General features: G+C 70.2%; 46 protein-coding genes. 27 read left to right on the forward strand and 19 right to left on the reverse strand.

All coding sequences use genetic code 11. From position 1 onward, the window contains the following. Together ACIO52_RS31515 and ACIO52_RS31520 are read right to left on the reverse strand one after the other, a co-directional pair. On the reverse strand, positions 1–194 hold a 194-nt coding region (locus ACIO52_RS31515; protein ID WP_402648954.1), incomplete at its 3' end, for a diiron oxygenase. A 100-nt stretch (positions 195–294) separates the two neighbouring features. Beyond that, entirely contained in the window at positions 295–1,152 is an 858-nt protein-coding gene (locus ACIO52_RS31520) for an oxygenase MpaB family protein (protein ID WP_402648957.1), read from the reverse strand. A gap of 176 nt (positions 1,153–1,328) precedes the next feature. Between ACIO52_RS31520 and ACIO52_RS31525 the strand changes: the two genes are divergently transcribed. Further along, entirely contained in the window at positions 1,329–2,072 is a 744-nt protein-coding gene (locus ACIO52_RS31525; RefSeq protein WP_218717847.1) for an oxygenase MpaB family protein, read from the forward strand. Between the two features lie 47 nt (positions 2,073–2,119). Here the strand turns inward: ACIO52_RS31525 and ACIO52_RS31530 are convergent, their stop codons facing one another. Together ACIO52_RS31530 and ACIO52_RS31535 are read right to left on the reverse strand one after the other, a co-directional pair. Further along, positions 2,120–3,130, reverse strand: coding sequence for an oxygenase MpaB family protein (locus tag ACIO52_RS31530; protein ID WP_402648960.1), 1,011 nt, complete (start codon positions 3,128–3,130; stop codon positions 2,120–2,122). Further along, the gene (locus tag ACIO52_RS31535) at positions 3,127–4,293 is read right to left on the reverse strand and encodes a thiolase family protein (RefSeq protein ID WP_342802217.1); all 1,167 of its coding nucleotides are present in this window, start codon (positions 4,291–4,293) and stop codon (positions 3,127–3,129) included. The genes ACIO52_RS31530 and ACIO52_RS31535 overlap by 4 nt, the downstream gene beginning before the upstream one ends. Before the next feature lie 432 nt (positions 4,294–4,725). Between ACIO52_RS31535 and ACIO52_RS31540 the strand changes: the two genes are divergently transcribed. The 16 genes from ACIO52_RS31540 to ACIO52_RS31615 all read left to right on the forward strand — a co-directional run bounded on the left by ACIO52_RS31540 (position 4,726) and on the right by ACIO52_RS31615 (position 21,277). Continuing rightward, positions 4,726–4,950 (forward strand): hypothetical protein, encoded by a 225-nt coding sequence (locus ACIO52_RS31540; protein ID WP_218717844.1) that lies wholly within the window; start codon positions 4,726–4,728, stop codon positions 4,948–4,950. Further along, positions 4,950–5,135 carry a hypothetical protein gene (locus ACIO52_RS31545; RefSeq protein ID WP_402648964.1) on the forward strand — a complete coding sequence of 62 codons (186 nt, stop codon included), beginning with the start codon at positions 4,950–4,952 and terminating at the stop codon, positions 5,133–5,135. The genes ACIO52_RS31540 and ACIO52_RS31545 overlap by 1 nt, the downstream gene beginning before the upstream one ends. A gap of 42 nt (positions 5,136–5,177) precedes the next feature. Further along, positions 5,178–6,050 carry an MlaE family ABC transporter permease gene (locus ACIO52_RS31550; RefSeq protein WP_374104847.1) on the forward strand — a complete coding sequence of 291 codons (873 nt, stop codon included), beginning with the start codon at positions 5,178–5,180 and terminating at the stop codon, positions 6,048–6,050. 1 nt (position 6,051) lies between these two features. After that, positions 6,052–6,915, forward strand: a complete 864-nt coding sequence (locus ACIO52_RS31555; protein ID WP_218717842.1) for an ABC transporter permease — start codon at positions 6,052–6,054, stop codon at positions 6,913–6,915. Positions 6,916–6,924: 9 nt separating this feature from the next. Next, positions 6,925–8,349 carry an MCE family protein gene (locus ACIO52_RS31560; RefSeq protein ID WP_316574591.1) on the forward strand — a complete coding sequence of 475 codons (1,425 nt, stop codon included), beginning with the start codon at positions 6,925–6,927 and terminating at the stop codon, positions 8,347–8,349. Further along, positions 8,346–9,368: an MlaD family protein gene (locus tag ACIO52_RS31565; RefSeq protein WP_402648967.1), complete on the forward strand. Its 1,023-nt coding sequence runs from the start codon at positions 8,346–8,348 to the stop codon at positions 9,366–9,368. Before ACIO52_RS31560 ends, ACIO52_RS31565 begins: the two co-directional genes overlap by 4 nt. After that, the gene (locus ACIO52_RS31570) at positions 9,365–10,378 is read left to right on the forward strand and encodes an MCE family protein (protein WP_316574589.1); all 1,014 of its coding nucleotides are present in this window, start codon (positions 9,365–9,367) and stop codon (positions 10,376–10,378) included. Before ACIO52_RS31565 ends, ACIO52_RS31570 begins: the two co-directional genes overlap by 4 nt. Further along, positions 10,378–11,478: an MCE family protein gene (locus ACIO52_RS31575; protein ID WP_316574588.1), complete on the forward strand. Its 1,101-nt coding sequence runs from the start codon at positions 10,378–10,380 to the stop codon at positions 11,476–11,478. Before ACIO52_RS31570 ends, ACIO52_RS31575 begins: the two co-directional genes overlap by 1 nt. Next, complete coding sequence (locus ACIO52_RS31580; protein WP_402648972.1) at positions 11,475–12,593, forward strand: MCE family protein; 1,119 nt, start codon at positions 11,475–11,477, stop codon at positions 12,591–12,593. Before ACIO52_RS31575 ends, ACIO52_RS31580 begins: the two co-directional genes overlap by 4 nt. After that, positions 12,590–13,774 (forward strand): MCE family protein, encoded by a 1,185-nt coding sequence (locus ACIO52_RS31585; RefSeq protein WP_402648975.1) that lies wholly within the window; start codon positions 12,590–12,592, stop codon positions 13,772–13,774. Before ACIO52_RS31580 ends, ACIO52_RS31585 begins: the two co-directional genes overlap by 4 nt. A gap of 12 nt (positions 13,775–13,786) precedes the next feature. After that, positions 13,787–14,449 carry a hypothetical protein gene (locus tag ACIO52_RS31590; protein WP_342800924.1) on the forward strand — a complete coding sequence of 221 codons (663 nt, stop codon included), beginning with the start codon at positions 13,787–13,789 and terminating at the stop codon, positions 14,447–14,449. Then, the gene (locus ACIO52_RS31595) at positions 14,446–15,717 is read left to right on the forward strand and encodes a TetR family transcriptional regulator (RefSeq protein WP_316574586.1); all 1,272 of its coding nucleotides are present in this window, start codon (positions 14,446–14,448) and stop codon (positions 15,715–15,717) included. The genes ACIO52_RS31590 and ACIO52_RS31595 overlap by 4 nt, the downstream gene beginning before the upstream one ends. 476 nt (positions 15,718–16,193) lie before the next feature. Next, positions 16,194–17,861, forward strand: a complete 1,668-nt coding sequence (locus ACIO52_RS31600) for an FAD-dependent oxidoreductase (protein WP_402648978.1) — start codon at positions 16,194–16,196, stop codon at positions 17,859–17,861. Positions 17,862–17,953: 92 nt separating this feature from the next. Then, positions 17,954–19,042: a lytic murein transglycosylase gene (locus ACIO52_RS31605; RefSeq protein ID WP_402648980.1), complete on the forward strand. Its 1,089-nt coding sequence runs from the start codon at positions 17,954–17,956 to the stop codon at positions 19,040–19,042. A 121-nt stretch (positions 19,043–19,163) separates the two neighbouring features. Beyond that, complete coding sequence (locus ACIO52_RS31610) at positions 19,164–20,624, forward strand: alpha-L-fucosidase (RefSeq protein WP_402648983.1); 1,461 nt, start codon at positions 19,164–19,166, stop codon at positions 20,622–20,624. Continuing rightward, positions 20,624–21,277 carry a TetR/AcrR family transcriptional regulator gene (locus tag ACIO52_RS31615; protein ID WP_342800919.1) on the forward strand — a complete coding sequence of 218 codons (654 nt, stop codon included), beginning with the start codon at positions 20,624–20,626 and terminating at the stop codon, positions 21,275–21,277. Before ACIO52_RS31610 ends, ACIO52_RS31615 begins: the two co-directional genes overlap by 1 nt. Here the strand turns inward: ACIO52_RS31615 and ACIO52_RS31620 are convergent. Next, positions 21,225–21,917 carry a TetR/AcrR family transcriptional regulator gene (locus ACIO52_RS31620; protein ID WP_218717830.1) on the reverse strand — a complete coding sequence of 231 codons (693 nt, stop codon included), beginning with the start codon at positions 21,915–21,917 and terminating at the stop codon, positions 21,225–21,227. The two genes, ACIO52_RS31615 and ACIO52_RS31620, sit on opposite strands and share 53 nt — an antisense overlap. A 155-nt stretch (positions 21,918–22,072) precedes the next feature. On the opposite strand from ACIO52_RS31620, the gene ACIO52_RS31625 reads away from it, so the two are divergent. Beyond that, complete coding sequence (locus ACIO52_RS31625; RefSeq protein ID WP_402648986.1) at positions 22,073–22,507, forward strand: hypothetical protein; 435 nt, start codon at positions 22,073–22,075, stop codon at positions 22,505–22,507. Positions 22,508–22,561: 54 nt separating this feature from the next. Beyond that, positions 22,562–24,004 (forward strand): amidase, encoded by a 1,443-nt coding sequence (locus ACIO52_RS31630; protein WP_402648989.1) that lies wholly within the window; start codon positions 22,562–22,564, stop codon positions 24,002–24,004. A gap of 6 nt (positions 24,005–24,010) precedes the next feature. On the opposite strand, the gene ACIO52_RS31635 is transcribed toward ACIO52_RS31630, so the two are convergent. The 7 genes from ACIO52_RS31635 to ACIO52_RS31665 form a co-directional block, all read right to left on the reverse strand. After that, on the reverse strand, positions 24,011–26,227 hold the full coding sequence (locus ACIO52_RS31635; protein WP_402648991.1) for an acyl-CoA dehydrogenase: 2,217 nt from the start codon (positions 26,225–26,227) through the stop codon (positions 24,011–24,013). A gap of 2 nt (positions 26,228–26,229) precedes the next feature. Continuing rightward, positions 26,230–27,108, reverse strand: coding sequence for an SDR family oxidoreductase (locus ACIO52_RS31640; protein WP_218717826.1), 879 nt, complete (start codon positions 27,106–27,108; stop codon positions 26,230–26,232). Next, positions 27,095–27,991: a MaoC/PaaZ C-terminal domain-containing protein gene (locus tag ACIO52_RS31645; RefSeq protein WP_342800914.1), complete on the reverse strand. Its 897-nt coding sequence runs from the start codon at positions 27,989–27,991 to the stop codon at positions 27,095–27,097. Before ACIO52_RS31645 ends, ACIO52_RS31640 begins: the two co-directional genes overlap by 14 nt. Continuing rightward, positions 27,988–28,428, reverse strand: coding sequence for an SRPBCC family protein (locus ACIO52_RS31650; protein WP_218717824.1), 441 nt, complete (start codon positions 28,426–28,428; stop codon positions 27,988–27,990). The genes ACIO52_RS31645 and ACIO52_RS31650 overlap by 4 nt, the downstream gene beginning before the upstream one ends. Positions 28,429–28,459: 31 nt before the next feature. Beyond that, positions 28,460–29,650, reverse strand: coding sequence for a lipid-transfer protein (locus ACIO52_RS31655; protein ID WP_402648995.1), 1,191 nt, complete (start codon positions 29,648–29,650; stop codon positions 28,460–28,462). Positions 29,651–29,876: 226 nt separating this feature from the next. Further along, positions 29,877–30,065 carry a hypothetical protein gene (locus ACIO52_RS31660; RefSeq protein ID WP_218717822.1) on the reverse strand — a complete coding sequence of 63 codons (189 nt, stop codon included), beginning with the start codon at positions 30,063–30,065 and terminating at the stop codon, positions 29,877–29,879. A gap of 100 nt (positions 30,066–30,165) precedes the next feature. After that, positions 30,166–30,942, reverse strand: coding sequence for an MHYT domain-containing protein (locus tag ACIO52_RS31665; RefSeq protein ID WP_394358720.1), 777 nt, complete (start codon positions 30,940–30,942; stop codon positions 30,166–30,168). A gap of 408 nt (positions 30,943–31,350) precedes the next feature. On the opposite strand from ACIO52_RS31665, the gene ACIO52_RS31670 reads away from it, so the two are divergent. Then, positions 31,351–32,241, forward strand: coding sequence for an aminoglycoside phosphotransferase family protein (locus ACIO52_RS31670; RefSeq protein ID WP_402648998.1), 891 nt, complete (start codon positions 31,351–31,353; stop codon positions 32,239–32,241). A gap of 76 nt (positions 32,242–32,317) precedes the next feature. Here ACIO52_RS31670 and ACIO52_RS31675 read toward each other — a convergent pair whose 3' ends face one another. Then, the gene (locus tag ACIO52_RS31675) at positions 32,318–32,536 is read right to left on the reverse strand and encodes a hypothetical protein (RefSeq protein WP_218717821.1); all 219 of its coding nucleotides are present in this window, start codon (positions 32,534–32,536) and stop codon (positions 32,318–32,320) included. Between the two features lie 148 nt (positions 32,537–32,684). Here ACIO52_RS31675 and ACIO52_RS31680 point away from each other — a divergent pair, with 148 nt between their 5' ends. From ACIO52_RS31680 to ACIO52_RS31690, 3 genes are all read left to right on the forward strand, one after another. After that, positions 32,685–33,359, forward strand: coding sequence for a winged helix-turn-helix domain-containing protein (locus ACIO52_RS31680; protein WP_402649002.1), 675 nt, complete (start codon positions 32,685–32,687; stop codon positions 33,357–33,359). After that, complete coding sequence (locus ACIO52_RS31685) at positions 33,347–34,630, forward strand: sensor histidine kinase (protein ID WP_402649005.1); 1,284 nt, start codon at positions 33,347–33,349, stop codon at positions 34,628–34,630. The genes ACIO52_RS31680 and ACIO52_RS31685 overlap by 13 nt, the downstream gene beginning before the upstream one ends. Before the next feature lie 81 nt (positions 34,631–34,711). Further along, positions 34,712–35,356, forward strand: coding sequence for a dihydrofolate reductase family protein (locus ACIO52_RS31690; protein ID WP_402649008.1), 645 nt, complete (start codon positions 34,712–34,714; stop codon positions 35,354–35,356). A 43-nt stretch (positions 35,357–35,399) separates the two neighbouring features. Here the strand turns inward: ACIO52_RS31690 and ACIO52_RS31695 are convergent, their stop codons facing one another. Further along, complete coding sequence (locus tag ACIO52_RS31695) at positions 35,400–35,969, reverse strand: helix-turn-helix domain-containing protein (protein WP_402649010.1); 570 nt, start codon at positions 35,967–35,969, stop codon at positions 35,400–35,402. 123 nt (positions 35,970–36,092) lie between these two features. On the opposite strand from ACIO52_RS31695, the gene ACIO52_RS31700 reads away from it, so the two are divergent. Further along, positions 36,093–38,558 (forward strand): FAD-dependent monooxygenase, encoded by a 2,466-nt coding sequence (locus ACIO52_RS31700; RefSeq protein ID WP_402649013.1) that lies wholly within the window; start codon positions 36,093–36,095, stop codon positions 38,556–38,558. A 6-nt stretch (positions 38,559–38,564) separates the two neighbouring features. On the opposite strand, the gene ACIO52_RS31705 is transcribed toward ACIO52_RS31700, so the two are convergent. Continuing rightward, positions 38,565–39,767, reverse strand: a complete 1,203-nt coding sequence (locus ACIO52_RS31705; RefSeq protein WP_218717815.1) for a glycosyltransferase — start codon at positions 39,765–39,767, stop codon at positions 38,565–38,567. A gap of 13 nt (positions 39,768–39,780) precedes the next feature. Beyond that, positions 39,781–41,070: a glycosyltransferase gene (locus ACIO52_RS31710; protein ID WP_218717814.1), complete on the reverse strand. Its 1,290-nt coding sequence runs from the start codon at positions 41,068–41,070 to the stop codon at positions 39,781–39,783. A 41-nt stretch (positions 41,071–41,111) separates the two neighbouring features. Here ACIO52_RS31710 and ACIO52_RS31715 point away from each other — a divergent pair, with 41 nt between their 5' ends. Beyond that, the gene (locus ACIO52_RS31715; RefSeq protein WP_218717813.1) at positions 41,112–42,116 is read left to right on the forward strand and encodes a Gfo/Idh/MocA family protein; all 1,005 of its coding nucleotides are present in this window, start codon (positions 41,112–41,114) and stop codon (positions 42,114–42,116) included. Here ACIO52_RS31715 and ACIO52_RS31720 read toward each other — a convergent pair. Genes ACIO52_RS31720 through ACIO52_RS31730 form a run of 3 tightly spaced genes read right to left on the reverse strand, consistent with a single transcriptional unit; the run spans position 42,099 to position 55,758 of the window. Further along, a complete protein-coding gene (locus ACIO52_RS31720; protein WP_402649018.1) occupies positions 42,099–43,163 on the reverse strand; it encodes an alpha/beta fold hydrolase in 1,065 nt (354 codons plus the stop codon). The two genes, ACIO52_RS31715 and ACIO52_RS31720, sit on opposite strands and share 18 nt — an antisense overlap. Continuing rightward, positions 43,160–45,685, reverse strand: coding sequence for a thioester reductase domain-containing protein (locus ACIO52_RS31725; protein ID WP_402649021.1), 2,526 nt, complete (start codon positions 45,683–45,685; stop codon positions 43,160–43,162). The genes ACIO52_RS31720 and ACIO52_RS31725 overlap by 4 nt, the downstream gene beginning before the upstream one ends. Beyond that, positions 45,682–55,758 (reverse strand): HAD-IIIC family phosphatase, encoded by a 10,077-nt coding sequence (locus ACIO52_RS31730; RefSeq protein ID WP_402649024.1) that lies wholly within the window; start codon positions 55,756–55,758, stop codon positions 45,682–45,684. The genes ACIO52_RS31725 and ACIO52_RS31730 overlap by 4 nt, the downstream gene beginning before the upstream one ends. Positions 55,759–55,930: 172 nt before the next feature. Between ACIO52_RS31730 and ACIO52_RS31735 the strand changes: the two genes are divergently transcribed. Further along, positions 55,931–57,259, forward strand: a complete 1,329-nt coding sequence (locus ACIO52_RS31735) for a cytochrome P450 (RefSeq protein ID WP_402649027.1) — start codon at positions 55,931–55,933, stop codon at positions 57,257–57,259. Between the two features lie 85 nt (positions 57,260–57,344). Next, complete coding sequence (locus ACIO52_RS31740) at positions 57,345–57,623, forward strand: hypothetical protein (RefSeq protein WP_402649030.1); 279 nt, start codon at positions 57,345–57,347, stop codon at positions 57,621–57,623. Positions 57,624–57,671: the final 48 nt, after the last annotated feature.

A 57,671-nucleotide genomic window follows, 5' to 3' on the forward strand; every position in this document is an offset into this window, starting at 1 on the left:
GGGTGACGGCCCAGGGGGTCCTCGTCGGGCATGATCCAGCGCGGATCGTCGGAATGGACGGCGAACTCCGGCGACTCCCAGTCGATATCGACATAGGGGTCGAAGTGCTTGGTCACCGATCCCTCGGACAGACCGCGCAGGATCTCGTGATATCCGGGCTCACCCGGACGTTTGGCGGCGGTGGACAGCGTCATCGATGTCTCCTCAGTAGGTACTGCCTCCAGTTTAGTGGTACCGGCAGTACCATACAAGGGTTGACGCTACTTCGTGTTACACCTACCTTGCCGCGCCCCGCTAGACGAGCGGTTTCCCCGCCGCCCTGCGCCGGCGCATATCGACGACCAACCGCGGGAACGGCTGATGACGCCACCCCGGCGGCAGCGCCGCGAGCACGCGCCCGATACCGCGCATGATCAGCTCGAACGCGCGCTGCCGACGCGGACTCCAGGCCAATCCGAGGCTGTCACGGAAGCGCTGCGGCAGATATCCCGTGACGAAGAAGCGATTCACCCGCCGCCCGGCGATCCGGATGATCCAGGGCTGCGGCCCCAGATCGACGACATTGTCGAGCAGGTACCCGCGCACCTCGGCATCGAGGTCGAGCTCACCGAGCATCGAGTCCCAATAGCGGTCGAACGCGGCCCGATCGGCGGGCCACATCTCCGCGGGCATCTGCAGCGTCGTTCCGAACCGCGCGGAATCCTGGTACAGCTCTTCGGCGAAGCCCTCGTCGAGCTCACCGAAGAGCAGCTCGAGACTGTCGCGGGTACCGCGATAGATGCACGCCGCCACCCACAGCTGCAGCCGTGGATCGAAGGCGTTGTACTTCACCGGCCCACCGGGGCGGTTACGCACCTGGCGATGCGAGGTACCGACCGCCTCCCGGAACACCGCCCGATCCTCCTCGGTCCCGAGCATCGCCACCGCGAGGTAGGTCAGAGTCGTCTTGGCACGCTTGCCCGGATTCGTCGCGTAGCTCCCGGATTCGACCGTGCTCTCCACCACGCCCCGGCCGACCGGAAGCAGGCTCAGCTGCATCACGACATTGGCGGGACCACCGAGGATCGCACCGGCGCCGATCAGATAGCGATGTCTGCGCTCGGCGTCGTCGACGGGATGCTGCGGCTGCGCTGCCGCGCGGGGCTGTGCCACGACCAACCTCCAAGAGAGTGAGAGAGTTTCCAATTCAGACTCTCATCCACCCGCCCCCCACGCAAGACTAGATCAGAATCAACTGTCACATAGGGAGCTGATTACTCGCCGTATGGCTATCCATTATCTAGAATTCCGAGTAACTTACCGCTCGCATCACCACGGAGGGGGCAGTCATGAGCGAGCAGGCCGGACCGTTGTTACGGCGTCATCTCGGCGACCGGCGCTTCCTGCTGACGCTGCCGCGCGCGGTCGGACTGCAAGTACTGCACCCCGTCATCGCCACCGCGCTGGTCGACCACGCGCCACATCGGCTGTGGGAACACAAGAAGCGCACCGTCTCGCAGCTGATCTATCTGGCGCACTCCGGCCGAGCGGCGGACTCGGTGATCCGCTTCGCCCACGAGCACGTGAAAGGCCTCGACGACCGCGGGCAGCGCTATCACGCGCTGCACCCCGAGGTGTTCCTGTTCCAGCACGCCACCTACGTCGAGACGCTGATGACCGCCGCCGACCTGTTCGGCCCCGCGCTCGGCGCCGCCGACCGCGACCAGCTCTACCGCGAGACCCGCGCCTGGTACCGCACCTACGGTGTCAGCGATCGGCTGCTCCCCCGGACCCGGCCGGAGTTCGCCGAGTACTTCGCCGACGCCTGCGCCACCCAGCTGCGGGTCGGCCCCGCCGCGCGCGAACTGCGCGATCAAGTCCTGCGTCCCGATGCGTGGATCGTCCGGCACCTGCCCGCCGGTGCCGCACGGGCGATGCAACATCCTCGGGCGCTCGAACTGTTCGACGTGCGAACCGGCCGGGCCGATGCCGCCGCACTGCGCGCTGTCGCGATGACGGCACGCCCCGGCTTCGCGATGGCGCCCCGGCGAATTCGCTACGTCTCACAGGCCAGAACACGCACCGGGAGATGATCGGGGCCGCCGGCTCGACGAACCGGCGGCCCCCTCCCCCTGACTGGTCAGACGATCGCCTTGTGCTGACGGATGCGGCGCCGCACATCGGCCATCATCGCGTTGGTGCCGGAGAACCGGATGAACCGTGGGATGAACCGATTGACGAATCCGACGAACAGGAACAGATTCTCGAACCGCCGCTGATCCGAGGCACTCCACTCGATACCCATCTGCTCCTGGAAGTGCGGCGGCAAAAATCCCGCCGTCAGGAACCGCAGCAGCCCGCCCAGCAGCAGGCGCAGCGACCAGTGGATCATCCGCAGGTGCAGCAGATCGTCGATGTAGGCCCGGAAATCGTCGTCGCACACCACTTCTCGGCATGCCTGGACCCAGTACGCGTCGAAGTCGGCGTGGGTCTCGGGCCACATGTCCGGATGGACCTGCAGAGTGGTGCCGAAGGTGTCGGCGCCCTGGTAGAACTGCTCGAGCTCGGCCTCGGTCATCTTGCCGCACAGCAGCTGGTGGGTGTCCTCGTAGCCGATGTAGATCGCCGCCGCCACGTACAGCTGCAGGTGACGGTCGAAGGCGTTGTACTTGACCTTCGAGTTCGGTCCCGACCGCACCTGCCGGTGTGCGACGTTCACCGCCTCGCGCATCGCTCGCTTCTCCTCGTCGGAGCCGAGCACCGCGACCGCCAGGTAGGACGCGGTGGTGCGCAACCGCTTCCACGGGTGCACCATCAGCGCCCCCGACTCGACCTTGCTCTCCATCACCCCCGCCGCGACCCCGCGGTGGGCGAACTGCATCGCAACATTGGCCGCCGCACCCGCGAACGCCCAGAAGTCGAGCGCGTCGGCCAGTTGCGCGGGCCGTTTGCGCGGCGAGCGGTGGGTATCGGGCAGGGGGATCCGCACCTGCGCGAGCGTCAACGGCGCGTGCGTCGCCGGCGCCGGTTCCGACAGTGCGCCGGCGCCGGGCCCGGGGATGTGGCCCGGCCCCTCGGCCACATACCTGTCGCTGGTGGGGTCGTCGTAGTCGGGTTCACTGGACTTCGCCGCGGTGTTCATCGCCGTCACAGCCGTTCGATGATCGTCGCGTTGGCCATGCCGCCCGCCTCGCACATCGTCTGCAATCCGTAGCGACCGCCGGTCTGCTCGAGATGGTTGACCATGGTGGCCAGCAGCCGGGTGCCCGATCCGCCGAGCGGATGCCCCAGCGCGATCGCACCGCCGCGGGGATTCACCCGATCCGGATCGGCGCCGAGTTCGTGCTGCCACACCAGCGGCACCGGCGCGAACGCCTCGTTGACCTCGAAGGTGTCGATGTCGTCGACTGTGAGCGAGACCCGCTCGAGCGCCTTGCGGGTCGCCGGGACGACCGCGGTCAGCATGAGCGTCGGATCGTCGCCCGCCACCGCGAACGAATGGAACCGCGCGCGGGGGGTCAGTCCCAGCTTCGCCGCGACCCGCTCGCTCATGATGAGCGCGGCCGAGGCGCCGTCGGTCAACGGCGAGGAGTTGCCCGGCGTCACCGACCAGGAGATCTCCGGAAACCGTTCCAGCGCTGCGGGATCGGTGAACGCGGGCCGCAGGTTGGCCAGACTCTCGACGGTGGTGCCGGGCCGAATCGTCTCGTCCGTGTCCAGGACGCCGGCGGAGCTCAGCTCGGCGTCGAAGCCGCCCGCCGCCGCGGTGGCCGCCGCCAGCCGGTGCGAGCGAGCCGCGAACTCGTCGAGGGTGGTGCGATCCAGTTTCCAGCGGGCGGCGAGGATCTCGGCGGCAATGCCCTGGCCGATCAGTCCGGCCGGGTAGCGCACCGCGAGCGGGCCGCGCAGCGCGTCCTTGCCCTGCGCGTTGGAGAACATCGGCGCGCGGCTCATCGACTCCACGCCGCAGGCGATCGCCACGTCGTAGGCGCCGGCGAGCACGCCCTGGGCCGCGAAGTGTACGGCCTGCTGACTCGAGCCGCACTGCCGATCGACCGTGGTGGCGGGCACGGACTCCGGGAAGTCCGCCGCGAGCACGGCGGTGCGGGTGATGTTGCTCGACTGCTCACCGCTCTGCGTGACGCACCCGCCGATCACATCGTCGACCAGCGCGGGATCGATCCCGGTCCGGTCGATCAATTCGGCCAGCACTCCGGCCAGCAGGGTCGCCGGGTGCACCGACGACAAGCCGCCGCCGGGTTTTCCCCGACCGGACGGCGTTCGGACAACATCGACGATGACCGCGGACATCATGATCCTCCTGCGCAACCGCCGACCGTCGGCGGCCTCAACGCCCTAAGTTAATCATGATTCCGCCAGATTTCATCGATATTTCAACTGCTTCATGCGCCGTAGACGCCATTCAGCTGGTCATGTTACCGTCAATTCCGCATCGTGCGACTGGGGTCGGGGGCGCGATGCAGAGGTCGCGTCGGCGCCGGGCAACGCGGCTTCGGCACCGGCGCGGCCATCGACCCGAGCGGCGCCCGAACCCCGGAAATCTTACCGGCGATTTTGCTCACATTCGCCAGAATCCGTAGTAACTTATCGGAGGCCGATCCTCGCTAGATCAGCCACAGACGTACCCGCCGACGACAGAATGCTCGGCAACATCATCGGACCGTCAGCGACGTCGGCCACCAGCCGTCGACGCCACCGGTCCTGGGAAAGGAACACCGGTACACCATGTTGCGACGGCTCGACAGGCTTCTGAGTTACGAGATGAAGGTCTCCGAATTCCTCGGCACCCTGATCATCATCGGCATCCCGTACGGACTCGTCGGCATCGTCTGGACGCTCACCCACACCTCGCACCTGCGCGATCTCTCCGGCGTCGACCTGGTCATCTCGTTCCTCGGATCGATCGTCTGCTGGCCGGTGCTCACCTTCGCGAATGTGACGATGACCTGATGATGGCACTGGTCTGGGTCATCGACATCGTGGTGACCGTCGTCAAGATCCTCGGTGGCCGCACACAGGTCAATCCCGTTCTGCGCGTAGGTATATGGATCGCGCTGTTGTGCGTCGTCGCGGTCGGGCTCGCCGCGGGCGCCGGCTTTCTCGTCCTGCTCGAACGCTGGCTGAGCACGCTCTGACACCGCCGCGCTCCGGCGCGGCAAGAAAGGATTCGGTGCGGCGTGACCTCCACCGAGCACTCCCCGGCAGGCATCGCGCCGCCGGAACCCTCCGAGGTCGGCCGGATCGCCGACAGTGTGACCGGCCTGTGGCGACGCCACCCGCAACAATCGGTCGAAACGCTGGGCAGGCAGGTCCTGCTGGGCCGGGCCGCGATCGCCCAGCTGCTGCTGTCCCTGGTGCAGCGGCGGTTCCCGTTCCAGGAGTTCATCCGGCAGTGCGCCTTCATGGCCAACGTCTCGGCCGTGCCGACGGTCTTCGTCGCGATCCCGGTCGCGGTGGTCGTGTCCATCCAGGTCGGCGCGCTGGTCAACCAGGTCGGCGCGACCACCTTCATCGGCGCGGTGGCCGGCCTGGGCATCATCCGCCAGGGCGCGCCGCTGGTCACCTCGCTGATGATCGCGGGCGCGGTCGGCTCCGCCATCTGCGCCGATCTGGGCTCGCGCACCATCCGCGAGGAGATCGACGCCATGAAGGTGATGGGCGTGGACCCGGTGCGCCGGCTGGTCGCCCCGCGCCTGGCGGCGGCCGTCCTGGTCAGCATGCTGCTGTGCGGGTTCATCGTGTTCGTCGGCTTCGCCACGGCCTATCTGTTCAACGTCTACGCCCAGCACGGCACCCCCGGCTCGTTCATCAGCTCGTTCGCGTCCTTCGCGGTCGCCAACGATCTGCTCGTCGCGCTGGTGAAGGCGGCGATCTTCGGCGCGCTCACCTCGATCATCGCCTGCGATATCGGACTGCACACCAAGGGTGGGCCCGGCGGCGTGGCCAACTCGGTCAACTCGGCGGTGGTCTCCTCGGCGCTGATGCTGTTCGCCACCAACATCATCGTCACCCAGCTCTACAACACCCTGTTCCCCGCGAAGGTGGTGTGAGATGGCCGCCGAGTACATCCCGCCCGTTCTGCGCCCGGTGCGCGCCGTCGGCGCGGCGGCCAAGATTCCCGTCCAGGCCAATCAGCGGCTCGGGCACCAGGCCATCGTCTTCTTCCAGGCCCTCCTCGCCGTTCCGTTCACGCTGCGGCACTACCGCAAGGAAGTCGCGCGACTGGTCGCCGACGTCGGCTGGGGCAACGGTTCGCTGATCGTGGGCGGTGGCACCGTCGGTGTCGTCATCGTGCTGTGCGCGTTCGGCGGCATCACCGTCGGCATGGAGTCCTACTCCGCGCTGAACCTGCTGACCATGGGGCCGCTGACCGGGGCCATCTCCGGTTTCGCCACCACCCGCGAAATCGCCCCCATCCTGGCCACTCTCGCCTTCGCCATCCAGTCGGGCTGCCGGTTCACCGCCCAGCTCGGCTCGATGCGGATCTCCGAGGAGATCGACGCGCTGGAATCCATCGCGATCCGCCCGCTCCCCTACCTGGTGACCACCCGGATGATCGCGGCCACGGTCACCATCGTCCCGCTCTACACGCTGGGCCTGGCGGTGGCCTACCTGGCGACCAAGCTGTCGGTGCTGTTCCTCGGCGGCACCACAGCCGGCACCTACGACCACTACTTCTTCCAGTTCCTGGTCGGCGGTGACGTGTTCTTCTCCCTGTTCAAGGTGGTGGTGTTCGTCCTGATCGCCGCCTTCATCCAGTGCTACTACGGCTTCGTCGCCGCCGGTGGACCCGAAGGTGTCGGGGTCGCGGCGGGCCGGGCGATCAAGATGGTCATCGTCGTGATGGTCTTCACCAATCTCTTTCTCACCCTTGCTATCTGGGGCATCGACCCCGGATTCCGGATCTCGGGATAGGTCGATCGGATGATTCTCGATCCCAGTGGACGCGGGCCGACCGGTCGTCAGTTGACCGTCGCGGGCCTGGCCATGGTGTCCGCGGTCGCGGCCGCGCTGTATCTGCTCGGACTGCGCTACAACGGCGAGTTCGAAGACAAAGTCATCGTCGGCGCCGAGCTGACGAGCACCGGCGACGGGCTACCGCAGCGGGCCGACGTGAAATACCGCGGCATGGTCGTCGGCATGGTCGGCGACGTGGCGATGGTCGCCAAGGGCGAACGCCAGCACGCCACCTTCGAGCTGAAACCCGGTATCGCCGAGACGATCCCGGACACGGTGACCGCGCGGGTGATCCCCGACAACATCTTCGGCGTCTCCTCCATCCAGCTGGTCGACAACGGCGCCGCCACCGGCACGTTGCGCAGCGGCCACACCATCCATCAGGACACCAGCGCCGAGACGATCCAGCTGCAGTCCACGCTCAACACCCTGCGCGACGTGCTCGCCAACATCCAGCCCGAGAAGCTCGGCCGGGTACTGGCGACGCTGTCCGCGGCGCTGGACCCGGGCTCCCGGGTCCCCGGCTCGACGGTGGAACGGCTCGACACTTGGCTCACCACGATCCACCAGATCCCCGAGATCGGTGACCTGCTGGGCAATTTCGGCCAGGCCGCGACCGCGCTGAGCCAATCGGCGCCCGAGCTGGTCGGCGTGCTGGCCGACTCGGTGACCTCGGCGCGCACCCTCAACGAGCACCGCACCCAGCTGGTCGAGCTGCTCACCCAGGGCAATTCCGCGGTCGAGGCCGTCAACAGCCTCTTCGCCGCGAATCCCGATTCCGGTAAGGAACTGGTCTCGGGCCTGGACGGCCTGCTCGGCGGTATCGCCAAGGATCCGGGGGCGCTGCAGTCCGCCGCCGCCAATCTCAATGTCTCGCTGGCCAAGTTGCAGCAGACCTTCACCTTCGGCCCGCGCAAGCAGATGGCGTGGCGCATGGACGTGTCGTTCACCCCGTTCCAGCAGTACACCGCCGAGGACTGCCCACGCTACGGCGAGATGACCGGGCCGCGGTGCGGTGGTCCGACCGTGCCCACCGTCGCGCCGCCCCAGGAATACCCCGCCCAGCTGCTACCCCAACGCCTCGAAGCGGCGGGCCCCGCGCCGGTGCTGCCGTCGGCGCCGATCCCGGGACTGCCGACGCTGCCCGGCATCTCGGTGCCGGCGCTGCCCGGCCTGCCGATGATTCCCGGCCTGCCCGCCATCCCGGGAATCACCGCGCCCGCCGCGGCGACCGATCAGCCCCCGGCCGCGCAGCCGCGCAGCCTCACCGGCGTGGCCGCGGTGTCGGCGCTGGTCGGCGGGCGGCCGAACTTCACCCAGCTGCTGCTGCTCGGCTCGATCATCGGCACCGTTCCCCTCGTCCCCGACACCGAAGGTGGCCTGCGCCAGTGAAATACACCAAGCCACTGGTCGGCTTCAGCTTCTTCGTGGTGCTGACCACCGTGCTCACCTACACCATCTGGTCCACCCTGCAACGCAGCGTCGCGGGCGAGACCAGCTCGTACTCCGCGGTGTTCACCGACGTCCTCGGGCTCCGGGTGGGTGACGACGTCCGCATGGCCGGCGTCCGGGTCGGCCGGGTCGACAAGATCGACTTCACCCCCGAGTACACGGCCGAGGTCGACTTCCGCATCGAAGCCCGCCAGCACCTGACCGACACGACGAAAGCCCTGGTCCGGTACCAGAACCTGATCGGGCAGCGCTATCTGGCCCTGGCCCCGGGCGAGGGCGCGGGCGCGGTCGTCCCCGTGGGTGCGCAGATTCCGCTGGACCGCACCGAGCCCTCGTTCGACGTCTCGACGCTGCTGTCCGGATTCGAGCCGCTGTTCAGCGTCCTGCAACCCGACCAGATCAACTCGCTGTCGGAGACGCTCATCCAGGCGTTGCAGGGCAACGAGGTGTCGCTGGCGGCGCTGATCACCCAGGCCGCCCAACTGGCGAGCACCTTCGGTGAGCGCGACCAGATCCTCGGCGACGTCCTGAGCAACCTCAGCTCGGTCCTGGCCGGTCTGGCCAAGCGCAGTGGCGAACTGGAAACCCTGATCACCCAGACCCGCAGCCTGATGGACGGGTTGTACGCCGAAGGACAGTCGTTGAAGAGCTCCGTGGAACGCGTCGCGGGCGCGACGAACTCCCTGGTCTCGCTGATCGGCGAGGTCAAGCCCGGCCTGGGCGCCGCGCAGCGCGACGCCACCACCGGTGTGATGATGCTGCTCTACAACGGCGCGGCGCTGGACCGCGGCGCGGTCGAGCTGCCCGACTTCCTCAACGGCGTGGCCCGCTTCACCAGCTACGGCACCTACGGCAACGCCTACATCTGCCGGCTCGACGTCTCGCTATGGGGTGTGGTGCTGCCCGAAGGCCTGTTCTCCCAGGTCGGCGGCAACTCGCAGTCGGGGGTGTGCCGATGATACGGGCACGAGTTCCGGAGTTCTGGCGGCGCAACCGCTACCTGCGTCTCGGCCTGTCCGCGGCGCTGGCGGTGGTGCTGTTGCTCGGTGGGTCCAGCCTGCTCGCCCAGGTCCGCCTGGGCGACAAGACGATCGACGCCGAATTCGCGCAGGCGGCCGGCGTACGGCCGGGCGCGACGGTCGACATCGCCGGCATCGAGGTCGGCGCCGTCCAGGCCGTGCGGCTGGTGAACGACCGGGTGGAAGTCGCGCTGCGAATCCGCGGCGACATCCGCCTCGGCCCCGACGCGCGCGCCGCGATCAAGATGTCGACGATCCTCGGCCGCCTGCACATCGAGCTGACCCCGGGCAACGGAAAAGGGCTGCCCGGCAACCGCATCGCGCTCGACCACACCTCGGTGCCGTACAACCTGAGCAAGGTCGTGCAGGATCCGAAGTACACCTCCTCGTTCGAGCGCATCGAACGGATCGACCCGACCAAGCTGCGCACGGCACTGGATGTGCTCAACACCCAGCTCGGCGACTCCCCCGCACTGGCGGTGCAGGCCCTCGACAGCATCGGCGCGCTGGCGCAGGTGATCAACAGCAGGCGCGACGAGGTCGACACACTGTTGAAGAGCATGGACCAGGTCTCCCAGCTGGTCTCGGACAATCGCAACAGCGTGCTCCTGCTGCTGACCAGGGGTGAGGCCATCGGCGCCGCCGTCCAGCAGCGCCAGACCCTGCTCACCCAATTGCTCGACAATGTCGCGGCCATGTCGAAACTGCTGCAGGACATGGGCATCGAGAACAACGGCGAGCTGGGTCCGTTGATCCAGAACCTCAACACCATGGCCGACGGGTTGACCAAGAACAAGGAGAACCTGGACCGGCTCTACGAGATCGCCCCGGTCGCGCTGCGCCAGTTCAACAACGTCGTCGGCAACGGGCCCTACGGCGAGATCTGGGCGCCGTGGATCTTCCCGGACAACTGGCTGTGCTTCGCGCAAGCCGTACAGGGGTGCAACTGATGAACACACGACACACGAGCAAGCTGGCGGCGGTGTGCCTGACCGCGCTGCTCGCCTCGAGCTGCGCACTGCTGCCCGACAGCGTGACCGGGCTGGGCGATCGGATGGTCAGCCAGCAGAAGCGGATCAGCGCCGACTTCGAGAACGTGGCCGGGCTGTACCCGGGCAACGAGGTCTCGGTGCTCGGCGTTCCGGTCGGCGTCGTCGATTCGGTGACCCCGCGGGGCGGCTACGTGGAGGTGGTGATGTCGGTCGACCGGGATGTACGGATCCCGGCCGAGGCGATGGCGGCACTGGTCTCCCCGCAGCTGATCACCAACCGGCACGTCGAACTGGCCCCCGCCTACACCGGCTCGGGTCCCGAACTCGCCGACGGCGCGCATCTGCCACTGGCGCGCACCAGGACACCGGTCGAGCTCGACCGCATCCTGGCCAATTTCGATCAGCTCGGCGAAGCGCTCAAAGGTGGGAACGAGACCGGCCCGATGGCGAGCCGGATCCTGTTCCCGCTGCTCGACGGCAACGGCGACCGGCTACGCGAAACCCTCGACGAGCTCTCCGCGGCGTTCGAGGTGACCTTCGCCAACAAGGACCAGATCGCCAACACCATCGTCGAGCTCAGCGAGATCACCCAGATCATCGCCGAGAACGACCAGACCGTCCGGGATTTCAGCGGCCGGATCACCGAGCTGATCGCGCTGTTCGGCCAGCAGTCCCCCGGCTTGCAGGCGGTGCTCACCCAGCTCGACGACTTCATCACCAACACCTCCTCGGTGCTGGGCCAGAACCAGGACCAGCTCGCGGGCGCGCTCACCAAGTTCGTGGCCATCGCCGCCCAGATGCGGGCCAACGCCCGCAATCTCACCGAGGTCGTCGATGTCGCGCCGCTGCTGTTCCAGAACGTCGACAACGCGGTCAGCCGGGAACGCCAGGCACTGCGCCTGCACGGTCTGCTCGACAAGATCGTCCTCGACAGCGAGGCACTGTCGCTGTTCTGCGAGCGCGTCCAGATGCGTCTCGACGGCTGCCGCACCGGAAAGATCGCCGATATGGGCCCGGATTTCGGGCTCACCGCCGCGCTGTTGGGACTGACGAAATGAACCTCCGCTCGGCACTGGCAGCCACCCTGTGCGCCGCCGCCGTCGTCTCGACGAGCACCGCGTGCTCGATGACCGTGGCCGACCTGCCCATGCCCGAACCCGGCATCGGCGGCCCCGGCTACACCCTGCACGCCACCTTCCGCGACGCGCTGAATCTGCCCGATCGCGCCCACGTCAAGATCGGTGGCACCGATATCGGTGTCGTCACCGGCATTTCGACGACCTCGTTCCTGGCCGATGTCCAGATGCAGATCCGCGCCGACATCCAGCTGCCCCAGGGCACCACCGCGGAGCTGCGCCAGGCGACGCCGCTGGGCGACATCTTCGTCGCGATGACACTGCCCAGCGCCGAGGCCGCCGGGCCACCGCTGCGGGAGGGCGCGACCATCGGTGCCGAGTACACCGCCTCGGCGGCCTCGGTGGAACAGCTGATGATCTCGATCTCCATGCTGCTCAACGGTGGTGGGCTCAACCAGGCGGCGCGGGTCACCGCCGAGCTGGACTCGATCTTCGCGGGCAAGGCGCCGCAGCTGCGGCATCTGGTCGGCGAGATGACCTCGGTCATCTCCGCGCTCAACCAGCGCACCGGCGACCTCGACGCCACGCTCGGTGGCTTGTCGGTGCTGACCGGTGAATTGGCGAGGCGCAAGACCGAACTCGGTGCCGCCGCGGACAGTTTTCCGCAGCTGATCGGCCTGTTCGCCGAGAACAATCAGGCCATCGTCGATCTGATCAACCGGGTCGCGATCACCATGGACGCGCTCGGCGATTTCAGCGCGACCAACGGGCCGCAGTTCGTCAGTCTCTTCCAGAGCATCCAGAACCTCATGAACGGTTTCTCCCAGATGGGCGACGACCTCACCGGCACGCTGAACGGCTTCCACGCGCTGTACCCGTCGCTGACCGACAGCCTGCGCGGCCCGAGCCTGTCCGTTGCCGCCACCCTGTCCTACCTCGATGTCGGCGCGCTCACCGACCCCACCGGCAGCCGCTGGCCCGAGGCCGGCGACGTGCCCGCGTTCCTGGGCAGCCTCGCCGAGGTCATCGCCAAGGTGATCGGCCGGGTCACCAGTACACCGCAGGCTCCGCAGCCGCAGCAGGAGGGACCCCGATGAATCCACCGTTGTGGCAATGGCTGGTCCGCCGTCGCGTCGCGGTCGCCAACCTCGGGCTGGTCGTGGTGCTGATCATGGGCAGCCTGTACCTGGGCGGCGCGGTCCTGCGGTTCGATCCGACCCGCACCCGGTTCGACGTCACCGTGGAATTGGCGACCTCGGGCGGTCTGACCACCGGCAGCGACGTGACCTTCCGTGGCGTGCGTGTCGGGCGCGTCGGTGACGTCCGCGTCGCGGGCGACGGGATCGCCGCGGTCGCCGAGATCGACGGCAACACCCGGATTCCGGTGGGCGGCACCGTCGCCGTGGCCCGGTTGTCGGCGGCTGGTGAGCAGTACCTGGACTTCCGTCCCGCCGGCGAGTCCGGGCCGTTCCTGGTCGACGGCGCGGTCGTGCGCCGGGCCGACACCGCGGTGCCGGTCCAGATGCAGTCGGTGCTGGGCAATATGAGCGGGCTCGTCGCCGGGATGAATCCCGAACGGCTCACCGTCATCGTCGACGAGCTCGACAAGGCCCTGGCAGGCGGCCCGGACGGGTTGCGCAACATGATCTCCGGGCTCAGCCGCGCCATGGCGGGCCTCACCGATCTGCTCCCGCAGACCGAACAGCTCATCCGCAATCTCGAGGTCATCGCCGCGACCACCTCGCACGCGCAGCCCGATCTCGGCACGCTCACCGCCTCCGGTAGCGCGCTGTTTCGCCAGTTCACCGCCGCCGACGCCGAATTGCGGCACCTGCTCGAGCAGGGACCGGGCCAGCTCGCCACCCTGGGCGGCTTCGTCTCCCGCACGCAGAACCCGATCACCGATCTGGTGACGAACCTGGTCGCCATCACTCGGGCGGCCAAGCTGCGCCAGCCCGCCATCGAGGCGCTGTTCCCGTCGCTGAGCCGCTTCGCCGAGGCGGTCGGCGTTCCCGCCCACGACAACATGTACTTCACGATGGTCGATCCCTGGCCGCGCCCGACCTGCGACTACGACACCGTGCCCGTGGTGGCCACCACCCCGACCACCGACACCAGGGTGCGTCTCTACAACTACTGCGTCACCGACAATCCGGCGCTGCAGATCCGCGGCTCGGCCAACGCGCCGCGCCCCGCCGGTCCCGACAACGGCTCCGGTCCCCCGCCCGGCGCCACCGGTAACGAGCTGTCCCAGCCCTCGGTTCCGGCACCTCGATAAGGAGTCACCGCGATGAGCAACGAACCCACCCCCACCGACGAATCCCCCGTCGAGGACGCCACGACGACCGGCACCAGCACGGCCGCCACGGATACCGGCTCCGAAAAGCCCCCTGCCGAAGCGTCATCCACTCCGATGGCGGCCGGGTGGTCCTCGCGCTGGCGCGCGATCGACCGCAGGCAGCTCGGCCTGCGCGGTGCCGCGGCCGTGCTGCTGGGTGCCTCGCTGGCGGCCTCGGTGTTCCTGTTCTTCGAGAATCAGAGCAGCAAGGACCTGCTCGCGGCACAGCAGCAGGCCCGCGAAGCCGCCTGCCACTACGGACCGGTGCTGGCCGACTACGACAGCAAGAAACTCGACGCCTACTTCAAGGCGGTCCTCGACGGCTCGACCGGCGACTGGAAGAAGCAGTTCGAGGCCACCAGCGGCGAACTGCGCGAAGTCCTCACCCAGGGCGAGGTCACCTCGAAGGTCACCGACACCCAGTGCGCGATCCGCACCGGCGACGAGAATTCCGCCGAGGCGATCGTGGTGATCGGCCAGACCATCTCCAGTCTGGGCACCGAGCACAAGCCCAAACCGGGCCAGCTGTCCATGGTGCTGCGTCTGCACAACGACAACGGCCGATGGCTGGTCGAGAAGGTGAACTCCCCGCTGACGACAGCGCCCGCCCAGTGACCGAACCCGGCGCGCTATCCCCCCGGCACCGTGGCACGTCCGCGCGTGCCGGCGCCCCGTCCTCGGATGTGCCCGCGCGCGCCGTCCGGCGCAGGCCGAAGAACCGCCGGGCGCAGATCGCCGCGGAATCGGCGGCGGCGTTCGGCGCGCACGGCTACCACGGTGTGAGCATGGACGACATCGCCCGTCGCCTCGACATCAGTTCCACCGCTCTGTACCGGCACTTTCCGAGCAAGTACGCGCTGTTCCGCGCCGAGCTGCTGCGGCTGTCCGGCCTGGCGCTGCGGGCGGTCGAGCTCCCCGAGGAGGCGGCGGGCTGGTCGCCACGGCGGCGCCTCGAGCACGTGCTCGCCGCCATCGTCGCCGCGACCGTCGCCAACCGGCCCACCGCTGCCCTGGCCCGCTGGGAACGCCGCTACCTGGAACCCGAGGACCACCGGGAATTCAGCGCTCAGTTCGCGGTGGCCATCGCGAGCCTGCGGGCACGCATCGGCGAGGTCAGGCCGGAACTGGACGGGCACGATCGCGCGGTGCGCGCGGTGTCGATCTTCGCCGTGATCAGCAGCATCGGCGACCACCACGCGACAGTGCCCGCGAAAACCCTCGCCGCTCTGCTCGGTGCGGTGAGCTGGGCGGTGATCGACGCCGACCTCACCGGTTCGCCGACCGGCACGCGCGTGCGCCGGGCCGCGGAACGGCCGCCGCTGTTCAAGCACGAGGTGTTGCTCCACCGGGCGGTCGAGTTGTTCCACGAGCACGGCTATCCGAATGTCAGCGTGGAGGACATCGCCGCTGCCGCCGATCTGTCGTCGGCGTCGGCGGTCTACCGTTACCACCGCAGCAAGAGCGATCTGCTGGTGGCGGCCTTTCGCCGCGCGGCCGATCGGGTGTCGGCGGCGATCCGGCCCGCGACCGCCGCCGCGACGTCGCCGGCCGCGGCGCTGGGCACGCTGATCGCGCTGTACGTCTCGGGGTCGTTCGACGAACGCGCGCTGACTTTCGTCTACTACGCGGAATTCCGGCACGTGGACCAGACCGACCAGGTGACGCTGCGCCATCTCCAGCAATTGATCGTCACCGAGTGGGCGCGCCTGGTGGTGGCGGCGCGACCGGAACTGTCGTTGGGCGAGGCGCGCATCCTGGTGCATGCGGCGTTCAGCCTGGTCGTCGATCTGGGACGGACCTTCGGCGACGACGGAATCTGCCCGCAGGACACCGTGATCGCACTGCTGGAGGCCGTCCTGCTCGGCCGGCCGCTGCCGCACTAGCCCGACCGCCTGTCCGGCGCGCGGCGTCCGGAGCTGCACATCGACTCCGAACGCCGCGCTACTCGATCACCCGTTCCCCGCGACAGTGAGTTCGCTGGGCTGTCGCGGACGACGCGTGAGGGAGGCACGACGCGCGAGCACGCTGTGGCGAGGGGTTGATTCCGCCACGCACGTCGTCGCCGAGCATCTCGAACGATACCTCGAGTTGTCAGAATTGTCAGCAACTTATGTTCCGACGTCAGGTGATCTGGACATTTGTTATATCGACCAATTCCGGCCTACAAAGCCAGAATCATCAGTAACATAATGAAGGGGTATCGACACCCGGCAACGGCGCGCACACGTCGAGGACGGCTGGGCAGACGACTGGACGAGACATGGGATTCAACTGGCAGTCCCCGCGACGCGGATTCCGGAAATCGACCGCCGTGGGCGACATCTCGACCGCCTGGACCGTACGGCCGACATGGCGCCGGGTGACCGCACCGAAGGGACGCACCGTCGCGGTCTTCGGCGCCGGGCTCGCCGGACTGACCGCCGCGCACGAACTCGCCGAACGCGGCTTCGCGGTCACCGTCTACGAACGGCTCGGCACGGCGGGCGGGCAGTGCCGCAGCGTCTACAGCGACCAGGCACTGCCGGGCGAACACGGCTTCCGCAGCTTCGTCGACCGCCACCGCGGCCTGGCCGACACCCTGCGCCGTATTCCGTTCCGCGGCAACCGCAACGGCGTCCACGACAATCTGGTCCGGCTCGAGGCGGCGATGATCGCGGGCGTGGGGCGCGGCAATCCAGCCGTCCCGCTGCCGGTTCCGGTGCCGTCCGGTCAGATCCCGATGACGCCACGGCACTTCGCGGATTCCTTCGCCTCGGTGTTCGGGACGCTGTTCCGGTTGCCCCCGCACGAGGCGCTCTTCGCCGCCGAGCGGCTGGCGGTCTACGTCTCGAGCTGCGAGGAACGCCGACTCGGCCAGTGGGAGCGGATGAGCTGGACCGATTTCGCCGGCCTGGACAACGCGTCGGCCGAGTACCGCCGCTTCCTCGGTGACGGTTTCCTGCGCGCGCCGGCGTCGACGATCTCCCGCGACTGCAGCGCGCATGCGATGGGGCTGGTCGGCGAGGAGTACCTGTGGTCGCTGTCGAACCTCGCCGACGGCGGTGCGATCCGGGTGCTCGACGGGCCGACCTCGGAGACGTTCATCGATCCGTGGGTCACCCATCTGCGCTCCCTCGGTGTCACCTTCGCTTTCGGCGCCCGATTGTCGGGCTTCGAGACCGACGGCGCGCACCTGCGCGGCGCCACGGTGATCGACCACACCGGTGCCGGGCACCGCGTCGAGGCGGACTACTACCTCTGCGCGATTCCGCCGGACAAGGCGGCGGCGGTGTTCTCCGACGAGCTTCTCGCGATTGATCCCCGGCTCGCGAACGTGTCGCGGCTGCGGTCGGCGGCGATGGTCGGCATCCAGTTCTTCCTGCGCAGGCGGACCGATCTGGCGCGGGGACCCGTCACCTACCTCGACTCACCGTGGGGACTGACCTCGATCAGCCAGGCGCAGTTCTGGCGGACACCGGTCGGCCGCTACGGCGACGGCGGGGCGGCGGACGTGCTGTCGGCGATCATCGCCGACTGGACGGCCCCGGGCATGGTCAACCGCAAGAGCGCCGCCCAGTGCAGCCCCGCCGAGATCGCCGCGGAGACCTGGGCCCAGCTCACCGCCCACCTCGACGGGATCGGTGGCGAACCGCTCACCGACGACCTGCTGCATTCGTGGATGATCGATCCCGCGCTCCGCGATCCCGGCACACCGGACGTGGCCCACGACGGCACCGGGTTCGTCCCGACGCCCGGCTCGTGGGCCGACCGGCCCGACGCGACCACTGCCGTCGACAACCTGTTCCTGGCCGGCGACTGGATCCGGACCCAGCGCAATGTCGCGTGTATGGACGGCGCGAACGAAGGCGGGCGGCGGGCGGCGAACGCCGTGCTGCACGCCGGCGGTTCGGCGGCGAGCCGGGTCCCGATCACGCCGCGATTCCGGATGCCGCTGTGGGAACCGCTCGAACTGGCCGACAGCGCGCTGTACCACGCGGGTCGGCCCCATGCCTTCGACCTGATCGACCGCAGATACCCGGTGCGCTGATCACGTCAACCTCCGGCCGGCGACCGGCCGACTCCGCCCATTCCCGATTCCAGGCGGCCCGTCTCGCGGCCGCGAAAGGTGTCCTCCTCATCATGCGCTCCGCTCCTCTCGCCGCGACCACGATCCTCGCGGCCGGGCTGCTCGTCACCGGTTCGGCCCGCGTCGCCGCACCGGTGGTTCCCGAATTCGTCGCCGCGCCGAGCACTGTCGAGTCCTCGCCGAGCGAGTCGACCGTCGTCGGACTGCTGGCGCCCACCCCACCCCCGCCCCGCAAGCTGCGGACCGCGACGCCGCCGCGCGAACCGATCGCTGTCGCGTCGACCGACGTCGCCGACGGGGTCGGCACCGCCGTCGGGCTCGGCGCCACCGGCGTGCTCGGTATTCCCGAGATCGTCCTCGCCGCCTACCGCAATGCCGAACTGTCCCTGCAATCCTCGACGCCGGGATGTGGCGTCAGCTGGCATCTGCTGGCCGGGATCGGCAAGATCGAGTCCGACCACGCCGACCGGGGAAACACCGATACCGCGGGCACCACGCTGCGCCCGATCCTCGGACCGGCCCTCGACGGCACCCTGCCCGGCAACGAGGTGATCCCCGCCGCCGACGGTGGATTCGTGCGGGCGCTCGGCCCGATGCAGTTCCTGCCGAGCACCTGGAGCCGCTACGCCACCGACGGCAACGGCGACGGAACGGCGGACCCGCACAATGTCTTCGACGCCACGATGGCCGCGGCCCGCTACCTGTGCGCCGACGACACCGATCTGCGTGATGCCGTGGCGCGGCAGCGGGCCGTGCTGCGCTACAACTATTCGGCGGCCTACGCGGCCGACGTCCTGGGCTGGTCGGAGCGATACCGCACCGGCGGGGCTGCGGTGCGTGTCGAGGTCGTCGTCGACCCGGTCACACCCACGCGGCCACCGGTGGATCCGGCTCCCGAAACACCCTCCCCCGCCTCGGAATCCCCACTGGCACTCGAACCGATGACACCGACCCCGGCCCCGCCACCTGAGCCGGTGATCCTCGTGTCGCTCCCGGTGATCGGCGCGATCGAATGCGGGATCCTGTGCGGCCCGCAGCCCGCCGACACCGACCGTCCACCGGCCGACCCCGACCCGACCCCGGGTCCGCAGCTCACCCTGCCGCTGGGCGTGGTGATCCCGCTGCCGATGCCGCAGGGCTGAGTGGGAAACCGCGATGAACGCGAGCCCCCGAGCCGAGCGAACGAGGATTTCCTGCTCGGGTAGGCTGATTTTTGCTTACCTGAGCAAGGCCGAGCGCACCGCGCGACACCGAGGAGTGCCGATGAGCTACGCACCGCCCAGGCACTCCCTGGCGCCGCGCCCGGTCTCGCCGTGGTTCCGCGACGCCAAACTCGGCATCTTCGTGCACTGGGGTCCGTACTCGGTTCCGGCCTTCGCGGCGCCAGGGACCGCGGACTACACCTCGTTCATGCGTGATCTCACCACCGGCGCGACAACCGCGGACCGGATCCCGTACGCCGAGTGGTATCTCAATTCGATGCGGGTTCCCGGGTCCCCCACCGCGATGCATCACGCCGCCACCTATGGTGCGGACTTCGGCTACACCGACTTCCAGCCCCGGTTCGACGCGGCCGCGCGAGCGGTCGACGTCGCCGACTGGGCCGACCTGTTCACCGAAGCGGGTGCCCGATACGTCGTGCTCGTAGCACGCCATCTCGACGGATATCCCCTGTGGCCGACAGCTATCGGCAATCCGCATATGCCGTCGGACTACCGTTGCTCCCGCGATCTCGTCGGCGAACTGTCGGTGGCCGTGCGGCAGCGGGGCCTGCGGATGGGCCTCTACTATTGCGGCGGCATGAACTGGACCTTCCGGACCACGCCGCTGCGGACCATGACCGACCTCATTCGCCATCAGGCCCTGGGCCCCGGCTACGCGCGCTACGCCACCGCGCAGTGGCGCGAGCTCATCGACACCTACGCGCCCTCGATCCTCTGGAACGACATGGGCTGGCCGGCGCAGGTGGATCCGCACGAGATCATGGCGCACTACTACGACACGGTGCCCGACGGTGTGGTGAACGATCGCTGGATGCGCCCGAAGCTGCCGGGAAACCGGTTCGCCCGTGCCGCGTACCTGCGCTTCCTCGAGCTGGCGCTGCGGGCGATGGGCGCACTCGGTAGGCCGATTCCCGACCCGCCCAAGGACTTTCACTACGACTTCGCGACCCACGAATACGCCGTGCCCACCGCGGCGCCCTCGGGTGCGTGGGAACTGACCCGGGGCCTCGGCCGGTCCTTCGGGTACAACGCCGCGGAGACCGCCGCCGACACACTCACCGGGGTCCAGGCGATCCACCTGCTCGTGGACGTGGTCGCCGCCGGCGGCAATCTCCTGCTGAATGTCGGCCCCGACGGCGAGGGACGGATTCCCGAGCTCCAGCGCGAGCCGCTGCGCGCCCTCGGCACCTGGCTCGGGCGCAACGCGGAGGCGATCTACGACACGGTCGCCGGGGACCGGACCGCCACCACCACGACCGACGGGCACGCGGTGCGCTTCACCCGTCGCGGCGACACGGTGCACGCGATCGTGCTCGCCGACCAGCCCGTCGGCCCGATCACCCTGCGCGAGCTGACGATCCCCGACAGCGCCACGGTCGGCCTGGTGGGCGGACCACCGGCATTGACCTGGAAGCGACGCGAGGGCGACCTGCTCGTCGAACTGCCGGCCGGGGCCGCGCCGCAACCGCACGCCTTCACGCTCGCGATCACGGGGTGGTGATGACCGGGTCGGGACGTCGCGACGTGCGCACCGTCACCGAGCAGGCCCGGCGCGCCCAGATCGTGCGCGCGGCCATCGATACCATCGCCGAAACGGATTACGCGCGTTCTTCTTTCGCGGCGATCGCCCGCCGGGCCGGACTCAGCAGCACCGGGATGATCTCCTACCACTTCCGGGACAGACAGGACTTGATCACCGAGGTGATGCGAACCATCCTGGCCGACTTCACCGCCTTCGTAGTGGCCCGCACGGAGCCGGGCACCGCCGCCGACCAGCTCGCCGGGTTCCTCGCCGCGAACAGCGCGTTCCTGCGCGAGCACCGTCACCATCTGGTCGCGATGCTGCGCATCCAGTCCGCCTCCACCGACAGCGCGATCCTGGGCGAGCTCGCGGCCGCGGATCGGGCGAAGCTGGCCGACCTGCTGGCCCGTGGTCAGCGCGACGGCGAATTCCGGGCCTTCGACACCGACATGATGGCCGGGTTCGTGCTGTCCCTGCGCAACGGCGTGATCGCCCGCGTCGCCGCCGAACCCGACTTCGACCTCGCGAGCTGCACCAGCGAACTGCTCGCCGCGGTCCGGGCTGCCACCACGGCGGTTGTCAGTCCTCGGCCGGCGGCGCCACCAGATCGGCCATCGGCGTCAGCGGATTGAGCATCACACCGACCTGGCGCAGACTGCTGTCCACGATCGCCCAGATGGCCCCCTGCAGGTAGGACGACAGTTCGGCGGCGTCCATCGGTTGCATGGAGCGGCTCAGCCAGCGGTTCACACTGCCGTCGACGAAGCCGACCAGGCCGAAGGCCATCGGCTCGGCGATCGTCACCGGCGCGGACTGGGCCCGCAGCGCGTTCTCGAACACCTCACGGACGGTGCCCGCGATCGCGATCTTGGTGCCGGAGACGATCGGCGAATTCGGCCGCTTCTCCGCCGCCGACCCGGCGCCGAGGAAGTAGTGCAGCCGGGGGTTGGCGGCGATCCAGCCCACGTAGGTGTCGACCGAGCGCGCGATGGCCTCGGCCACGGTGCCTTCGGGATTGAGAGTCGGGGCGAGCACCGCCATCAGGTCGTCGACGATGCGGGCCCGCAACTGTTCGTCGAGGTCCTGGCGGTCCTTGAACAGCCGGTACAGCACCGACCTCGGCACCTCCGCGAGATCGGCGATCTCCTGCACGCCCACCGAGGCGCCCTGCCTCTGCACGGCCGTCAGCGCCGCCGTGAGAATCCGGTCCCGACGCTCGGCGCGGTGCCGGTCCCACCGACTGGCCCGGCCATCGGCGCGCTGTGCGGTCACATTCCTCCCATCGGGCACCGGATCGGGGCGATCCGGCCCGGACAGTATCCCAGCCGGGTCCGGTACCCGGCCGAGGCGGACTCGGGACAGATCCGTGGCCATCGGCGATCCTGGTGTGGTCGGGGACGAACGCCGACGGAGAGGACCCGATCGATATGACGACCGCGTCGGCCGTGATCGCCGCAGCGACGTTCTGCTGGCTGGGCATGGTGCTGGCCATCTCGTTCCTGGAGGCACCACTGAAATTCCGGGCGCCGGGGGTGACCGTGCCGATCGGGCTCGGCATCGGCCGGCTGGTCTTCCGCGCGCTCAATATCGCCGAACTCGTCCTCGCCATCACGATTCTCGTCGCGATCCTCCTCGACTCCCCCGGCACGGCGGCGACCCGGACGCTCACGGTGGCGATGGTCGTGTTCGCCGTCCAGGTCGCGATCGTGCGCCCGCGCCTGACCCGCCGCAGCGACGCCGTGCTCGCCGGCCTCGACGCACCGCGATCGCACAGCCATCACGCCTATATCGCGCTCGAGGTCGCGAAGGTCATCGCCCTGCTGATCGGCGGCATCCTGGTCTTCGCCCACAGCGTGCCCTGAACAGCCGCCCGGCAACAGGCAGTCGAGTTGACATCGTGCGTAATACTGTAACGCATGAGTTCCAGTCCGGTCGAGACGACGATCACCGACGAGTCCGCCCTCGGCCTGGCTGCCGCGATCCGCGCGGGTGCGGTGCGCGCCCGCGCGGTGGTCGATGCCCACATCGCCGTGCTCGAACGGTTCGCTCCCGCGACGAACGCCGTCGTCGTCGAGCGCTACGCGGCCGCGCGCGCCCAGGCCGACGCGGCCGACGCGCACCTCGCGACCGGCCCCGCGACGCTGCCGCCGCTGTTCGGTGTGCCGATCACCGTCAAGGAGTCGCTGGCCGTGGCCGGGCTGCCCAATACGGCGGGGGTCCTGGCCCGCAGGCACGTCCGGCCGACCGCGAATGCCACTGTGGTGCACCGTGTTCTGGACGCCGGTGCGATCGTGCTCGGGTTGACCAACACCGCCGAGGGCTGCATGTGGATCGAGACCGACAACCGCGTGTACGGACGCACCAGCAATGTCCACGACCGGACCCGCACGGCGGGCGGGTCCTCCGGCGGCGAGGGCGCGGCGGTCGGCAGCGGTGGATCGCCGCTGGGCCTGGCCACCGATACGCTCGGGTCCATCCGCATTCCGGCGTTCTGCAACGGCGTCTTCGGGCATCGTCCGTCGACCGGCCTGCTGCCGACCACCGGCGCCTGGCCCCCGCCCTACGGCGTCGCGGCGCTGTGCGCGAACGGCCTGATCGCCCGCCGCGCCGACGATCTGCTGCCGCTGCTGCGCATCATGGCCGGACCGGACGGCATCGACCCGCTGGCGCGTGACATGGCACTCGGCGACCCCGCGACCACCTCGCTGCGCGGGGTGCGGGTCGTGCTGCTCGACGGGGCGTTCGCCCCCGGCGTCGGCCGCGAAGTGCTCGCCGCCCGCGATCGCGCGGCCGCCGCGCTGGACAACGCCGGCGCCGAGATCGTCCGGGTCCGGATGCGATCGCTGCGCATGATCGGACTGTTCACCGCGATGGTGCTGGCGAAGGAGACCGGCATCAGCTTCGCCGAGATCATGCGCGGTGAGGGTGCCGACATCCTGGCTCCCCGACAACTCGTCGACCCACGCGGCGACCACACCCTGCCCACCCGGCTGCTCGCGCTCGGCGAACTCCTCGCCGCCCGCGTGCCCGCCGGCCCCGCGCGCCGGATCACCGGCGCCGCTCACGAGGCCGCCGCCGAGATCGCCGAGACCATCGGTGACGGTCTGCTCTTGCATCCCACGCTCACCTCCGTCGCGCCGCGGCACGGCCACACCACCGGCCGGCCGTGGCACACCGACGCGGTCGCCCCCTTCAGCCTCGCCGGGCTGCCGGTGACGCAGGTGCCGCTGGGCCGGGGCAGCCACGGTCTGCCGCTGGGTGTGCAGGTGGTCGCGGGTGCGGGCCGCGACCACCTGACGATCGCCGCGGCGCTCACCCTCCAGGACGCCTTCGGCGGGTGGGTGCGGCCACGGCTGTGACCGCGCTCAGGCGGTCACCGACGCGTCCCGGGGCAGGCCGAGCATCCGCTCACCGATGACATTGAGCTGCACCTCGGTCGTGCCGCCGTAGATCGTGGTGGCGCGACCGGCGATCAGCTGTTCCATCGCGTGGTCGCTGCGCTCGCCCGGCACCGACACGACACCCGCGACCCCGAGTTCGGCGACGACGAACTCCGAGATCGCCTGTCCCAGGCCCATTCCCAGCAGCTTGCCGACGCTGGACGTGGTGGACACGTCGATGCCGGAGAGCTGTTTGAGCACCACCCGCGACCCGATCACGTCGACCGCCCGGCTCTCGGCCATCAGCTCGCCGACGTGGTAGCGCGCCACCGGCGAGAGCTCCCGGCCGATCGCGAACCGCAGCAGGTCGGTATCGGTGGCGTAGGCCTCCATCTTCTGACTCAGCGCCACCCGCTCGCCGGCCAGCGTCGTGCGGGCCACGTGCCAGCCGTCGTCGACCGCGCCGACCACGTTCTCGTCGGGGATGAACACATCATCGAGGAACACCTCGTTGAACAGCGCCGAACCGGTCATCTCCCGCAGCGGTCGGACGGTGATGCCCGGTGTCGACATGTCCAGCACGAAATAGGTGATGCCCTCGTGCTTGGGCTTGTCCGGGCTGGTGCGGGCGATCAGCATCGCCCAGTCCGCGAACTGCGCGACCGTGGTCCAGATCTTCTGACCGCAGATGCGCCAGCCGCCGTCGACCTTGGTCGCCTTGGTGGTCAGGCTCGCCAGGTCCGACCCCGCGCCGGGCTCGCTGAACAGCTGGCACCACACCAGTTCGCCGCGCAGCGTCGGCACGACGAGTTCCCGCTTCTGCCGTTCGTCACCGTGCGGGACGATCGCGCCGACCGCCCAGGTGCCCATCAGCAGCTGCGGCATCGGGATGCCCGAGGACTTGATCTCCTGCGAGATCACCACCTGCTCGAGCGGGGTGGCCGACCGGCCGTAGGGGCGCGGCAGATGCGGCAGGTTCCAGCCGCCGTCACCGAGGGCGACCAGTTGCTCGTCCTCGTCGTCGATCGCGGCGATCACCGCCAGTTCCGCGCGGATCGCGGCCCGGATCTGTTCGGCCTCGGCGGGCAGTTCCAGATCGCTGGACAACGTCGCACCCGACAGCGCGTACCCGGCGACGGTCTCCGCCCGGACGTCGCGCGCGCCGAGCTGTCCCCGCAGTGCGAGCGCGCGCCGGTAGTACAGGTGCGCGTCGTGCTCCCAGGTGAACCCGATGCCGCCGTGGACCTGGATGCAGTCCTGGGCGACCTGGACCGCGGCGTCGGGCACGATCAGCGCGGCGACCGCGGCCGCGTAGTCGGCGTTCGCGTCGTCCCGGTCGAGAGCGAACGCGGCGTCCCACAGCACCGCCCGCGCCTTCTCCAGCGCGATGCCCATGTGGGCGCACTTGTGCTTGACACCTTGGAACTGCCCGATCGGCCTGCCGAACTGCACGCGGGTCTTGGCGTACTCCGCCGCGGTCGAGACACACCACGACATCACCCCGACCGCCTCGGCGCCGAGCACCACCGCCGCCACCGACCGCACCCGCGCCGAGGACACCGTGAGCACACGCTCGGCGGGCACCTCGACCGAATCCGCCTGCAGCCGAGCCGCTCCGCGCAGCACGTCGACGGAGTCCTGCGCACTCACCGTCAGGTCGACGTTCTCGAACGCCACCCACCGCTGCGCGCCGTCGACGGCGACCGGCGCGAGGACCACATCCGCCGACACCGCTGCGGTCACGCCGTCGGCGGTCCCGTCCACGACCAGCGCACCGTCGTCCCGCAGGACACCGGTCAGCCCCGGGGACAGGGCGACCGCGCCGGTGCGCGAACCGTCGGCCAGTCCGGGCAGCTGCGCCCGCGCCCATGTCCCGCCGTCCTGGGCGAGCACCGCGCTGGTCAGCACGGTCGGCACGAACGGACCGGTGTGCAGCCCGCGCCCGAGCGGCTCGAGGGCGACGGCCAGGGTCAGCAGACCCGCGCCCTGTCCACCCAGTTCCTCCGAGACGTGCAGGCTCAGCAGATCCTGGGCGACGAGCGCGTCCCAATACGGCAGCTGCTTGCCCGCCTCGGTGGATTCGACTGCCGCGCGGACGATCTCGGTGGTGACGGTGCGCTCGACGAAGCCGCGGACCGCGTCGGCCAGCGCCAGATGGTCCGCGCTGACGCCGACGCCGAGCTCATAGCTGGTGCGTGCCATGGCTAGTTCGTCTCCTTCAGCCGAGCGGCGACCTCGTCGATGGTCCACGGACCATCGGTCTCGACTGTGCGCACGTCGTGCCAGCCGGCCAGTTCGACGATCGCGCCGCCCTGCACTGCGAACACCTTGCCGGTGAGCGGGCAGTCGGCCTCGGCCAGGTGCGCGACCAGCGGCGAGATGTTGGCGGGGGCGAACGCGTCGAACTCGCCCTCGGGCACCTCGGCGGCGAACAGCGCGCCCATGCCCGGGGTCGCCAGGGTCAGCCGGGTGCGCGCGATCGGGGCGATCGCGTTGACCCGCACGCCGTAGCGTTCGAGCTCGTCGGCGGCCACCAGCGTCAGCGCGGCGATGCCTGCCTTGGCCGCGCCGTAGTTGGCCTGCCCTGCGTTGGGCATGAAGGTGCCCGAGGCCGAGGCGGTGTTGATCACCGACGCCGCGACCGCGGTACCGGCCTTGGACTGCGCCTTCCAGTACGCCGCGGCATGGTGCAGGGTGGCGGCGTGACCCTTGAGGTGCACGGCGATGACCGCGTCCCACTGGGATTCCGCCATCCCCGCGATGAACGCGTCGCGCAGGATGCCCGCGTTGTTGACCAGCACGTCGAGCGAGCCGTACTCGCCGACCGCCTGGTCGACGAGGGCTTTCGCGCCCGCCCAGGTGGCGATGTCGTCGGTGTTGGCGACCGCCCGGCCACCGGCGGCGACGATCTCGTCGACCACCTGCTGGGCGGGCCCGGCGTCGCTGCCCGAGCCGTCGTTGGCGCCGCCGAGGTCGTTGACCACGACCTGCGCACCCTCGCGGGCGAACAGCAGTGCGTGTTCGCGGCCGATTCCGCGTCCGGCGCCGGTGACGACGGCGACGCGACCGTCAAGCTTTCCCATGAGTCTGTGTCTCCTCGTTGAATTCGACGCGGCCGTCGGTGATGGCGATCTGTCCGGCGGCTTCGGTCTCGAAGGCGTAGGCGGTGACCCCCGGCGCGGAGTCGGCGCGCCACAGGGTCGTGGTGATGTCCTGGCCCGGCAGCACCGGTTTGGCGAAACGCACGGCGAGACGGCGCAACCGCGCGGTGTCACCCTCGGCGAGCTCGGTCAGCGCCGCCCAGGAGGTGAACGCCATGGTGCACAGACCGTGGTTGATGATGCCGGGAAGTCCCGCCATGCGGGCGATCTCGTCGTCGAGGTGGATCGGCATGGGATCACCGGAGGCGGGCGAGTAGCGGAAGGTCTGGTCCTGATCGATGTGCGCGGTGACCCGCGCGACCGGCTCCCCGGCCCGGTCGGCCTCGGTGATCCGGTGATCGGGAGCGAGCTCCCCGGCACCGGCGCCGGCGTCGACCTTGCGGAAGAACGCGGTCATCCACTGCTCGTTGACGAGTTCTCCTGCCGCGTCCCGGGTTTCGGCGTAGACGACCACGGTCGACCCGTTGGGCTTGCCCGCGTAGCCGATCGGCTTGGCCCGCACCACCAGGTCGTCACCGGCCCGGATGGGGCGATGGAACCGGAAGTCCTGTTCGCCGTGGACCAGCTTCATCAGCAGTTCCACCGGCGCCACCGACAGGGCGGCGGGCGCCATCGAGGTGAACACCGGGACCACCGCGAACACCGGTGGGGCGATCTCGCCGGCCAGGTGCGCCGCGATCGGGTCGTTGGTCGCCGCGGCGTATTCCGCGATCCGCTCGGCGGTGACCGTGAACCGCTCCTCGTCGGTCCACTCCCCCAGGCCGGAGCCGTCGAAGACGACTCCGGCCGATTCCGCGGTGGTCACGCGGCCGAGCCGACGAGCTCGGTGAACTTCGCCATCGACTCCTTCAAGTCGGCCTCGGCGTGCTTGGCGACGGCCTTGCCGATCGGGCCGACGATCATCGTGCCCTTGAAGCTCGCGTCGAACGCGGCGCTCGAGCCGGTGGCGGTCGGTTCCACCTTCAACGCGAATTCGACAGTGACACCGGCCATGCCGGTGCCGGTGATCTTGAGGTAGGTGTTCGGGTCGACCTCGGCCACGGTCCATTCGATCTTGTTGGCCATGTTCATCACCGACACGACCTCGATGAACCGCGCGCCCGCGGTCAGCTCGGCGGGGAGCTCGCTGCGCCAGCCCTGGTGGATGGTCAGCCAGTCCTCCCAATTGGCCAGATCGCTCAGGCGTGCCCACGCCTGCTCGGGGGTGACAGGGAGATCGGTGGAAACGGTCACGGATGCCATGGGGTTACTCCTCGATGATTTCGTGGGGGGATCAGCGGACGGCCGGGCGGTAGGCGGTCACCACGACCGCGCCGCCGAGACCGATGTTGTGCTGCAGGGCGATGCGCGCGCCGTCGACCTGGCGGGCGTCGGCGGTGCCGCGCAGCTGCCAGGTGAGCTCGCTGCACTGGGCCAGGCCGGTCGCGCCGAGCGGGTGGCCCTTCGAGATCAGGCCACCGGACGGGTTGACGACCCAGGTGCCGCCGTAGGTCGTGGCGTCGTCGTCGACGAGACGACCACCCTCGCCCGGCGCGCACAGGCCCAGCGCCTCATAGGTCAGCAGTTCGTTGGTGGAGAAGCAGTCGTGCAGTTCGATGACGTCGATGTCCGCGGGGCCGATACCGGCCTGCTCGTAGACCTTCAGCGCCGCGGTGCGCGACATGTCGGCCCCGACCAGATTGATCGCGGTCGGATCGGTGAAGGTGGACTGCAGGTCGGTGACCATGGCCTGCCCGACCATCTCCACCGCGCGATCGGCCAGCCCGTGCCGGTCGACGAAGTCCTCACTCGCCAGGATCACCGCGCCGGAGCCGTCGGAGGTGGGCGAGCACTGCAGTTTGGTGAGCGGGCCGTAGATCGGCTTGGCCGCGAGGACTTCCTCGAGACTGTATTCCTTCTGGAACTGCGCGTACGGGTTGTTCGCCGAGTGCTTGTGGTTCTTCACCCCGATTTTCGCGAACTGCTCGGCGGTGGTGCCGTAGCGCTGTATGTGCTCCTTGCCCGCGGCGCCGAACATGTACGGCGCGGGCGGCATCGCGAACTCCTGTAGTTCGGCCAGCGCCAGCAGGTGCCGCATCATCGGCTGCTCACGGTCGTCGAAAGTCGAACCCAGCGAGCCCTTCTGCATCTTCTCGAAACCCAGCGCGAGGGTGCATTCGGCCAGCCCGCCGCGGATCGCCTGCGCCGCGAGGTACAGCGCGGTCGATCCGGTCGAACAGTTGTTGTTGACGTTCACCACCGGGATGCCGGTGAGACCGAGCTCGTAGACCGCGCGCTGACCCGAGGTGGACTCGCCGTACACATAGCCGACATAGGCCTGCTCGACCTGGTGGTAGTCGATCCCGGCGTCGGCGAGCGCCTTCGTGCCCGCCTCCCTGGCCATGTCGGGATAGTCCCACTCCAGTTCGCCGGGCTTCTCGAACTTCGTCATGCCGACGCCGACGACGAACACCTTCTGTGTCATGTACGCACTCCTGTGTGCCGCGCGCCCCCAGTATGTGGGACACGATGTCCCTGTAATTTAGGTTGGACACGACGTCCAGGTCAATACCTGGGTGACACCAGTATCTGGACAGCACACAGCCCCAGATCACGCGCGAACAACGCTGACCTGCACAGATTTAGTGAGTCATATGTCCCGAATACTTGGACACAGTGCGACAAGCCCCCGAGAGCGAGGGTGAGACGAGCTAGTCGACCAGCGGATCGACGGGGATGCCTTCGACGGCGCGCAAGCGCTCGGCGAAGCCGATCAGAATCTCGTGCGACTCGACCGACAGACCATCGGCCAGCGCGATGAAGCGCTCGAAACCGGGATCGGAGAACGGCCTGCGCCGACCGACGACGACCCGAGCACCGACCGGAACACTCGACGACATCCGCACTCCCTGGACACTGCAGCGAACCTCACGCGACCGCCCGCTGCCCCGACGGTCGAGTTCGAAGGAAAACTAACATAGCTGAACGTTTGCGGATACTTCAGCGGCGGGTGCGCGATGTCGCGCTCCACCGCATCCTGGGCAGCGCGTCCTCGTTCTCGATCTCCGACAGACTCACGCTGATCAGCACGAGCATGGTCACCATGCTGATGATCCCGATCAGGGGCCCCAGCAGCTGCATCGCCTCCACACCCGGCGGCGGCGCCGAGCTGTGATGCCCTTCGTGCGCACGCATCGCGGCCATCCCGGTGTAGTGCATCCCGCATACCGCGACACCCATGATCATCGCGGCGCCGACCGTCGCCAGGAACCCCTTGACGCGCAGCGTGAACCACAGCGCCACGATCGAGGCGACCACCGCGATCACCATCGATGCCGCGACGAGCCGAGGGTCATAGGACAGGGCGGCATGGGACTTCATCGCGGACATGCCGGTGTAGTGCATGGCGCCGACACCGAGGCCGGTGATGGTGCCGCCGCCGATCAGCGACACGAGCGTGGGTTGCGGCTTGTTCACCATGAACAGGCCGATCCCGACGACGATCATCGCCGTCGCCGCGCTGAGCAGCGTGCGCGGAACGTCGTAGCGGATCTCCGAGCCAGCGATGGAGAAACCGAGCATCGCGATGAAATGCATGACCCAGATGCCGGTCCCGCCGATGGCGACCGCGGCACTGATCAACCAGCCCGCGCGCCCCTTACCGGCATTGCGTCCGCGCGCCGCGCACTGCAACCCGAGCAGGCAACCGAGGAAGGACATGAAGTAGGCGAGAACGGGGGTGATCCAGCCGTAGGAGAAGTGATAGATGTCGAGCACGCCGTGCAACCCTCGCATCGGTGCCACAGCCCTGCTGTGGCACAACGAAATCCGACCTGCGGCGAGAATACTGAACTACCGGCAAATTTCCAGCATTTGGACACTAGTCCAGATGGTAGTTTTGATCACAGAAGGCTTCTCTCAGTGCGTATGTGACGGATTGCATCGTTACCCCCAATAACTACCGTCGAGATTTCACCACCGACTCGCCGGAGTACCCTCCCATGGAAGCCCTTCGGCATTCGGTCAGCAATTCCGGTCTCGATACGTCGGACAACTGGGCAGGTACGCATATTCAGCTGCCGCGAAACATGTTTCGCGCCTCCGTCCGATAGATTGCGGAGATTCGAATCCGGGCGATCATCGGAGGACCGTGCAACAGGTCGCAGTGGCGATCGGCGCCGCCGGGTGATCGCCGTGCCTGCGGCGTTCGCCCGCAACTACCTCGACGGCCCGGGGCGGGTCTGGCTCGCGGAACTGCCGGGCACGGTCGCCGAGCTTCTCGGCCGATGGTCGTGCACCCCCGACGGGCCGACGATGCACGGCGAAGTGGGCATCGTGGTGCCGGTCCGGCATCGGGAGCTGACCCCCGCGGTCATCAAGGTCTCGTACCCGCACCCCGGTATCCGCCACGAACCCGACGCCTTCACCGCGTGGCAGGGTCGCGGGGCGGTCCGGCTCCACGAACGCGACGACGGCCGGTACGCGATGCTGCTCGAGCGCGCGGGCGCCACCCTGGCGACCGTCACCGATCCGGAGCGGGCCGTCACGATCCAGGGCGCGCTCACCCGCAGGCTGGCCGTCGAAGCGCCCGCCGGCCTCCCCCGGCTCGCCGATCAGGCGGTGGACTGGGAACGCGATATCCGCGCCACCGCATCGGCGCTCGGCGAACCACTGCCCCGCCGGGTGATCGACGCGGCCCTCGCCACGCTCCGCGAACTCGGCCCCGACCAGCCGAACCTGCTCGTCCACGGCGACCTGCACGATGCCAATGTGCTGGCGTCCGAGCGGGAACCCTGGCTGGCGATCGACCCCAAGTGCATGGTCGGCGATCCCGCCTGCGATGCCCTCAACGTGATCCGCAGCCCCCGGTTCGATCGCGACCTCCGCGCGGCGCACCCGAAGGCGAGAATCCTGCGCCTGCTCGACATCTACTGCGACGCAGCCGAGATCGACCCGGCCCGCGCACGTCGCTGGACACAGGCCGGCGCGGTGCGGGAGGCGCTGTGGGGCCGCGTCCACGGCGATCCCGAGTGGCTGGTCTTCGCAACCGATCAGCTCGCCACCGCCCTGACGTGAAGCCCGGCGAGACAGATCGGCCCTCGATGTCTCGGGGAGTCGACATCGAGGGCCGCCGCGAGCGGATCTACCCGGGTCAGTAGGTGTACAGATCCCAGCCGCCGATGACCTCGACGCACTCCCACTGCGCGCCACCGGTGCTCGGCGAGGCGCCGTCGGCGGCGCAGGCTTCGTAGGTGGCGTAGTTGCCGACGAAGCCACTCAGCATCGGCGCGGGCGCGGCCGAGGCCAGGCCCGCGCCGGCCACGGAGGCGGCGGCGATCACGGTGGCGGCGATCACGGACTTGATGGTCATGGTGTTCCTTTCGTCCCGACCCGGTCGTCTCCGGGCCGGGACCAGAGAACCAAAGCGCGCGTGAGGATTTCATGAGCAGCGACGATGAGCTTTTCGTGATGCCGCGATGACGCGGCGCCCCTCGGGGCTTGCCTTACGCTCGCTTCTCGTGCGTGTGCTGGTGGTGGAGGACGACGAGGGTCTGGGCCGGGAGATCGCGACGGGGCTGCGGGCCGCCGGTTTCGCGGTCGACCTGGCGCTGCTGCTCGTCGACGCCGATGTCGACATCTCGGTGAACAGCTACGACGTGCTCGTGCTCGACCGCGGCATGCCCGACGGTGACGGCCTGCTGTTGCTGGCGGCCCTGCGCTCGCGCGGGTGCCGGATACCCGCGCTGGTTCTGACCGCGCGCGACGGCCTGTCCGACCGCATCGCCGGCTTCGAGCACGGTGCCGACGACTATCTGAGCAAGCCCTTCGCGCTCGCCGAACTGGCCGCGCGGGTGCGGGCGCTGTGCCGCCGCCGCGACCAGCCGCTGCCCGCCCTGCTCCGGCTGGGCGATATCGAGATCGATCTGCCGCGGCGCCGGGTCCAGCGGGCCGGCATCCTGCGCTCGCTGACGCCCAAGGAGTTCGCGGTGCTGGAAATGCTGGCGACGCGGGCGGGCTCGGTGGTGTCGCGCTCGGACCTGATCGAGGCGTGCTGGGACGAGATGGCCGAACCGAATTCGAACGTGGTCGACGCGGTGATGGCCGGTTTGCGCCGCAAACTCGGACCGCCCCCGGTGATCGACACCGTGCGCGGCGCGGGCTTCGTCCTCGGTGGCGCCGCGTGCGTGTCCTGATCCCCACCTCCGACGCCCGTCCCGCGGTGGCCCGGCTGCGCCGTACCCGTGTGCAGCTCACCGTGCTCATCACCGCGATCACCACGCTGTGCCTGATCGTGCTCGGGCTGGTGGCCGCGGTGATCGATGCGAGGTCCCGTGACCAAGCCCTCGACAGCGCCCTCGACCGGGTCCTGACCGGGCTGGGGCCACGGATCTACCTCGACGACGACGATGCGGTCGACACCTCCGAGCTACCGAGCGATCAGCTCGTCGGCGGTGAGATCGCCATTCTGGTGCTGACGCCGGACGGCACCGGCGGCTGGACCGTGCACTACGGCCATCTGCGTTCCCACATGCCCGCCGAGTCCGGAATCGCGGCCACCGCCGATGCCGCGACGCGCGCGCCCGGCGACACGGTCTACCGGGATTCGATCGACAGCGCCGGGCGTCGGGTTCGCCTGGCGGCGGCCGTGTTCGGCTGGGCGGACTCCGATCGCGAAGCCGTGCTGATCACCGGTGCCGACCCCGACGGCTGGGATCGGGGGCGGGCACTGCTGCTGTGGGCGCTGATCGTCGGCGGTGCGGTGATGGTGGCGGCCTCGGCGGTCGGCGGGCATCTGCTCTCGGGTCGGAGCATGCGCCAGGCGCTGGTGCTGCTCGACGATCAGGAACGCTTCCTGTCCGACGCCGCGCACGAACTGCGCACCCCGCTGGCCACCCACCGGCTGGTGACCGCGCCGGGGCGGCGCACCCCGGCCGAGGCCGAGCAGGTGCTCGCCGATGTGCACGCGCTCGGCGCCAAGATGGAGCGGGTGGTGACCGGCCTGCTCGCCCGAGCCCGCATGCGGTCCGGGGTCACCACGATGGAGCGGGTGCAACTGCTGCTCGACCAGCTCACCGAGTCGGTCGTCGACGAATTCGACAATCCGCGCCTGATCCTGCACCCGAATCCGACCGTGGTGGTGGGTGATCCGCACCTGCTCGGGCTCGCGATCCGGAATCTGATCGAGAACGCGCTCACCCACGGTGCGGTCGATCCGCGGGCGCCGGTGGAGATCTACGTCGGCGAGGGCCGGGTCTGCGTCCGCGACCACGGCACCGGTCTGGGGCCGCGGCTGTCGTCGAACCCTTTCGATCGCGGCGTCACCGCGGGCCGGGGCAGCGGCATCGGCCTGGCGTTGGTGGCCTGGATCGCCGAACTGCACGGCGGCACCGCCACCATCGAACCGGTGGCGGGTGGCGGAACCCTCGCGACGCTGGTCCTACCGCCGCCCAGCGCGACGCTCTGACGGCTCCGCGGTCGCGGCCGAGTGTCACCGGGGCGCGCTAGGTTCGACACCGCACACCCATCGCCACCGGAGAGGGTTTCGATGACACCGCTGGTCCGCGTTCAGAACTTCTCGATCTCCCGCGACGGCTACGGCGCGGGTGCGGGGCAGAGCCTCGAGCACCCGTTCGGCCACGCCGACCCCGCCGACTTCATGTCCTGGGCGGGTGCCACCGCGCACTGGGTCAATCGGACCGACCCCGGCGGCACCTATGGCCTCGACGACTACATCATCCGCGATTACGCGATCAATATCGGCGCCGAGATCATGGGGCGCAACAAGTTCGGTCCGCAGCGCGGCCCGTGGGAGAACCAGGACTGGCAGGGCTGGTGGGGCGACGAACCGCCGTTCCACACCCCGGTCTTCGTGCTGACCCACCATCCTCGACCGTCGTTCACCCTGTCCGACACCACGTTCCACTTCGTCGACGCGTCGCCGAAGGACGCCCTCGCACAGGCCATGGCGGCCGCCGACGGCAAGGACGTCCGGATCGGGGGCGGAGTCGCGACCATCCGGGCGTTCCTCGAGGCCGATCTGATCGACACCATGCACGTGGTCGTCGCCCCGGTCGAACTCGGTCGTGGAGAACGATTCTGGACCGGCCCCGAGGAGTACACCGGCCGCTTCCACCTCGAGCGGGTGCCGAGTCCGAGCGGAGTGGTGCACCACTTCTTCTGGCGGCGCTGACCCCCTGCGACATATTCCTGTACTGGTATCAGCGATTTCGCGGCTATCGGCCACCCACGGTGACGGCCCGGGTCGCCGTGTCGGCGATCTGCTCGTCGGTCAGCCCGCTGTGCTGGATCAGCGCGTGGGAGAGCACGATGCGCACCACGACCTCGGCCGCCGCCGCCGGCGGCAGGGCCAGGCCCTCGCCCGACCGCGCGGCGACGATCGGCGCGGCGAGCGCGGCGACCGTCTCGACCAGATTCAGTTCGGCGTCGCCCTGCTGGATGGCGACGCCGAGCAGCCAGGCGGGCTCGTGGGTCCGGAGGTAGCGGAATGCCGGATGCTGTCGCAGGTAGGCCAGTGCGAACAGGGTGGCCGAGCGCACGACCTCGGGCAGCGGCGCGAACAGATCGATCGCGCCGTAGGCCGCCGCGACCATCGCCGCGACCTCGCTGCGCCCGACCGCCGCCACGAGCCCGTCCTTGTCACCGAACTCCCGATAGGCGGTCGCGCGCGAGACCCCGGCCCGTTCGGCGACCGCGAGCAGGGTCAGCGAATCGAGTCCGCTCTCGGCGATCAGCTCGAGTGCCGCCACGCGCAGCGCGTCCGATGATCTGGTCGTGGAAGCCATGCCTCTTTCTACACCGACGGTTGCCACGCCTCATCGACTGAGACTAATCTTCATTTGAGTCTCAGTTCGTGACGGCGACGACGCCGGTGTTCGCTGAGATCTGACAACGGAGTCGGAGGACAGATGAACCCCAGGACAGACATCGGGCGGGGCCGACGCGGCCATGCCGTGGTGTTGGGAGCGAGCATGGCCGGGCTGTTGACCGCCCGGATCCTGAGCGAGGCCTTCGACAGCGTCACCGTGCTCGAACGCGACGATCTGTCGGCACCCGGCGATCGGCGGGGCGTCCCGCAGGGCAGGCATGTGCACGCACTGCTCGCCCGGGGCAAGCAGAACATCGAAAGCCTGTTTCCCGGCATCACCGCGGAACTGCTCGCCGACGGCGCGGTCGAGTGCCGGTCGCTGAGCGAGATGCGGATGACCATCTCCGGGCACACCCTGCGTCGGTCCGACAGCGGATACTCGCTGCTCCAGGCCAGTCGGCCGTTCCTGGAACGGCGGGTGCGCCGCCGCGTGCGCGCGCTGCCGAACGTCGAGATCCGGGACCGCACGACCGTTCACGGGCTGATCGCCGACGCGGCGAACACGCGTGTCACCGGAGTCGACGCCGAGGACGGCGGCGGTCGCCGCGCGCTCGGCGCCGACCTGGTGGTGAGCTGCCTCGGCCGCCACGGCCCGATCGACGACTGGCTCGCCGAGCTGGGCTATCAGCGGCCCGCCGAGGAGGGCCTGCGGATCGACATGATGTATGCCAGCCGGTATCTGCGGCTGCCCGCGGGGGCGATCGGCGGCGACAAGGAAATCGTGATCGCGGGCCGGGATCCCGCCCGCGGACTCGCCTTGTTCGCGATCGAGGACGGTCTGCACCTCCTCACGCTGATCGGCTACGGCGGGGACCATCCGCCGACCGACGCCGACGGGTTCTGGCGTTTCGCCGCCTCGGTCGCGCCGCCGGACGTGCGTCGCGCGCTGGTGGACGCGCAACCCCTCGGCGAGGTCAGCACCTACCGTTACCTGGCCAATCTGCGTCGCCGCTATGAGCATCTGCGCCGGTTCCCGGACGGCCTGCTCGTGCTGGGCGACGCGGTGTGCAGCTTCAGCCCCGCGTTCGGTCAGGGCATGACGGTGTCCTCGCTGCAGGCGCTGGAACTGCGCCGAGTGCTCGCCGCGGGCGACCACGCGCTGGCCGCCCGTTTCTTCCGCGCCGCGGCCGCCGCCGTCGACGATGCCTGGATGATCACCCGCCTGTTCGACCTGGCCATGCCGCACGTGGACGCACAGGGCGAACCCCGACTGCGCGCCATCGGTTCGCTGGCGCAGGTCGCCGTCGCCATCGGAGCCCGCGATGCGACAGTGGGACAACGCATCTCACGCATAGCGGGTCTGCTGGACCGCCCGTCGGCCGTGTTCGCGCCGAGCGTCCTGCTCGGAGCGGCCGGGGCCACCGTCGGACTGGGGATCGACTGGCTGCGATCCGCCCGAGCCACCGCCGAACCGCGGCCTCGGCCGAGTGCCTTCGATCCGCTGCCGACCGGGCCCGCGCGGGGCTTCCATCTGCTCCCGGTCGCCTCGGTGCGCCGGGACACGCCGGACAGCACCCTCATCGAATTCTCGGTCCCCGATCACCTGGCGAACCGGTACTCCTACCTCGCCGGGCAGCACGTCGTGATCCGCGGCCTCCAGCACGGCCGACCGGTACGCCGCAGCTATTCCCTGTGCGATGCGCCCGGCGACGGGCGGTTACGTATCGCGGTCAAACACCAGGACGGCGGGGCCTTTTCGGACTTCGCCCGCGAACATCTCACCGTGGGCACCCCGCTCCACGTCTCGGAGCCGACCGGAACATTCACCGCCACACCGTGTCCCGATCGGGCCGACCACTACGCGGCCGTCGCGGCGGGCAGCGGCATCACCCCCGTCGTCTCGATCATCGCGTCGGTGCTCGCCCACGAGCCCGGGAGCCGGGTCACGCTGCACTACGGCAGCCGCGACCGAACCAGCACCATGCTGGCCGACGCGTTGACCGCGTTGAGCACCCGTTTCCCGGAGCGGTTGCGCATCGTCCACCACCTGTCCCGCCAACACCCGCCGACCGGTGCCGGGAACGTCCGCTATCGGCACGGTCGCATCGACGCGGCGGCGCTCGCTGCCGTCGACGCCGATCACTGGTTCGTCTGCGGGCCCGCCGAACTCACCCGCTCGACCGTGTCGGCGCTGTCCGAGCGTGGGATCGCCGCCGACCGGGTGCACGTGGAGATGTTCGCGACATCCTCACCGGAACCCGCTGCGGCCCAGGCGCCTACACCGCCCTGCGAGGTGACGCTCACCGGCCACGGGGACGATCTGGTGTTCACCATGCCGCAGGGCCGCCCGATTCTCGGCGACGCCGTCCGGTATCGCGACGACCTTCCCTATTCCTGTCTCGGCGGCTCCTGCGGCACCTGCCTGGCCTCGGTGCGCTCGGGCAGGGTCGTGATGGATCACGATCCCCTGCTGGCGATCAGCGCCGCCGACCTCGCCGCGGGCAAGGTGCTGGCCTGCCGGGCCCATGCCGAAGACGACGCGGTCACCCTCCGGTTCGGCGGCTGACGGCGATCAGCGCGGCGCCACCGCACGGTAGACCGACAGGAGGCGGTCCAGATGACGGGATTGGCGTGGCTCGTCCCCGTGCGCGGCCACTACCCGCCGCATCGCCTCCAGGCGCGTGCGGTCCCCGGCGAGGGCGGTCAGCACCTCGGCGAACGCGGCCGCGGTCGGATCGGCTGCGCGCACGCCGCCGCCCGCGGGCACGGTCTCGGACAGTTCGGGATCGCAGTACACGATCGGCAGTCCCATCGCGACGGCTTCCAGCAGCACCATGCCCTGGGTGTCGCAATCGGAGGTGAGCAGCAGGACGTCGTGCGTGCGCATGGCGGCCAGGCAGGCGGCCTGGTCCACCTCACCGTGCAGACGCACCCGCTCCCCCACCGCCCCCCTCGCCGCACCGACCCGGTCGGCGAGGGGGCCGCTACCGTAGACATCGAGCGTGCAGTGTTCGGCCAGACCGACCGCCGCGATCGCCGCGAGGGGGCGCTTCTCGGCCGACAGCCGTCCACACCACAGGGCCCGCAGCGGCGCCGCGGGGTCGGCCGCCGGCGAATCGGCACGGCGGAGGCGGTCGAGCATCGCGTCGTCGATGCCGTTGGACACCACCTGGATCGGGCGGTCGACGCCACGGGCGGCCAGCCTGCGGGCGAAGTGGTCGGTCGGCACCACCACCCGATCGGCCGCCTGCGCCTGGGCGAGCAGAGGACGCCAGGCCAGGCGCGTGGTCCGGCTGTCGCCGTCGTGGCGCGGTGTGCCGCGCAGAGGCACGAACCAGCCGTGCACCAGTCGCATGCTCAGTGCGGCGAGATACGGTGACGGCGAGTACTTCTCGATCATCGCGTCGTCGCGGCTCTGCATGCTCTGCACGACCGGGAGACCGTGCCTGCGGGCGGCGCGCACGCCGGCGATGCCGACACCGTAGGTGGTCAGCGCGTGGACGACGTCGATCGGCCCGCGCGCGGCGAACGCCGCGTCGAGCAGACGCCGGTTGGCCCGGGTCGGCAGGACCACGGGCAGACCGTTGTTCATCGACAGCGGCACCGTGCGCAGCAGCACCGTGTCGTCGTCGGGGTGCCCGGAACCCGGTGCGGGCGCGGTGAAGACGGTCACCCGGTGACCGAGACCGCGCAGCCCGTCGCACAGTGCGCGCTGGGCGGTCTGCACACCGCCGAGGGTGTCCGGGTGGAAGTCGGTGAAGATCGCGACGTGCACGCGCTCGCCCGGCTCAGGCCGTCGCCGCGACGGCGAGCCGTTCCACCGCGTCCGCGGCCGCCCCGACACCGTTCTCGGCGGCGACCAGGCGCCCGAGTTCGGCCGCCCGGTCGCGGGCTTCGGGTGTCAGCGTGCGCACCAGGGCGTCGTGGAGCCGGTCCGCGGTGAGCGCGGGATACGGGAAGTCCGCGCCGATGCCGAGCTCGGCGATCCGCCAGCCGTAGAAGAACTGGTCGCTGTGCACCCCGATGACCACCGCGGGTAGACCGGCGCGCAGCACATCATGGGTGTTGCCGCTGCCGCCGTGGTGGACGACGGCTCGGCAGCGCGGTAGCACCCGGTCGTAGTCGAAGGAGTCCAGTACGAACAGGTTCCGGTCATAGCCGATTCCGCGTGGGTACCCCTCGCCCTTGACCGTCACCAGGGCGCGGACGCCGAGACGACGGCACACCTCGGCGATCAGATCACAGCTGCCGACGGGGTCCAGGATCGGCATGCCGGTCAGGCAGAAGTAGACCGGGGGCTCACCCTCGTCGAGCCACGCGGTCAGGACCGGGTCTAGGTCGGCTTCCCCCCAGGCGCCGCGCAGCCGGGGCGGCAGGATCGGCGCGCCGACGACGGTCGAACGCTCGGGCCAGTCCGCGGGCTTGGGCAGCAGCACGGGACTGACCATGTGCACCAGGGGAATCCGGTCTTCGCGCATGCGGCGGAACGGATTGCGCGGCGCGCCCGGCAGTTCCATCAGTTCCCTGACCCGCCGGTCCACCCGCCGATAGGCCACCCCGTAGGCGAACTCGAACCCCGCGTAGCTGGCCAGCCGTAACCACCGCGACGCGAACATCTTCTTGACCATGAACGACGACGGGAATTCGCGCGTCCGCTCGAGCGGGTACGGCAGACAGCCGACCACCCGCTGGCCGGTCTTCTCGCCGCGCTCCATCGCCCACGGCAGCGTGGAGGCGCACGACACGATCACCTCGGCGCCCTCGCACGCCTCGGTGAGCACCTGGTGCATCCGCTCACCGCGCTCGCCCGCCATGATCTCGACCGTGTCGAGCATGATGCGCACGAACGGCAGCGTCTTGCCCGAGGACAAGGCCCGTTTGGCTGCGGGCGATTCCAGCAGTTCGGCGGAATTGAACGGGATGACGTGCGGGGTGAAGCCCGACCGCCGCACCACGTCGGCGTAGTTCTCGGTGGCGGTGATCGTCACCGCGTGGCCGCGTGCGGCGAATTCGTCGGCCAGGGCGAGATAGGGCTGGTGATCGCCCCGGGTTCCCGCTGTCAGCAAGGCGATACGCATACTCTCGACTTCCGTTCGTGATCTGTTGTTACCGTCTGCTCGTGACCGAAGTTTCGCGCCCCGCGCTCCGTCTCGGCATTCTCGGCGCCGCCGCCATCGCCCCCGCGGCGATCGTGGGTCCGGCCGAGCGCAATCCGGAGGTCGCCGTCACGGCGGTGGCCGCCCGCGATCGCGCCCGGGCGGTGCGGTTCGCCGGCAAGCACCGGATCGCGCGCGTCTACGGCGACTATCAGGAACTGGTGGAGGCTCCCGAGATCGACGCCGTCTACATTCCGCTGCCGAACGGTCTGCACGGTCGCTGGACCCGCGCCGCGGTGGCGGCGGGCAAGCACGTGCTGTGCGAGAAGCCGTTCACCGCCAACGCCGACGAGGCCCGCGAGATCGCCGCGCTGGCACGGGATTCCGGTCGCGTGGTGATGGAGGCGTTCCACTATCGCTATCACCCGCTGATCCGGGCCGCCGAGGACATCGTCGCCTCGGGCGAACTCGGCACGCTGCGACGGGTGGAGACCGCGCTGTCGTTCCCGCTGCCGAAGTTCTCCGACATCCGCTACGACTACGACCTCGCCGGCGGCGCGCTGATGGACGCGGGCTGCTACGCCGTGCACATGGCCCGCGTCCTCGGTGGCCCGGACCCCGAGGTCGTCGACGCGCGGGCCAAGCTGCACGACGACCCCCGGATCGACCGGGCGATGACGGCCGAACTGCGGTTCCCGGCCGGGCACACCGGGCGCATCAGCTGCTCGATGTGGTCCTCGGACGTGCTGCGCATCAGCGCGACGGTCGTCGGCGACCGCGGCCGGATGCGCCTGCTCAACCCGGTGCTGCCGCACTACGGACACCTGCTCCTGGTCCGCTCCGACCAGGGCAGGCGCGTGCGCCGCTTCCCGCACCGCCCGTCCTACGACTACCAACTCGACGCCTTCGCCGACGCGGTCTTGCGCGGGACGCCGGTGGCCACCACCGCGGACGACGCGATCACCACCATGTCCGTCCTCGATGCCATCTACCGCTGCGCCGGGCTGCCACTACGCCTGCCCAGCTGAGCGCTCGTCGAGGAAATCGACGATGTGCCCGAACACGTCCAGTGCCGCGCCACGGCCGATGAACGTGTCCAGGTGCCCGTACGACGGGATCTCGGTGTAGCGCACATCGAGCCCGGGATTGCGCACCGCCAGTACCTCGTGACAGAGCCGGTTGGAATCGAGCCAGGCCGCGTTGCGGCTGCCCGCCAGCAGCAGCACCGGGCAGTCGATGCGGTCGGCGTGGTCGAGCGCGTTCTCGGGCAGTGCCCGGTAGCGGTCGTCGGACAGGTTCCAGCGCACGACCGCGTGGGCCAGTTCCATCTGCCGCAGGTGCGGCAGCACCGACAGCGGAATCGCGCCGAACAGCTCGGCCAGCCGGTCGTGGGTACGCGGGTCGAGGTGATCGTGCGCGAACAACTCGGCGCCCATTCCCCAGCCATGGTGGACCATCCGGCAGGTCGGATCGGGACAGTCCCCCTTGCGTGAGAGGGCCGCGTAGAGCAGGGTGCGCCGCGACCACAGCCCGACCTTGCGGAAGTCGGATTCGAGGTGGCCGACGCGGGAGCCGAGCAGTTCGCTGCCGACCAGCACCCGGACCCGGGTCGATGCGCTCACCTTCGGGGTGAGGAAGACACCCTGCGCGACGACACCGGCCAATCCGGGCAGCAGGCCGGCGGTCAGGCTCTGCGCCAGCGCCAGCGCGCCGACGCAGTGCGCCACCGCGAACAGCGGTCGATCGCCGATGTGATCCCGGATCCGGGCGACCGCGGCGGGCAGGTCGTAGAGCGCGACATCGTCGAGGGTGTACGGCGGGCCGGAGACGTTGTAGGGCAGGCGGCTGCTGCCGCGCCAGTCGAGCAGCCACGACTGGTAGCCCGCGTCGGCGAGAACGTCGGCGAGATTGCGGATCTCGGTCAGCGCGAACATCTCCGAGGACACCCCGTGGCCGTGCACCAGCAGCACCGCGGGCGCGCCGTCGGGGCCGACGCGGCGCAATCGCAGGTCCAGGCCGTCGGCGGTGCGGACCGTGATCGTCTCGGGTTCGGTGGTCACCGGGGACTCGGTCATCGGCGGCGCTCCTTCCGCAGGGCGCGTCGCAGGTCGAGCAGGTCGATGCCGACGCGCAGCATGGGCTCCACAACGCTCTTGCCGAGCTGCCCGCCGAACCAGCTCAGCCACAGCAGCTTCGCCAGCCGCCGTTGCCGTTCGGGCAGTCGCGGGTCGATCTCGATGCCGTCGATCTGGTCGGGCAGGTAGGTGTGCATCGGCACGGCGACCTCGCCGGTGTAGGCGCCGGGTTCGCCGATGCGGCCTATCTCGACGACCTGGATGCCGAGCTGACGGACGAATCGGCGCCGGGCGGCGGCGAACTTGTAGCCGGTCCACCACCAGGTGCTGCCCGCCGCGTCACGCAGGGTCAAGTCGTACCGCATGATCGGGTGCCGCAGGTCGTCGGCCAGCGGGATCCCATCGTGCGGGCGGACCGTGGCGGTGCCCTCGATGCGCAGCGGTTCGGCGTGCAGGGCGGGGCAGGTGAGCTCGCCGGTGACGTCGAGCGTGCGCGCCGCGAAGACCTGCGCGCTGTCGGCCACCGACAGTGTCAGCCGCAGGTCGCACGGAAACGGCGCCGATTCGCCTGTGCGGGTGACGGTTCCACTGAGCGTCTCGCAGAAGCGCAGGTAGGGGTGCTCGCTGTCCGGGGCCATGGCCGCCATGGCGGTGAGCATCCGGGCGCGCGCCGGGCCCGCGGCGGCGGGTGCGGGCAATCCGTGGGCGGCGACGAAAGCCGCGGTCCGGGTCGCGGTCGCGGGCGGGGTGTTCACCATGGCCGCCAGCTGACGCCGGGCCACGGGGCTGCCCAACACCTGGGCCAGTGGCGCCAGTTCCGCCACACCCTCGTCCTCGACCGCGCGCACCACGTCCGCGCACCACTGCGCCCAGTCCTGCACGCGCACACCCAGGCCGCCCAGCGTGGTCTCGGCCATGATCTGGTCGAGCGAGGTGGGCGGACCGGTGAGATGGTAGGTCTGACCCCACGCGTCCGGGGTGAGCACGATCTGCGCGGCGACGCGGCTGACCCAGTCCACCGGCGCCGCGTTCAGGTACCGGAAGCCGGGCACGGTCCGCAAGCGCAGCAGGGCCGCGGTGATTCCGGTGTTGAGGTCGCGGGGATTGTGGGCACCGGTCTCGGGATGACCGCCGATTCCGCCCGGACGCAGCACGGTCACCGTCAGCCCGTGCTCGCCCGCCCGCCGCAGCAGCGCCTCGGCCGCCCACTTCGACCGGTCGTAGCCGATGGGCAGCGCGGCGACATTCGCGGTGGGCGCGTCCTCGGCCAGCGTCGTGGCGGTCGCGCCGTTGAACACCGCCAGCGACGAGATGTGGTGCACCGGTTTGGACCGCGTGGTGCAGGCCAGCTCGGCCAGGGTGAGCGGACCGTGGACGTTCGTGCCGCGCAGCGACGGATAGCCGCGCAGGAAGTCGACCGCGGCGCCCGCGTTGACGATCGCGTCGACCTCGGCGGCCAGCGATTCCCAGCGCGCGTCGGTCAGGCCGAGCCGGGACGCGCGCAGGTCCCCGGCCAGTGGGGTGACCCGGCGCAGGATCTCCCGCGACCACGGCAGGGCGTAGCGCCGCAGCGCGTGTTCGAGCCGCTGCGTCGCGTCCGCATCGTCGTCGGCCCGGACCAGGCACACGACATGGGCGCCGCTGTGCCGCAACAGGTCCAGCAGCAGGTGACTGCCGAGGAATCCGGTCGCGCCGGTCAGCAGGATCCGGCGCGGGACCACCCGCTCCGGCGCGGCGACCACCGGAAGGCGATCGGCCCCGGCCAGATCCGCGAAAAGCAGGGCCAGGTCATCGGTGTCGGGGATGTCCGGGGATGTGGGCGGCGCCACCTTCGACGGTGCGACGGATTCGGTGGCTGTCGCGGTCCGGTCGGCTGTTTCGGCCAGCCACCGCTGGGCCAGCCGACGCGGTCGCGCATCGAAGAACACCGTGTCCAGGTCGAGATGGACATCCAGCTCGCGCGCCAAGGCCGCGACCAGTTCGACGGCCGCGATGGATGTGCCGCCCGCGTCGAAGAAGTCGGTATCGACGCCGACCGGCGAATCGGCGAAACGGGCGGCCAGGGCGGCGATCGCGAGGGCCAACTCGTCGGCGTCGGTGCCGGTCACCAGGGCACTGCGCCCCGAAGCGATCCCCTCCGGTGTCTCGCGGCCGGTCGACCCCGAGGCACCGGACCCCGTCGCGCCGACGCTACTGCCGGACCCCGCTATGCCGGGCTCGGTCACCCCGCTACCGCTGGACTTCGCAGCGCCAGGCTCGGTCCCGTGCCCACCGCCGGACTCCGCAACGCCCTGCTCCGCCGCGCCACTACCGCCCGACTCCGCGATACCGGGCACGGGACCACTGCCCGACTCGGCGGTCTGAGGGCGGCCGGTCGCCACCCCGGCACCATTGCGGACGCCGACACGAGCCAGCAGTGCGGCGACATCCATTCCCGCGGCGCCACTGTCGATCGACTCGCCGCGGGCGCGGCGGTCGACGGCGGGATTGCGGGGACCGGTCACTGCGTCCTGACTCGTCATTCGGGCACCTCTCCGGCGGGCACCGGGGTGTGCCAGGAACGGAACGCGCGCAACCGTTCCGGTGTCGTCGACACCTTCTGCGCGTCGTCGTGGATGTCGTGCCCGTGCAGGCGCGCGGCCAGGCGGCGGGCGGGGGTGTTGCGGGCGGTGTTGTCGACCGTCATGCGGACAGTCGCACAGCCCAGCGCCTCGGCCCGGTCGGCGACCCAATGCAGCAGCCGCTCCTCCACACCGCGACCCAGGGCCCGGCAGCTGAGCTGCCAGCCGGTGACGCGCAGACTGTCACCGTCCACGCGCAGCGCGAGCACGGAGATCAAGCCGTAGTCACCGAACCGGTCGCGCGCGGTGGCGGTCCACACCTCACCCTCGGTGCGCCAGCGATCCAGGTCGTCGACGGTGACGGCGGCGAGGGTGAACTGGGTGGTCCGGCGCACGAGCTGGTGGGCCCGGGGGGCGGAGTCGTCGGTGAGCGCCTCGATGTTCACCACCAGGTCGAGCTCGTCGAGGAACTGCTCGAACTCGACCCCCGCGCGCGCGATGTCGCGGGCGGACTCCTGACGGTAGAACTCGGCCCGGCTCCGGTCCTCGGCGGTCGTGGCGAGCGGAACGAGTGGCCACAGGCGGGTGAGCAACGACGGGAGTTCGTCGGCGGGCGGGCAGGTCACGGCGAGGACTTCCGGGAGTTCGGCGCGCATCCGCGCGATCTCCACGGGGTTGTCGTCGAGATAGCAGAAGGTGTCCAGCCCCAGTCGCAGCGAGTCGGCGACGGCGGCCAAGCGCCCCGGCTTGGCGTCCCATCCCGTCGAGACCACGGCGAAATCCGCAGGGCGCAACGGACTGTCCGGACGCTCGAGGATCGCGCGGACGATGTCGTCGTCGTTGTTGGTCACCAGCACCAGCAGGGTGCCCGCGTCGCGCCAGTGCCGCAGCCTGGCGGCCAAGGCCAGCCGAGGCGCATCGAAACGCACTCCCGCGGCACCGCTTTCGCCTGCCGTTCCGCTCCACAGCGTGTCGTCGCCGTCGACGGCGATCACCTTCGGCGCGGGTTCGCCTACTGCCGTAACGGTCGCGGCCAGGGTCAGCGCCACCGCGGCCTGGAACTCCGGCGTGAACGGCAGGTGCGCGAGGATCTCGGTGCGCTCGTCGAAGGGTGCCTCGACCGCGTGGAATCGACTCCAGTCCGAAGGCTCGAGCAGTGCGACGCCGGGCGCCCCCCGCAGCCGTTCGGTGACATCACGCTCCCAGCCCGAGAACCGCGGAGCGGGCCGAGACGAGGGCAGGATGCCGACGATGATCGGCCGACGCGTCCGCGCGACGACATCGGTGATCGCCGCCGGGAACGCGGTGGCCAACTCGTGCAGCACATCGTCGCCGAGATCGCCGAAACGTTCCAGGTCCGTGGCACGGACCAGCACGATGCCGATCTCGGTCGACGGCTGCGCGAACACGCCCGACGGGTCACGCAGACACGACAGCACCTGGTGATAGGGCGCCTCGGCGACGGTGAGCGCCGTGTCCGCGGCGGCCGCGAGCAGTTCGGGCAGCCGCCCCAGCGCGAAGGTCGCGCCGAGCGCGACCCGCGGACCGGACTCCGACTGCGGCCCGGCACTTTCCGTCCCGGCGGGCGCGCCGGGATCGGCGACCGCCGCAGCGACGACATCGAGGTAGTACCTGCCGAACTCGGCACAGGTCGGCGCGTCGATGATGTCGGTGTTGTAGGTGAACCACACCTGATCGGTATCCGGCAGCACCGCGATCATCAGATCGAGATCCGAGAAGCCGGTGCTCACCGGGACGATCTCCGCGGTGGCCACCGCGGAGTTGGCGCGCAGATAGTTGAAGTAGACCTCGACCATCGGTGCGTTGTCCCGGTACAGCCCTTCCCCGGCCAGGGCGGCCAGCACCTCGGCGAAGCCGGCGCCCGGCGCGAGGAGGGTGCGGAGCCGGTCGGCGGTGCGGCGCAGGACATCGGCGACGCGATCGCCGTCGGCCACCTCCGCCGGGAACGGCACGGGCACCCCGAAATATCCGACCGCGTCGGTCGCGTCCGCGTGCATACGAGTGTCGACCGGCACCGCGAGCGCGAACCGCTCGACCTGTTGCCGCCGTGCCAGGGCGACGGTCAGCGCGCCGAGGAACAGCGCGGCCGGGGTGATCCCGAGCTCGCGTGCCCGATCGGCCACCCGGTCGTGCAGTCCGTCCGGCAGGTCCAGGGCCACAGCTCCGGCGCCGTAGGTGCGCTCGGTCGGTCGGGGCCGGGCGAGCGTCAGCTCGAGTCGCCGCGCCCCGGCGAAGGCGGCGCCCCAGCGGGCCACGGCGGTGTCGTCGCGTCGGCTCGGCTGTGCGGTGAGCAGCTGGTGCAGGTCCCGGTTGGTGACGGTGTCGTCGAGCGGGACACCGGACAGCTCGGTCGCGAGTTCGCCCGCGACCAGCAGCATCGACTGCACATCGCTCATGCCGTGGTGCGCGCCGAACAGCAGCACCTGACCGGCCGATCCGGCGTCGAGCAGTTCGAAACGCCACAGCGGGCCGGTCGCCGGATCGAACGGCAGCGCCATCAGGGCGCGGAAGTGTTGTTCGACGACGGCGTCCTCGAGTCGTTCCAGCACGCGCCACCCCACCGACAGCTCGGCCTCGCGACGGATGGCCAGCTCGCGGCCGTGGGCCTCGCTGGGCCGGATGGTGGTACGCAAGGCGGCATGGCGCCGGGCGAGCCTGCCGACAGCGGACTCCAGCTGCGCCCGGGTGACCGGTACCGGCACCCGGACGGCGACGCCACCGGTCTGCGCGGCGCTCGGAATGCCGAGCTGTTCGGTGCGCAGCAGCCGCATCATGTCCCGGGTCACCGGCAGCACCTCGACCTCGGGGACCTCGACCGCCACGGCGGCGGTGCCGTCGCCGTGGCGACGGCCGACTTCGTCCACGAGATACCCCGCGAGATCGGTCAGGCTCTGCTCGGCGAGGATCGTGCCCAGGGGCACCGCGATTCCGGTGTGCTCGCGCACCTTGTTCCGCAGTTCCACCGCCATCAGCGAATCCAGGCCGAGGCTCTGGAACGACGTCGCGACCTCGACCGTCTCGGTGCCGCTGTGGCCGAGGACTTCGCCCGTCCACCCGGCCAGCGCGGCCGTGGCGGTGGCGATCGCTTCGGCGCGGGGGGCGGTGCGCAGTTCGTCGGCGAAACGCGAGCTCACCGCCGCGTCGATGGTCGCGCGCTCGGCCACGGCACGGCGGGGCGCCCGCCGGACCAGCCCGTGCAGCAACGGAGGGACCGCCGCCGACCCGCGAAGCACGGCGGTGTCCAGCAGCAGCGGTACCAGTAGCGAATCACCCTGTGCGAGTGCGGCATCGAAACACGCCATCCCGTCGGGGACGGCGAACGCGCGGACACCGGCGCGGGCGATGCGCGCGATATCGGCACGAGCCAGGTGGTCGTGCATGTCGACTTCCCAAGCGCCCCAGGCCAGGGCCTGCGCGGGAAGACCGAGCGAGCGGCGATGCGCGGCGAGCGCGTCGAGATAGGCGTTGGCAGCCGCGTAGTTGGCCTGGCCCGGGGTGCCGAACAGGCCGCCCGCCGCGGAGAACAGGACGAACATCGACAGCGGACGATCCGCGGTGAGCTCGTGCAGATGATGCGCCGCGTCGACTTTCGGGCGTAGGACCGCGGCCAGCCGCTCCGGGGTGAGCGAGCCGATCGTGGCGTCGTCGAGAACGCATGCCGCGTGCACGACACCGGCCAGTGGCAGCCCGTCGAGCAGATCGGCCAGCGCGGACCGGTCGGTGATGTCAGCGGCGGCGAACCGCACCCGCGCACCCCGCTGCTCGAGGTCGGCCCGCAGCTGCCCCCCGCCGGGGCCGTCGAGGCCGCGGCGGCTGACCAGGACCAGGTTCCGTGCACCGTAGGCGTCGACCAGGTGGCGCGCGAGCGCCGAGCCGAGGCGGCCCGGCGCACCGGTGATCAGCACCGCGCCGTCGTCCAGGGCGATCCGGCGTGGCGGCGTGGTCTCGGCGACCTCCGACAGCCGGGTCAGCCTCGGCACGAACGCGCGACCGTCGCGCACGAGGAGCTGCTGCTCGCCGGTGGTCAGCAGCGCCGGGTAGTCGAGGCCGGGGTCGGTCGAGTCGACCAGGACGATCCGGCCGGGGTTCTCCGACTGGGCCGAACGCACCAGGCCCCACACGACCGCACCGGCGGGGTCCGGGCTGATCGAGGACGCGGGCAGCGCCGAGGAATCGCTCCGGGCGAGCTCCGGCGGATTCTCGGCCACCGCGCCGCGCGTGCGCACCACGAGGGTGGATCGCTCGAAACGGTGGTCGCCGAGGAAGGTCTGGAGCTGAGCCAGCACCTGCCGGGCAGTGGCGTGCACCGCGCTGGGTGATCGCCCTTCGGGAACGCCGAGCACGACCGTCGCGCCGGGGGCGGGCCACTCGACCACCTCCGACGACCCCGCCGCGGTCGGCAGGACCACCGGCGTCCAGGTCAGGCGGTACAGCCGACGCAGTGCCGCCGCCGGTGACGCCCCCTGCCACCGGGTGATGTCGACCGGACGCGACAGCAGCGACCCCACCGACACGACCGGACGGCCGGTCCGATCCGTCGCCGTCAGCGTGACCGCGTCCGGTCCGGACCGGGTGAGCCGCACCCGCAGCGCGGTCGCGCCGGTCGCCGACAGCACGACATCCGACCAGACGAACGGCAGCAGCGCGTGCTCGCCGTCGCTCGCGAACAGCGCGGTGGCGTGCAGGGCGGCGTCGAGCAGGGCGGGGTGGATGCCGAAGGCGGCCGCGTCGTCGTGTGCCTGCTCGGGCAGTTCGACGTCGACGAACAGGTCGTCGTCGCCTCGCCAGGCGGCACGCATCGCCCGGAACACCGGCCCGTACCGATGACCTCGGGCGAACAGCCGATCGTAGAGTTCGCCGACATCGACGGACTCCGCACCGGTCGGAGGCCAGACCGACGAATCCAGCTGTGCCGGTGCGACTCCCGGTTCCTCGGCGAGCAGCCCGTCGGCGTGCACTGTCCACTGCGCGTCCGGATCGTGCTCGTCGCGGGCGTAGACGCGCACGGTGCGCCGGTGCTCGGCGTCGGCGCCACCGACGACCACCTGGATCTGCACGGCGGCGCGCTCGGGGACCAGCAGCGGGGCCCGCAACACCAGTTCCCGCACGACCGGGCAGTCCACCTCGTCACCGGCGCGGATCGCCCATTCGACCAGTGCCGCGCCGGGCACCAGAACGGCGGAGGGTCCCGCGTGATCGGCGACCCAGGGATGCCGGGCCCGGGACAGTCGTCCGGTGAGGGTGACCCCACCCGACTCCGGGTGCGCGACCACGGCGCCGAGCAGCGGATGCGTGATGTCGTCGAGCCCGCTCGCGCCCGTGGCGTGGTGGCCGCTGTCGGTCCAGAATCGCCGCTCGTCGAACGCGTAGGTGGGCAGGTCGATCCGGCCGGGGCCGGGGGCCAGCCTGGTCCAGTCCAGATCGTGGCCGGCCGCGTACAGCACCGCCTGCGATCGGGCCAGCGCTTTCGGCCCGTCCTGATCCCGTACCAGCGAACCGACGGCGATCACGTCGCGCCCGAGCTCCTCCGACACCGTGCGCACGGCGGCCGTCAACGACGGATGCGCGCCGAGTTCCACGAAGTAGCGGAAGCCGTCGCCGACCATCCGCTCGACGGTGGCCGCGAAGCGCACGGTCTCGCGAGCGTTGCGGTACCAGTAGTCCGGTCCCGTCGGCGCGGTCGTCACCGGTTCGCCGGTCACCGTCGAATACCACGGGGTGGTGGGCACGTGCGCGGTCGTCTCGGCCAACTGCGTGGTCAGGTCCGAACGGATCTCCTCGATGATCCGGCAGTGCCCGGCGAGACCGGGACCCGAGGCGCCGAGCCGGGTGTAGATACCCGCGCCGTCGAGTTCGGCGAGCAGTTCGGCCACGGCGGCCTGCTCACCGGCGACGATGGTCGAGCGCCGGATATTGACCGCCGCGATCGACACCCGGCCGTCGTAGGCGAGCAGCCGCGCGGCGACCTCGGCCTCGGGCAGGCCGATCATCGCCATGGCCGCGGGCTCGTCGATGGCCTGCATCAGGCGGCTGCGGGTGACGACGATCCGCGCGGCATCGTCGAGAGCCAGCACGCCCGCGCAATACGCGGCCGCGATCTCGCCCTGGCTGTGCCCGAGCACGGCATCCGGGACGACGCCCGCCGCCCGCCAGGTGGCGGCCAGCGCGGCCATGGTCGCGAACAGCAGTGGCTGGACGACAGGGAAATCGACGAGGTCGGCGGGGGTCGAGGTGGCCAGCCGGTCGGTCAGCGACCAGCCGAGATGCGCACCGAACGCCTTGTCGCACAGGTCGAATTCCGTGCGGAACGCCACCGAGGCCGCCAGCATGTCCAGGGCCATGCCGACCCACTGCATGCCCTGCCCGGGGAAGACGAAGGCGGTCTTGGCGGTGGTCAGCACCGGCCCGTCGCCCACCACCACATTCGCCGAAGCCCGCCTCTCGACCAGGTCGCGCAGCGCGCCGACCATCTCGTCCCGATCAGTGGCCACCAGGACGGCGCGGCGCTCGAACTGCGTGCGTTCTGTGGTCAGCGCACGCGACACGGCCCACGGTTCGGCACCGGGATCGGCCAGCACGAACTCCAACAGCCGCTCGGCCTGCCCGTGCAGTGATCGTTCGCTGCGCGCCGAGATCGGCAGCAGCGCCACCGACGTCGCCGGGCCGGATTCCGCGGGTGCGGGGACCGGCGCGGGTTCCTCGAGAATCAGGTGCGCGTTCGTGCCGCTCAACCCGAAGGCGCTCACTCCGGCCCGGCGCGGCCGGTCGCCGCGTCGCCACGGCGCCGTCTGTCCGTGGACGGCGACCCCGCTGCGCTCCCAATCGACATGGGGCGAGGGCACATCCACGTTCACGGTGGCCGGAATGCGCTCGTGTTCGAGCGCGAGCACCAACTTGATGACACCGGCCACGCCCGCCGCGGCCTGGGTGTGACCGAGGTTCGACTTCAGCGACCCGACCCCCAGCGGCCGCCCCGGATCACGCCCGGGTCCGTACACCCGTGCCAGGGCCCGAGCCTCGATCGGATCGCCCAGCGCGGTCCCCGTACCGTGCGCCTCCACATAGTCGATGTCGTGCGGCGCCAGCCCCGACGCGCGCAACGCCGCGCGCAGGACCTGTTCCTGCGCAGCGCCATTGGGCGCGCTCAGCCCCTGACTGCGGCCGTCCTGGTTGACCGCGGACCCCCGCACGACCGCCAGCACCCGATCACCGTCGCGGCGCGCGTCGCTCAGCCGCTTCAGCAGGACCATGCCCGCGCCTTCGGCCCACACGGTTCCGTCGGCGTCGGCCGAGAACGGCGCGCACCGGCCGGTCGGCGACAGCACACCCAACCGGCACAGCTCGATATGGGCGACCGGTGACATGAGCAGGGTGGCGCCGCCCGCCAGGGCGAGATCGCACTCCCCCGCTCGCAGCGCCTGCATCGCCAGGTGCATCGCCACGATCGAGGACGAGCACGCCGTGTCCAGGGTGACGGCCGGACCGTGCAACCCCAGCGTGTAGGAGATCCGCCCCGAGGCGACGCTGGGCGAAAGCCCCGTCCCCACTTGACCGTTCAGCTGTTCGGGCGCGGGATCGGCCAGATACCCGGTGCTGTACACACCCAGGTACACGCCGGTGGCGCTGCCGTGCAGGGTCCGGGGATCACGCCCCGACCGCTCGATGGCCTCCCAGGCCAGCTGCAGCATCATCCGCTGCTGCGGGTCCATGACCGCCGCTTCGCGCGGGCCGATGCCGAAGAACGCGGCGTCGAAGCGGTCGATCCCGTCGACGTACCCACCACGGAACGTATACGCCGTGCCGGTCGCGGAGGTGTCCGGGTTGTACAGGCCGTCGATGTCCCAGCGGCCCGGCGGCACCTCGCCCAGCCCGTCGGCCTCGCTGTCGAGCAGCCGCCACAGCGCCTCGGGGGAATCGGCGGCGCCCGGGAACCGGCAGGACATGGCGATGATCGCGATCCCGTCGTCGTCGCTGTCCTCGCTCGCCGCCGCGTCGACTACCGGGGACGGCGCGGGCGCGTCCTGCGTCGGTGCCGTCAGCACGGTGGCGACACCGTCGATCGTGGGATGGTCGAAGAACAGATTGGTGTCGATGAAGCGGCCGGCGAAGTCCGACAGGTCCACCACCAGCTCCACCAGATCGGCCGAGCCCAAACCGAATTCGACGAGCGGGCGGTGCACGTCGATCCGCTCGGGGTCCAGCAGCGCCTGCCGGGCGATCGCGGTCACGAGCCAGTCCCGCACCGCTTCCGCCGACAGTGCCGACGCGGGTTCGGCGGCCACGGGCGCGCCGGCGACCGGCTCGCCGTCGGCACACTCCCCTTCCGGTGAGCGCCCAGGTCCCGCCAGCAGCGTGAGCAATTCGCCGGACAGATAGGCCGACCGGCACGCCGAGCGCTGGATCTTCCCGCTGCTGGTCTTGAAGATCGTGCCCGAACGGATCAACAGCACCGCGGCCACCGTGAGCCCGTGCTCGGTCGCCACCGCGGCCCGCACGGCGCCTTCGATCGCGGACAGTTCGGCGGGATCGGTCTCGCGCACCTCCGCCACGACCACCGGCTGCTCGCCGTCGAGATCGACGGCGAAGGCCGCCACGCACCCCGCGCGCACCCCGCGGTGCGCCGCCTCGACGGTGACCTCGATGTCCTGCGGATAGTGGTTGCGCCCATCCACGATCACCAGATCCTTGCGCCTGCCCGTGACGAAAAGCTCACCGGCGGAGAGAAATCCCAGATCGCCGGTACGCAAGAACTTCTCGTCGCGTCCGGGTAGCGCGGCCCCGAAGACCTCGGCGGTGGCCGCCGCGTCCCGGAAGTAGCCCGCCGAGACGCTGCCGCCCGCCACCCAGATCTCGCCTTCCTCCCCCTCGCCGCGCTCGGTTCCGCGCTCCGGATCGACGACGGCCACCGAGATTCCCGGCACCGCGCTCCCGACGCCGACGAGTTCACCACCGCGCGTAGGACTTCCGGTGATGGGCACGATCGTCGGCGCGGCGGTGGTGGCCGGCGCGGTGACGATCAGGGTGGCCTCGGCCAGGCCGTAGACCGGCTGCTGGGCCGTCGCGCGGAATCCGGCGCGCGCGAAAGTATCGGCGAAGCGGCGTACAGTGCCCGCCCGCACGGGTTCGGAGCCGTTGAACGCGACCCGCCACGAGCTCAGGTCCAGGTCGTCGAGCTGCTCGGGCGCGATCCGGCGCAGGCACAGCTCGTAGGCGAAATTCGGTCCGCCGCTGGTGTGCGCGCGATAGGTGGAGATCGCGCGCAGCCACCGTTGCGGCCGCTGCAAGAAGTGCAGCGGCGACATCAGCACCGAATGCGCCCCGCGATACACCGTGTGCAGTAGCGGCGCGATGAGTCCCATGTCGTGGTACATCGGCAGCCAGCTGGCGAACAGCGCGCCGTCGTGGTCGGCGATCCGGTCGTGCCCGAGTCCGGCGGTCAGCGCCGCCTGGTTGTGCAGCAGGTTGGCGTGGGTGAGCACCACGCCGCGTGGCGCGCTGGTCGAGCCGGAGGTGTATTGCAGGAACGCCACCGAGTCGGGTCGCAGCTCGGGTTCGCGCCAGCGCAGGGCGGCCGCGCTGGGCAGGTCGTCGGTCGACAGCCACGGCACCCCGGCCAATTCCGGGATCTCCACGCCCAGCGCCGCCGCGTCCGCGAGGATCCGGCGCGGCGCCAGAACGATGTCGACCTCGGCGTGGGCGACCATCCGCCGCAAGCGCCGCAGCGACCGGTTCTCCCACTCCGGCAGCGGCGCGGGCACCGCCACCACACCGGCGGCCAGACAACCGAAGAACGCCTCGGCGAACTCGGGCCCGGCCGGGTAGAGCAGCAGCGCGCGCCGCGGCGCGCGATCCTGCAGGACCGCTCCGATGGCGCGTGCTCGCCGCCCCAGTTCGGCATAGGACAATTCGCGCACGACACCATCGACGTCACCATTGTCCAAGAACCGATACACCACCTCGGCCGGTCGATTCTCGACCTGGGCGAACAATGTGTCGACGAAAGTGTTGAGCACGAACTACTTCCTCTGACCGTGGAACCCACTGACTGCGCCCACAATAGCGGCCGCGCGAGCGTGCAGCGGGAGTCGTGAACATCGACCACGGCATGGTGAGCCCCGATAATTGGGGGCATCGAATTTCCGACACCGCATGGCACAACGGCAATTTCGCGGTGAGGATGGCGGAGTGTCACAGACCCCGATCTCGCTGCGCGACCTGCCCCGACTACCCCTGCGCCGGCTCGGCGAGCTGGGCACACTGCTGCGCCCGGGCACCCAGAGTTCCCCGCTGCGGGAATTCGGCGAGCGGTTCGTCGTCGATCCGCCGGGATTTCCCACGATGCTGGTCACCCACGAACCCGGCGATGTGCGCGCGCTGTTCGCCAATCACGACGACTTCTCCATCGGTCAGGTGCTGAGCCGCTTCTCGAGTCACGACGTGATGTTCGGCAAGCAGACGATGATCTTCCTCGACGGTAACGAGCACCGTCGCGAGCGCAAGCATTTCGCGCCGCCGTTCCAAACCGCCGCACTGCGTTCCTACGAGGACCTGATGGTCGAGGTGGTCGAACGAGAACTGCCGAAGTGGCCGGTGGGTGAGTCCTTCGAATTCCTGACCGCCGGCTACGACCTCGCCATCGGCGTGCTGCTCGGTGTCGTCTTCGGCGAGGTCGCGCCCGAGCGCCGGGACCGGCTGAAGAACGCGGTCGGCGCGTGGTTCGGCGAGATCGAGAGCCGCGGATTCCTCGCCGTCACCCTGATCACCCCGTTCCTCGGCGGCCTGACCATCCCCTATCCGCCGCTGCGCCGTGCCCAGCGCGAGGTCGACGCCGTCATCGTCGAGGAGATCACCGCCCGCCGGGCCGCCCCCGAGCGCGCGACCGAGCGCCGCGACGTGCTCTCGCGCTACATCGGCACCGATCTCGACCAGCACGACGATCCCGCGCTGGCCCGCAATATGCGCGGAATCCTGCTGGGCGCCTACGAGACCACCGCCATCACCCTCGGCTGGATCGCCGCCATGCTGGCCGCCCATCCCGGCGCCATGGCCGAGGTCGACACCGCTGTCGACACCGGTGACGGCGCGCGCCTGGACGCCTACCTCGACGCGGTGGTCGCCGAAGTCATGCGCCTGCGTCCCGTCTCGCCGTTCACCGGCCGACGGGCGTTGCGCGACACCGAGATCAACGGCATCACCATCCCGCAGGGCGCGATCGTCATCGTGCCGATCCTGCTGATCCACGAATCCGAGCACCACTACCCGGACCCGATGACCTTCCGCCCCGAGCGCTTCCTCGACCAGCGGCCGAGCACCAGCACCTGGCTCACCTTCGGCGCGGGCGCGCACCGCTGCCTCGGTGCGCAGTTCGCCCTGGCCGAGGCGCGCATCCTGTTCCGCACAGTGCTCGAACATCGCCGCATCGCCCCGATCGAGGGCCCCATCGAGCCGCCGCGGCGCTATCACACCGGTTTGAGTCCGGCCGACAACGCGCGCATCACCCTGCTGCCCCGCTGACGAGAGCGACGGCCGGCCACAGTAGTGTTGCCGGAAGTGTGCTGGCCGTTCATCGGCGGCGGCGATCTCCGAGGAAGGGACTGTTGTGAACCGCACCCTGCTCGCCACTTCCGTGCTCGCCTTCGCGCTCCTCGGGGCCGGTTGCTCGCGCGCGTCCGACCCGGTGCCGACCAGCACGACGACCCCACCCACCACCACCCCCACCGGCTCCACCAGCACCGTCCCGCTGCCGACCGGCAACCACCGAGAGGGCGATTCCTACGATCCGACCGACCCGAACAGCGTGTGCTTCGGCGCCAAGCCCGACCTGCCCCGCCCGTACCCCGGCTGCCCCGGCTACGACCCGGGCCAGCCGCACGGATAGCCGATTCGTCGCCCGCCGGACAGCCCTGGCGACTCCGTAGGATCGGTG

The sequence above is a fragment of the Nocardia sp. NPDC087230 genome, from assembly GCF_044744725.1.
In the GTDB taxonomy this organism is placed as follows: Bacteria; Actinomycetota; Actinomycetes; order Mycobacteriales; family Mycobacteriaceae; genus Nocardia; species Nocardia canadensis.

Excerpts from the sequence above, each read along its gene's own strand:
- ACIO52_RS31525 (WP_218717847.1), top strand. The coding sequence starts at position 1,329 with ATGAGCGAGCAGGCCGGACCGTTGTTACGGCGTCATCTCGGCGACCGG.
- ACIO52_RS31535 (WP_342802217.1), bottom strand. The coding sequence starts at position 4,293 with ATGATGTCCGCGGTCATCGTCGATGTTGTCCGAACGCCGTCCGGTCGG.
- ACIO52_RS31540 (WP_218717844.1), top strand. The coding sequence starts at position 4,726 with ATGTTGCGACGGCTCGACAGGCTTCTGAGTTACGAGATGAAGGTCTCC.
- ACIO52_RS31545 (WP_402648964.1), top strand. The coding sequence starts at position 4,950 with ATGATGGCACTGGTCTGGGTCATCGACATCGTGGTGACCGTCGTCAAG.
- ACIO52_RS31555 (WP_218717842.1), top strand. The coding sequence starts at position 6,052 with ATGGCCGCCGAGTACATCCCGCCCGTTCTGCGCCCGGTGCGCGCCGTC.
- ACIO52_RS31560 (WP_316574591.1), top strand. The coding sequence starts at position 6,925 with ATGATTCTCGATCCCAGTGGACGCGGGCCGACCGGTCGTCAGTTGACC.
- ACIO52_RS31570 (WP_316574589.1), top strand. The coding sequence starts at position 9,365 with ATGATACGGGCACGAGTTCCGGAGTTCTGGCGGCGCAACCGCTACCTG.
- ACIO52_RS31575 (WP_316574588.1), top strand. The coding sequence starts at position 10,378 with ATGAACACACGACACACGAGCAAGCTGGCGGCGGTGTGCCTGACCGCG.
- ACIO52_RS31580 (WP_402648972.1), top strand. The coding sequence starts at position 11,475 with ATGAACCTCCGCTCGGCACTGGCAGCCACCCTGTGCGCCGCCGCCGTC.
- ACIO52_RS31585 (WP_402648975.1), top strand. The coding sequence starts at position 12,590 with ATGAATCCACCGTTGTGGCAATGGCTGGTCCGCCGTCGCGTCGCGGTC.
- ACIO52_RS31590 (WP_342800924.1), top strand. The coding sequence starts at position 13,787 with ATGAGCAACGAACCCACCCCCACCGACGAATCCCCCGTCGAGGACGCC.
- ACIO52_RS31605 (WP_402648980.1), top strand. The coding sequence starts at position 17,954 with ATGCGCTCCGCTCCTCTCGCCGCGACCACGATCCTCGCGGCCGGGCTG.
- ACIO52_RS31610 (WP_402648983.1), top strand. The coding sequence starts at position 19,164 with ATGAGCTACGCACCGCCCAGGCACTCCCTGGCGCCGCGCCCGGTCTCG.
- ACIO52_RS31615 (WP_342800919.1), top strand. The coding sequence starts at position 20,624 with ATGACCGGGTCGGGACGTCGCGACGTGCGCACCGTCACCGAGCAGGCC.
- ACIO52_RS31625 (WP_402648986.1), top strand. The coding sequence starts at position 22,073 with ATGACGACCGCGTCGGCCGTGATCGCCGCAGCGACGTTCTGCTGGCTG.
- ACIO52_RS31630 (WP_402648989.1), top strand. The coding sequence starts at position 22,562 with ATGAGTTCCAGTCCGGTCGAGACGACGATCACCGACGAGTCCGCCCTC.
- ACIO52_RS31635 (WP_402648991.1), bottom strand. The coding sequence starts at position 26,227 with ATGGCACGCACCAGCTATGAGCTCGGCGTCGGCGTCAGCGCGGACCAT.
- ACIO52_RS31640 (WP_218717826.1), bottom strand. The coding sequence starts at position 27,108 with ATGGGAAAGCTTGACGGTCGCGTCGCCGTCGTCACCGGCGCCGGACGC.
- ACIO52_RS31650 (WP_218717824.1), bottom strand. The coding sequence starts at position 28,428 with ATGGCATCCGTGACCGTTTCCACCGATCTCCCTGTCACCCCCGAGCAG.
- ACIO52_RS31655 (WP_402648995.1), bottom strand. The coding sequence starts at position 29,650 with ATGACACAGAAGGTGTTCGTCGTCGGCGTCGGCATGACGAAGTTCGAG.
- ACIO52_RS31660 (WP_218717822.1), bottom strand. The coding sequence starts at position 30,065 with ATGTCGTCGAGTGTTCCGGTCGGTGCTCGGGTCGTCGTCGGTCGGCGC.
- ACIO52_RS31675 (WP_218717821.1), bottom strand. The coding sequence starts at position 32,536 with ATGACCATCAAGTCCGTGATCGCCGCCACCGTGATCGCCGCCGCCTCC.
- ACIO52_RS31690 (WP_402649008.1), top strand. The coding sequence starts at position 34,712 with ATGACACCGCTGGTCCGCGTTCAGAACTTCTCGATCTCCCGCGACGGC.
- ACIO52_RS31695 (WP_402649010.1), bottom strand. The coding sequence starts at position 35,969 with ATGGCTTCCACGACCAGATCATCGGACGCGCTGCGCGTGGCGGCACTC.
- ACIO52_RS31700 (WP_402649013.1), top strand. The coding sequence starts at position 36,093 with ATGAACCCCAGGACAGACATCGGGCGGGGCCGACGCGGCCATGCCGTG.
- ACIO52_RS31710 (WP_218717814.1), bottom strand. The coding sequence starts at position 41,070 with ATGCGTATCGCCTTGCTGACAGCGGGAACCCGGGGCGATCACCAGCCC.
- ACIO52_RS31720 (WP_402649018.1), bottom strand. The coding sequence starts at position 43,163 with ATGACCGAGTCCCCGGTGACCACCGAACCCGAGACGATCACGGTCCGC.
- ACIO52_RS31725 (WP_402649021.1), bottom strand. The coding sequence starts at position 45,685 with ATGACGAGTCAGGACGCAGTGACCGGTCCCCGCAATCCCGCCGTCGAC.